The organism is Micromonospora sp. NPDC049366, from assembly GCF_044466625.1.
Lineage (GTDB): Bacteria > Actinomycetota > Actinomycetes > Mycobacteriales > Micromonosporaceae > Micromonospora.
The window spans coordinates 1-57,671 of record NZ_JBITMV010000002.1 but is presented as its reverse complement, the minus strand read 5'-3'; the positions used below and the strand labels follow the sequence as shown (position 1 = coordinate 57,671).

The 57,671-nt window shown below is 68.2% G+C and carries 13 protein-coding genes (1 of these 13 running past the window's edge); 4 read left to right on the top strand and 9 right to left on the bottom strand.

Going from position 1 to position 57,671, the window contains the following annotated elements:
- On the top strand, window positions 1–14,226 hold the 3' portion of the coding sequence (locus tag ACIBTV_RS03915) for a toxin glutamine deamidase domain-containing protein (protein WP_396702103.1). The gene continues 3,882 nt to the left of window position 1, outside the view; the window shows 14,226 of its 18,108 coding nt (coding positions 3,883–18,108); its start codon lies beyond the left edge, outside the window; its stop codon occupies window positions 14,224–14,226.
- A 612-nt stretch (window positions 14,227–14,838) separates the two neighbouring features.
- A complete protein-coding gene (locus ACIBTV_RS03910) occupies window positions 14,839–15,603 on the top strand; it encodes a MinD/ParA family protein (protein ID WP_396702101.1) in 765 nt (254 codons plus the stop codon).
- On the opposite strand, the gene ACIBTV_RS03905 is transcribed toward ACIBTV_RS03910, so the two are convergent.
- The 8 genes from ACIBTV_RS03905 to ACIBTV_RS03870 form a co-directional block, all read right to left on the bottom strand.
- Entirely contained in the window at window positions 15,569–17,779 is a 2,211-nt protein-coding gene (locus tag ACIBTV_RS03905) for a hypothetical protein (protein WP_396702099.1), read from the bottom strand. The two genes, ACIBTV_RS03910 and ACIBTV_RS03905, sit on opposite strands and share 35 nt — an antisense overlap.
- Window positions 17,780–17,872: 93 nt before the next feature.
- The gene (locus tag ACIBTV_RS03900; RefSeq protein ID WP_396702097.1) at window positions 17,873–18,454 is read right to left on the bottom strand and encodes a sigma-70 family RNA polymerase sigma factor; all 582 of its coding nucleotides are present in this window, start codon (window positions 18,452–18,454) and stop codon (window positions 17,873–17,875) included.
- Between the two features lie 175 nt (window positions 18,455–18,629).
- A complete protein-coding gene (locus ACIBTV_RS03895; protein WP_396702095.1) occupies window positions 18,630–21,929 on the bottom strand; it encodes a right-handed parallel beta-helix repeat-containing protein in 3,300 nt (1,099 codons plus the stop codon).
- Complete coding sequence (locus tag ACIBTV_RS03890; protein WP_396702093.1) at window positions 21,926–24,364, bottom strand: hypothetical protein; 2,439 nt, start codon at window positions 24,362–24,364, stop codon at window positions 21,926–21,928. The genes ACIBTV_RS03895 and ACIBTV_RS03890 overlap by 4 nt, the downstream gene beginning before the upstream one ends.
- 260 nt (window positions 24,365–24,624) lie before the next feature.
- The gene (locus ACIBTV_RS03885; protein ID WP_396702091.1) at window positions 24,625–25,782 is read right to left on the bottom strand and encodes a hypothetical protein; all 1,158 of its coding nucleotides are present in this window, start codon (window positions 25,780–25,782) and stop codon (window positions 24,625–24,627) included.
- Between the two features lie 135 nt (window positions 25,783–25,917).
- On the bottom strand, window positions 25,918–27,066 hold the full coding sequence (locus tag ACIBTV_RS03880) for an ABC transporter ATP-binding protein (RefSeq protein WP_396702089.1): 1,149 nt from the start codon (window positions 27,064–27,066) through the stop codon (window positions 25,918–25,920).
- Entirely contained in the window at window positions 27,063–28,811 is a 1,749-nt protein-coding gene (locus ACIBTV_RS03875; protein ID WP_396702087.1) for an ABC transporter permease, read from the bottom strand. Before ACIBTV_RS03875 ends, ACIBTV_RS03880 begins: the two co-directional genes overlap by 4 nt.
- Window positions 28,808–29,866: an ABC transporter substrate-binding protein gene (locus tag ACIBTV_RS03870; RefSeq protein ID WP_396702860.1), complete on the bottom strand. Its 1,059-nt coding sequence runs from the start codon at window positions 29,864–29,866 to the stop codon at window positions 28,808–28,810. Before ACIBTV_RS03870 ends, ACIBTV_RS03875 begins: the two co-directional genes overlap by 4 nt.
- A gap of 200 nt (window positions 29,867–30,066) precedes the next feature.
- On the opposite strand from ACIBTV_RS03870, the gene ACIBTV_RS03865 reads away from it, so the two are divergent.
- Both ACIBTV_RS03865 and ACIBTV_RS03860 read left to right on the top strand, forming a co-directional pair.
- The gene (locus ACIBTV_RS03865; RefSeq protein WP_396702085.1) at window positions 30,067–30,873 is read left to right on the top strand and encodes a sensor histidine kinase; all 807 of its coding nucleotides are present in this window, start codon (window positions 30,067–30,069) and stop codon (window positions 30,871–30,873) included.
- A complete protein-coding gene (locus ACIBTV_RS03860; protein ID WP_396702083.1) occupies window positions 30,870–31,568 on the top strand; it encodes a response regulator transcription factor in 699 nt (232 codons plus the stop codon). The genes ACIBTV_RS03865 and ACIBTV_RS03860 overlap by 4 nt, the downstream gene beginning before the upstream one ends.
- Before the next feature lie 453 nt (window positions 31,569–32,021).
- Here ACIBTV_RS03860 and ACIBTV_RS03855 read toward each other — a convergent pair whose 3' ends face one another.
- Window positions 32,022–57,650 (bottom strand): toxin glutamine deamidase domain-containing protein, encoded by a 25,629-nt coding sequence (locus ACIBTV_RS03855; protein WP_396702081.1) that lies wholly within the window; start codon window positions 57,648–57,650, stop codon window positions 32,022–32,024.
- Window positions 57,651–57,671: the final 21 nt, after the last annotated feature.

Genomic DNA, 57,671 nt, shown 5'->3' with positions numbered 1-57,671 from the left:
CTGACCAGCTTGCAGGAGGCGGTCGGGCTGGCGAACCCCCCGACGTCGGGTGCCTCGGGCACCCGGTTGGCGGAGTGGATTTCAAGGGCCGAGAAGTTGCCCGCAGACGCAACTGACTCGTTGCCGGGCGATTGTGTACCGCGGGCCTGGGGTGCGTTCACCGCACTGCACGGACGGGCCGCGAACCAGACCGTGGACAACAGCGTGATGCGGGACCCGAACGCCACCGACCTGGTCCGCGCCCTCGGAGGAGACCTGGAACCGGTAGGGCATCTTCCGCAACTATCCGAACGCCTCCTCACGGGCATCAAGGCGGCACCGTCCCACACGATGGTGTTGGTATCAGCGCAGCCACCCAACCAACCCCGCCACCTCTTCTGGCTCTACGCCGACACCGACAGCGCCGGGCAGATGACTCCACGCTGGATCGACACCCAACACCCGGGCCAGTTCCGCAAGGCCGCCTCACCAACCGACCGATGGTCGGACATGCTCGCCCTCCCCGACACCACAGTCCTGGTCCTCGACCACACCGGTCACCCCGCCACCATCCACGATCTGCTTCCCGCAGCGGCCCCGACAGACCCCGAGCCCAACCTGGACGCCACCCGCAGCACCCAAGCGGTCCTCGATCCATCAACAACCACCCGGCACGGCATGTCGGGCCGGCGACCCAGCACCCGCAGACCCTCCGCCGACCCCGCGGTGATAGCCATCGGCACGCCCCCGGCGGCAGTTCATGCGCATATAGACCGCTGGGTGGCCAGCCGTGACGTTCCGAGCGACCTGAGGGATCACCTCCGCGACGCCGCCGTTTCGCTGTACAACTGGACGTCGCTTGACGGTGGCAACGTTGCCAATCTGGACATCCTGATCGGCCTGCTCGATCAACCCGAACTCCTCTCTCTCATCCACTCCAGTGAAGCGCTTATCGGCTTTTGGCTCAACAAGCCAAGAACATTGGAAACCGTTTTCTGGAAGATGCCCAACATCTTCAACAAGCTAGTCTCGGATAGCCCGGATACTACGAATCCCGACATGACCCGGACCGTCCACACCGTGGCGGGGTCTCTCGACTACCTCGCCACGAGGTACCCTCGCCATCTCGACAAGATCGAGAGGGATCCCCGACTTCGGCACACGCTCGTCAACGAGCACACCCTCCTGGCCCTGGAGAAGCTAGGCGACCATCTGGATCTGCTGATGACGCCACACGAAAAAAGTCCGCTAACGCGGAGGCTGATGGGCCTGACACCGCATGTCGCGCAACATATCGCGGCTCATCCAGACCCTGTGCGGGCGCTCGATAAGATAAATTGCGCGATGGGTGTGAGCGAGGAACTTTTCGTCAGCAGTCACGCAGAACAACAGGTCGATCTCATCTTCGAGAATGACATGCGCGTTCTTGACGTGCTGGGCCGCAACCCGGCTGCCACGCGGCCCGCCGTTCGCGTGCCGGGCATGCTGAAGGCGATCCTCCGGGATGAAAAGGTCGCGGAGATCCTCAACACCCATCCAGATTTCGCGGACACCCTCATCGACAGCCCCGAACTGGGCGCCCGACTGGCAGCGTCGACTGCGCTTCTGCGCGCTGCAGCGAAGAACCCAGCGGTGACATCCTGGCTCTCCCAGGACCCCACGAAATTCGACTCTACATCAGACGCGGATCTGCTGAACGAGTTGCAGACCATCGACGTTCCCCCGCCGGCATCGGAGAAGTCCTACGGCAGTATAAAGAGCCCCGCACTACGCCAGGCGGTCATGGCTGACTCCGCGTCTCCGACCAGCAAGAGGTTGATATTCAAGCTGCTGGACAAGAACAACCCAGCCTTGAAGGAGATATTGGACAGGGATCCCGATCTGCTGGCGCATCCGCATGAATACCGAAGACTGCTGCTAGACGATGATCTCATCAAGCGACTCATTGCGGACCGACGACTTCAAGAAACGCCGGGGCTGCTTCGCATCGTCATGCTGAATGACATTATGATTGAAGCTTTCGGAGACCTGGGACAGCCGGACGAGACACCTGCAGCTGCCAGAGCAAGAGCCGACCGGAGTGCGACGCTCACCGATGTTCTCGATCCCACGCGGAACCCCGATGGTCATGTTCTAGCGGAGAGGGCGCTACGCCTGAGCAGCGCCGCCCGCGCTATGTTCGCCCGAGGCGACCTTCGGACAGCAGAACTGATCTTCCGAAACCCCGCCCTCCTCGAGGCCATCCAGCAGGACGACCGCCTACTGAATATTGATATGACATTCAGCCGTTTCATGGTTGAGGTCCTTCTCATCCGAGATGAGAAGTTCTTGGATGACGCAGTCCAGAACATCGAAGGTATACAGGACCTCATCCTCCATCACGACGGCGCCCGCGCGGCGTTTTTTGACGCCGCACAGCCGTCGAGATTGTCCGGAACATTGGCCCGACACCCCCGGGAAGCCGCCCTGCTCGCCGGACTCCCGACCGGCTCGCTGGGCAGGGGGCATTGGGAAGCAATTCTGAGCAACGAATCTTTCTTCGGTTATCTCGCGGCGGGCGAGGGCATGAAACTGGCCCAGGTGCTGGCGTCAGATCCCGAGTTGTTGCGGGACCTCGTCAGCCGGCCACTTCCACAGAGCCTGAAAGAATTTGAAGCGTTGTTCGACGGGAAATTGAGCTCTGGCGCGGCTTCCTCGACCGGCATGGACCAGCACCCTCTGCTGCGGATGGCAATCAATGACCTAGGGCCGCAGGAACTGACGCCGGAAGGAGTACCGGTAGATCCCGAACAGCTGGAAGAGGCCGTCATCTTCTTTATCGAAGATGACGATGATGCGGCCCGACAGATGTTGGAACCTGAGTTTGCGGACGAGTGGATGGACGTGCGTCGTCGGGCACGGAGCGATGCCCAACTGCTCGCAGCGATGAGGCGCAGCCCAGGCTTGGCGTTGGCCCTGATGAAGTCGACCGAACTGGTGGACCTGCTGCTCGACAGGCCGGCGTTACGCAATCTGCTCGACGACCCCACTCAGGCGGGTATTGTCATCGCCGCGATGCTGCAGACACCGGATCTGTTCACCGCCATGCAGGACGATTACCGATTTTTCGATGCATATATCTCAAGTGAGACTCTCCGCCAATCGACAGTGGAAACTCCATCTCTTGCCGAAGAGCTTTCAGTCAACCCCGCGTTCGCCACTCTACAGGAGCTGCACCCGCACGAAGTAAGCAGTATGGGTACGATCGCGAACGTACTGGCACGACGCAGCCCGGCGTTGACGAATGCCTGCATCCGCGACGTCGGGGGCGCGCTGGATGCCCTGCGCCAGCCTGATTTCGCTCCGGCTCTGTTCAATCAGGATGAATCGGTTCGGGCGGCTATATTCAGTCGCCCTCCATTGCTGAGATTTCTGTCTCGCAATCCTCAGATGATCCCCCGCCTCGCAGCGCTTCCCGAACTGGCAACGGTTCTACAGGGTCACCCGTACGAGCTTACCGACGACCAGTATGAAGACCTGTTCGAGGGTCCGTTGTGGGAGCAGCTGGCCGCGTATCCTGAGATGGTTCCTTCAGTGTTCTCTTCTGACGAGACGCTCCGTACGGCGATAGCCGCACCGATTGTTGTCTGGGCCATGGCCGAGGTACCGGGTGTCACGGATCTGCTACGGGAGAACAAGGGATTTCGATCGCTGATCCAGGCGCAGCCTCAGGTTGCCGATTACCTGCGACAGAGTGCGACCGACCTGGCCCCGGCGCTGCGCGAGTTGCCTGACCTGATGGCGTTCATGGCGCAGGGGCCGGAAAACAGCCTTCTGATCCACGAGAATCCACATCTGGTGCCGGCATTCCGCGCCAACCGTGGTCTGGTGGCGGAGTTCGCCACGGATGGGGTGTTGCGGGCGGCATTGGTGGACAACCCCGGGTTGGCCGGGGCGTTGGGGTCGCGTGGGCTGCGCCAGTTGCGTGGCCGACCGCGTCTGCTGCGCGTCCTGGCCGAGTCCGGGTCCGGGACGGTCGTGGATGCGCAGGCATGGCGAGGTCTTCTGCGTAACCTGCGGATGCTTCATCTTCTGGATGCGCAGGCGGATTTCGCTGCGTTGTTCATGACCAGCCCGGACCTTGTGGCGTTGTACCACGACGACCCCGACCATTTCGTGGATTCGGCTGAACGGTTGATCGGGGCGGGCCGGTCGGGGTCCTCACTGACCGCGGACGTCTTCCCACCGAAGCCCCAGTCGGGCGCCGCCCCGATTGCCCTGCAGTCCCGTCCGGTCCAGCAACCGGAGCCGGTGGCCGACTCGGTGCCCGCGGTGACGTCTGACGTGGTCTCGGGGCGGGCGCCGGAGCGACAGCAGGCCGCCAGTGCAACGGCGGTCGCGGTGAACGAGTCCGTTGAGGTGCGGGAGCTGTTGCGGACTCCTGGCCGCGGCGAGGTGGTGCAGGCGATGGTCGCCCACCCGGACCTGTTGCCGTTGTTGCTCGCCACGCCCGATGTGGCTGCCTACCTGACCGACCACCCGAGTCAGCTCGACAGGTACCTGTTCGCAGAGTTCCTCCGGCAACGGGAAGCGTCCCGGCCGTGGGAGCGCGCCGTCTTCGATGAGGACTTCGCCGCCTTCCTGGACGCCCGCGGCATCGCCCCAAGCGACCCGACGTTGCGCGCCGAGATGGTGAAGGGCGCCCGGATCACCTGGTCGCGGGCACGGGCGGCGTGGACCGCGCAACGGGCGCAGGCTCAGGCGGATCGGCGTGACCGCTTCGCCCGCCTCGACCCGGTCGCTGCGGAGACGTGGGTGATGAGCGGGCGCGTGCGTTACGGCGGTGTGGTCACCGCCGATGCGTTCAGCCCCGAGGAGGTGCGCGTCCTGGAGCGGGTTGCTATCGGTGAGGCGGTCCGCGAGAGAGCACTCGCCCTGCACCGTCCCCTGCACGCCCACCTCAACAACGGGGGCGGGGTGTCGTTCACCTATCTGGTCACCGAGGACGGCAAGGTCGACGTCTTGGTCTACGCCAAGAGCGAAAGCCGACAGGGCAACGCCTACCAGTGGCTCGGCGCCGGGCGCGACTACCGGGACGGGGCCCTCGACATCGCGGCCGTCGCCACCGACCAGGCCTTCATCGCGTCCCGCGACCGCGTGGCGAGACGCGCCACTATCGCCACCGGCGCCGGTGAATCGCAGACCTCCGACCGGGCAACGGTCCGTCCCGGGCCTGACGTGGTCGACACCGACGAGGCCCTGCGCACCGCGATCCGGGACCACTACCAGGCCGAGGAGGAACTCAGCACCCTCGCCACCGCGACCTCGGCGTCCGCACCAGCCGCTCCGGCAAGCAGCAGTAAGAAGAAAAAGAAGAAGAAAGCCACCACGACCACGCAGCCCCCCACCCCCCAGGCCACGCAGCCCACTTCGCTCGACTTGGCCCGCGACAAGGTCAGGCAGACACGACAGCGCCTCACGAACCATGGGGTGGTCCCCACCGGTCACGGGTTGAACGATTCAACGACGATCGTCGACGACGAAGCCGCACGCACCCGGTTTCCTTGGCTGACGACGGTGAACCGCGCGGGCTCCGCCACGAACTGCGTACTCGCCGCGATGACATCAGACATGAGCTACGCCGGATCCGAGATCCTTGCGGCGCCGCGGGATGACGCACAACCAGAATCGCACCTCCTGAACTATCAACGGCAGCGGTTGGGGCTGGCCGACACCGACAACCCTCCGGTGTTCCGCACCACTGACGCCTCGATTCGTGACGCCTTGGCCGGCGCTCCCGTGGGTGAACGAGGAATCGTGCTGGTCCGGGCAACCACGGGCGGGTCGCGGACGGCGCACGCCTTCAACGTGATACGCGACGCCTCCGGGGTCGTCTTCCTCGACGGGCAACACGGCGGGCTGGCCCGAGTTCCAGAGCAGTACGACGAGTGGCTGTTCCTGCCGATGACCCGCAACATCCCCACACCGGCGACCGCGGAGCTCGTTCCTGCGCACGAGTTGAGTGGCACAGCAGCCGGCCTTGACAGCCCGCCGACCAGGGCGAAGGCGGACCTCGCCGACCTGCCGCCCGAGGTGTCGGCCGAGCTCGACGCGTTCGCCGCCCAGTGGGCCTGGGAGACGGCGCTTCGTGCCGAGACCGGCGAGGCGCCGCCGCCCGTCGAGGTCGAGCCGGCGTACCCAACAGGGGTTTCGACCGAGCGGTCTGAGACGCGACGGTCGGCGCGGCAGCTCGCCCAGGGCAGGGTCGCGGCGCGCCGCACCGTGGCGGCCCTCACCACGCTGCGGGACACGCACCTTGAGACGCTACGCCGGACCGGGCTGGTCGGTCCGGCGGGCGAGGCTCGAACCGGCGGTACGGCAAACCGTCCGTCGTCGGCCTCCCCGACCGATCCCCGTGCCGGAGCTGCGCAGGGCTGGGAGGTGATGCGGTCGGCGGCCACCACGATGTTCGTCGCCGACGGATCACCACAACGGCCGGCACTACCCCGGTTGGCCGAGTGGCTCGCCGCAAACGAGCCCCCGCCCGGGGCGCCACCGCTCTCGACCGCGGACACCGTCGTGGCGATGCTCGCCGTCTACCTGGTGCGGTGGGGGCACCTGCCGAATGGCCGCCTGCCGGACAGCTTCCGGCGCAACCCAGATCCGTCCGCGTTGGCATCCGCCCTGGGCGGCGAGTTCACCCCGATGGGCGACGCCCGGCTGGCCTTTGCGGCGGTCCGCCGTACGCCGGGGTCCATGGCGGTGATCCACGTGCCAGGAGACCCGGATCGGGTGTTCGGGCTACTCGCGGATGACCGGTCCGGCACGGTCCTCCCCCGCTACATCGATCTGGGTACGGCGAACTCGATGGACCGGGTGGCCCGGGAGCCCGGTGATGCGGTGTCCGACGAGTGGAGTCGGGCGATGGAGACCCCGGGTGCCCGGCTACTGCTGCTGGGCGCGGATGGGCGGCCCAGCACGGTGAGCGCCCTGCTCGCCAGCCCGGAGAGAGTCCCGCCGCGGCGGAGCACGCCCGGCGGCGACGGGATCGCGCACGATCGGGACCGGACGGTGGAGGCGCTGCTCGACCCCAGCCGTACGAGCCGGAGACCGGGGGCTCTTGCGTCGCGCTCGAATGCGCCGGCCACCCGGACCCCACCACGCCCGGGACTGCCCGCCCATGCGCTCCCCGCCGAGCAACCAGCGTTCGGACGGCCGATCCCGTCCGTTCCGAGGCCTCCTGCGGTCCCGGCGGCTGACGCCGGTTCGGCCCAGACGACGTCCGGCGACACGTCCGGAGCGGACGACTCGGCTAAGTCGTCGTCCGGTCCGGAGCCGATCTGGAGCACCGTCAGCGAGGCCGACCGGGAGGTGGCGGACGAGGTTCGGGCTGTTCTGGCGCAGACGCCCGAGCTGCTGAACGTTCCGGCCACCCCGCTTGACCCCGAAGGCTGGGCCGGTCGTGCGGTCGACGTCACCCGGCAGACGCTGGTCGCACGTGGCGTGCCCGTCAGCGAAACCGATCCGTTGCTGCTGGCCCTGCGTGCCGCGCCGGAATCGTTCCTCAACACCCGTCGCCGCTTCGACATCAAACTGCCGAAGCGCCACTGGTGGGAGAAGACCCGGGTCCGACACGTCGAGGTCGAGCTGGTACCCAGGCCAACATCGACGGACCCGGTGCTGGTGGATGACGGTGCCAGGGCGGCTCGGTTCACGCGGGAGCGGGTCGCTACCGCGCGCGGTCGTGGTCCGCGATCGCGTGGGCTCTGGCAGGTCATCGTGCCGGCCGAGGTCGCCGGTGTCCCGGTGACCGCAACCCTGGGAGTAGCCGACGCCCGACCCGCCCAGTCCTCCGGCAATTCGGCCACAGTGATCGACTACACCCTGGCCTACGGCGATCCCGCATCGCATCTGGTGGGTGCCGAGCTCGAATTGCGCTTTCGGCTGGACGGTGAGACGGAGCAGACAAAGACGCCGCTCGGCCGACATTGGTTCCGGATCAACGAGCGGCACGCGCGGATGACACTCGCCGACCCGAGCTCGACGCCGCATTCCCTGGATGAGAGTGGGCGCGCGCTGTGGCCGGAGAGCCGGATCGTGCTTGACGTCCAGGGTACGGCCGACCGCGCCGCAGAGAGTCTGTTGGGCGACATACCGGTGGCGGAGCCGGGTAGTCGGCGCCTGCAACGCCTTCGCGACCAGTGGTCGTCGAGGTTCTCGCTAAGGAGCCTCTTCACCGGCACCCGGGCCCCTACCGTGCTGCCCAGCAAGTCCTGGATCGGCCTGCCGAGCGCGGTGGGCGGCCTGATGGTGAAGGAGCTTCGGCCGGTCGCGGTGCAGGAGGTCGGCAGGCCGAATCAGAATTTCCGCGCCCGACGACAATCGATTTCCACCATCGGCTCCAGCCAGAGCATCAGCTCCACCACCGGCTTCCGGGCACAGCTCAGCACCGGTACCGGCCTCCCGTACGCGCGGTTGAGCGCCGGACCTGTCTACATGCGAACCAGCACCACCAGCACGAGCTACGCACTGTCCGCCAACACCCGGGTGGCCCAGGAATTGCGTGCTCCGACCGTCGTGGTCTGGACGACGTACGAGATGACCGTCGCTCGGGCGGCGTACGTCGGCCGCCGACGCTATTGGCTCAAGCGACCGCGGACGGCCAGCACCGAGGTGGTGCGGCTCAGAGTGCTCGAGGAGGTACCGGAAGGGCTCTACCACGCCGCAACCTCTCCGGTTCCCTCCCGCTCATCGATGGTGGGCCCTGGATCGGCGACGTCGCCGGAGCCTGCCCGTACGGACAGCTCCACGACGCCGCTTTCTCCCCCACCGCCGGCACAGGATCATCCGGTGATGCCCGGACCACCGGGCGTGCGCAAGCCAGATCAGGTTCCCGCGCTCGAGCGTCGGCCGGACCAACTCCTGGTGGATCGGGTGGGAAATCTGGTGGTACGGGGGGAGCACCGGCACCTGCCCAGCTACATGTGGCAGGGCGGTCGGCTACGCGTCGACTCCGAGCCGCTCGGCGCGGAGCTGCTCGCCGAGCGGATCGCGGCGGAGATATCGCGGGTCCTCGCCCTGCCGGAGAACGCCAAGTACCGGGACTTCCTGCCGAACTGGGATGCGGACAGGACGAAGCGGGCATGGATCGATCGCGTGCTGCAGGCGATGGTCAATCAGGAGAGTCTCACTGTGCAGGCCGGGCCGACGGCGCTGAGAGCGGACTTCATCTCACTGACCTCCGGCGAGCTGGCGTTCAACCTGGAGATGCCGGGCACCGACCGCCGCCACGTCCTGACGGTGGTGGTGCGCGCGCGTCGGGCCAATCCGGATACCGGGCCGGAGCATCTCGGCACTCGGGACGAGCGCCGACGCGTCAAGCGTCCGCCGACCAGTCGGGCATCGACGACCCCGTCGGAAGCCCGCATCGAGGAGGTACCGGAGGAGGACGCGGGGCGACAGGAGGTGCCCGGATCGTTGGCCGCGGAGAGCCAGGCGACCTCGTCCGGCGCGCAGCCCGCGAGTTCGACGGCCGCCCCGTTGCCGCTGGTCCCGAGACGCCAGCGGCGGGCCAGGACGACCTTCTCGGGGGTCAGCAGAGGAGTCTCCACGAGTTACGAATTCCACGTCAACGCCCGGGGTGCCCGTTTGGCGCACTTCACTGCTCGGCTGCGTCACCAGCGTCAGCGCGCTACCACGGTCTCCACGGGGGCGGAGGTGATCTGGCTGAGTTTCGACCACGGCATCCAGGAGCTCTTCCACGACGAGCAGGTCGTCACCATGGAGCTGTTCGTGCTCGACCACGCGGTGGGGACCCGGAACATGTCCCGTCGGTTGCTCGACAGCACGCCCACCGCTGAGCCGATGCCGGTCGGCGGGCAGATCGAGTTCCGGCACGACTTCGTGTTCGGAGTCGCTCGGGACCGGACGTTCACCGCTGACCAGGAGCAGCTGTCCCACTCGGTCATGCTGGCACAGCCGACGGTCAGCCCTCCGGTCCCACTCGGTGCCGAGCGGCGCGGCACCCTGGACCTCGGCCTGCCGACCGAGGGACAGAAGGTCACCGACTGGAGCTATGTCTCCTACGTGGAGGGCGGCGAGCAGCTGACCACCGCCATCGCGGAGGCGATCACCGACGCCCGTAGGCAGATGGTTGAGGCTGGCGCGTACGGTCGCGGCACACGGGTCGGGGTGCTCACACCAGGATCCGACTCCGCCCTCGAACTCAACCGGATCGGCAGACCGAACTGGCTGGCCAGCATGCTGCCGGCCATGTCGGAACAGCCGCTCGCGCTGGTCAACCTCGGCGAGATCATCGGAAGTCCGTCGATCTACGGCACGGTGTTCGTCCAAGCGATCGTGGATGAGAGCCGCACGGGACCGCACGACGTGTTCAGTGACGGTGGTGAACAGAGCTGGACCAGCATCGCCTCCGTCAACGGCTCACGGAGCACCGGTCGTCAGCTCGTCCTCGGAGCGGGACTCGGCTGGGACGGGGCGGTCGGCGACTCCGCCTCAATGGCGGGGCTGCTTCAGCACCGGCGAGCGTACGGGCACAGCCGAAGCAAGGCGGTCGAGTTGACCGGGGCCGTGGAGCTCAACGACACCTGGGACCCGGGTCGCGGCCTGGCCACGCCGGTGGTGGCCAGGGTCCGGTTCGTGGTGCAGGCGGTCCTGGTAAATCCGCAGGTTGTCGGCGCTAGCAAGCTCTACTCGGCCCGCAGGATAGTGAACGGGGGCACGGCGTTCGGCACGATCCACGCCGACCACGCGCGGTTCAGCGGGGTGCTCGACGAGGCGCGCCCGCCGACCGACAACGAGCCGGCGCTCGACCCGCCGCGGATGTTCGCCGTCGAGCCGAGGGAGCCGCTCAGCGCCCCACACGGATCGATCGGCCGAGCGGCGGACGGGGAGATCGCGCTGCCTGTTCCCCCGGAGTACGTCGGGACCGGTCAACTGCTCAACCTGCCGTCTCTCGGCAACCAGATGATCGAGTGGCTGCGCGGGATTCGTCTCCCGGGGAGCATCGGCGAGGGCCGGCGACTGATCGACGACGGCGAGGACGGGCTGGCGAACACGGTCGTCGTGCTGACGAACACCAGTGCCTCGCACCTCAAGGGGATGCTGAGCAAGGGCACCGAGTCGATCCTGCTCACCTACCGTGGGCCGGCAGGAAACGACCACGTCCAGTTGGTTGTCCAGGTCGTCGCGCAGGACAGCACCGGCAGGGCCACCACACCGACGATCCATCGGGTTCACGCCGGCACGAAGAACCTCGAGATGGACATGATGGGGGCGAGCGCGAAGACCGACACGACCGCTGTCTCCCGCACCGCCTACAACGTTGCCAGTCTGCAGCCTGGTGGCTCCGGTGGGGCGAACGACGCCACCTCGGCGGCTGGTGAACTGGCCTTGTTCCTCGGTACGTCCCGCAGCACCAGCCAGTTCGACACGGCCGCGGACACCAGCCTGAACATCATCGAGGAATCCGGCTCGGAAGCCCAGGTGCGGCAGCGAGTAACGATCATCGCGCAGGCCTTCCACCAGGGGCGAGAGCTCGCCGACCCGCTGAGAGTCGAACACGATCTCTGGACATCGCTGCGCGCCAACCACCTACCGACGTCATCGGTTGAACCTGGCCCTCCGCCCCCGGCCGACCCGACCGTCCGAGTCCTGGACAGCACACCAAACCCTGACCAGGCACTCCAGTGGCAGATCGGCAGGTGGGGGGAGTCGACTCCGCTCACGCCGATGCCGGATCACTATCAGGTGGTGAACTTCCGGGGCGCGCAGCCGATCCAGTCCGCCGCGGTTCTGGCGCTGCGACGAGCGGGTGCCCCGGGGGAGGTGACCAGGTTGGGCAGTCGGGCCGCCCACCAGCTCACCACCGCCCTCTCACCGTCGCTGCTGTGGGGCCTGTCTCCGAAGCGACTGGCCCATGCTCCGATCCCCATTCCGGTCGAGGGCGGCGGATCGAGCATGACGGTGACGCTGTACAGCAGGGCACGATCGGTCAGGCTGGCGGCGGTGCTGCCGCAGATGTACCGCGATGGGCACCGCTATGAGACGAAGCTGAGTGGTGTCAACTCTGGGATCGGCGCAACCGACTCCGGTGCCGTGGCAGGTCTCGGCACCCAACAAGTGAACGCTCCGGCCGACGCTGGCCCCACCCCGTCCACCGGCGGTGAGCCTTCGGGGAACCCGGCCCTGCGGCCCGAGTTCTGGGGCGGCACCGACGGGCGCAACCCCGACTCCTTCCAGGGGGGCGCCGGAGCCACCTACTGGGGTGGCTCACCGGCCACGGACAGCAGCGGGGCGTGGCACGGAGGCTTCACCTCCCACGCGTTGGTGTCGCTCCGAGGGCCGGTCGCGTTGACCTGGGTGTCGGAAGAGGTCCTGGTGGTGGCGGAGGTGCCGCACGCGCTAGGCACCCGGCGCGCAGCGGTGACGGTCAAGATTCCCGAATCGCTGAAGGTCTGGATGGCCCTGTCGGACGCGGCCGAGATCCTCGGACTCACCACGAACCCCGCGGCGATGAGCAAGCTGGACGAGGTCAACTCCGCCGCGCTCGCCTTGGAGGCGGCGTTCGGGACCTGGCAGGAGGCCGCCCGCAACCTGGAGCGGGAGCGGCTCGATCCGGAGGTGCGACGACGACGGGACGGCTCCTATCCCCCGGCTCCCGCACCCAAGTGGCCGACGCAAGACGAGATCGAGGAGGACGCGAAGACCCATGCGGCGGCGGCCACCTACCTGAAGGCTCAGCAGGATTGGAACGAACGAAAGCGCGAACTGGACGCCAAGGTCGCTGCTCTCAACAGCATCGCCGGGCAGGGGACGTCGTCAGCCCCGCCGGACGAGACAGATTCGGACGCGAGCCAGGACTCGGTGATCGAGCCCGACGCGGCACCGCCCCTCGAGCGCGACGCGGCGCCACCCGTTGGGCCCGACGCCGCGCCACCCGTCGGGCCCGACGCGGCGCCACCCGTTGGGCCCGACGCGGCGCCACCCGTTGGGCCCGACGCGGCGCTACCGCTCGAGCCCGACGCGACGCCCTCGCCGGTCGATCCGGAGCGGGTGCACGCTGGCGGCGCTCCCCTCGACTCGGCTCCGGGTGGCGAGCAGATCCCCACCCGACAGCCGGTGGACGCGGCTACAGCCCTTAGCCTCGCCTTCCGCATGACCCTGTCCGAGGAAGCGCCCCGCACGTCGATCGACCGACTTCACAAATGGATCAACGCGGTCGAGCCGCCGTCCCCGAAGGCGGCGACCGGGTCCGACGCCACGTCGTCGGACTTGCCCGCACATGACTGCCTGATCCGCGCCGCCGGGGCGTTCTCGGCCCTGCACGGGCGCTCGTCGAACAGTCCGACGACCGACGACTTCCGCCGAGCGCTCGACCTGCCTGACCTGGTGACGGCGTTGGGTGGAACACTGCAACCCACCGGCCGGGTATCACCGCAAGATCTGTGGCAGGCCCTGACGAACACCCCGAACGCCATGGTTCTGGTGCGTGTGCACAACGACACCGAGCACCACGTGTACTGGTTGGTCGCCGACAACCGGAGCGGAACCACCGTCGTACGCGTGGTCGACACTCAGGTGCCCGGCAGGTTCGAGGACCCGGTGCGGCTCGGCGACCTGGCGGCGCAACTGGCCCATCCCGGTACCGAGTTGCTCGTGCTCGACGGCGACGGGCGGCCGACCACGGTGCAGGCACTGCTCCCGGTGGCGGAAGCCACCGTTCCTGCCCCGCACCCACCCGCCGCGGGCAGACCATCCGTCGCGCGGTCGCCGGAGTTGTACGGGCTGTCGTCGGCGTCCCCGTCGATCCGCGGTCTCGGTGGCGCGCCCGCCCGACGGCGCTCCGACCCGATGGTTCCGTCCGCCCCCTTCCCGGCGCTCAGCCCACCGCGTGATGAGCGGACGACGCCGCCGTCACACAGGTCACTGTCACCGGAGCGAGGGACGCCGACAGTGACCGAGGCGGACGTGCCGGAGCCTGTCCCCGTGGCTCCCGTGCCCTCCTCGACCGCGCTGCTGGGCAGCGACTCCTCGGCTCAGGAACGACGTAACGGCCCAGCTGGCCGGGCGCCGACGCCCGGTCGCAGGGGTGGCGACCCGCGGCGGGAGGCACGGGACCTGGCCCGTTCCAGCCTGGGCACGCTGCCGCACCGCCCGGACTCGGGAGGCTCGTTCGGTGATGGGACAGCCCCGTACGCCGGCCTGGGCTCGTTCTTCGGACCCCTGTCGGCGGCCAAGATGAGGTGAGGTCTCCGTTTCCGGCAGCCTGACCCGTGGTTCGGCCCTCGCCGAGCTGCACCGTCCATCCACGGAGCAGCTCGGCGAGCCGGCCCGGGGCCTCGATCGGCTGCGAGACCGCCCAGCGGACCTACGCGCTCGCGTCCCGGACGCAGGAGAGGGGCGATCGGCAGATCCGGCGCATCGATCGGTGAACCGTCCGCTCACGCGCCACGTCGTGCAGGGGTGAACGGCATCGACCCAGGAAGGACGACGATGCGACCCCGGTCCCAGTCGAGCCTCGGCGTGCCCGATGGCGAACCCGCGACGCCGGTGGGCGACGCCGCGCCCCGAGCCACACCGCCCGCGACCACTCCGGCCGGTGCCCGTCGCGACCCGTCGCGTTCGGCCTGGCAGCTGCCCAGCCTGCCACCCTCCGTCGCGGAGGCACCCCCCGCGGCCACGCCTGCCGGGTCAGTGAGCGGGCCGGCCCCGACAGCCATCGGGGCGGCCACGGCCCAGTGGGGCTGGCGAGGACGGGCGAACCGGCTCAGCGGTGGTGCCCTGTCACTGCCGCCGACGCGGGAGGAGCTGGTCCACCGGGCAGCTCGGCGGCGCCTGCTGGTGCCGTTCACTCGCACCATGTCGGTCGTCGTGGCGAACCCCAAGGGCGGCGCGGCGAAGACACCCACCGCGCTCCTGGCCGCGGCGACCTTCGGCTTCCACCGGGGCGGCTACACCCTGGCCTGGGACAACAACGAGACGCGGGGCACCCTCGGAATGCGCGCCGAGCCGGCCGCTCACCAGCAGACTGTGATCGACCTGCTGCACCGCATCGACGACTTCCTCGCCACGACGGGGAGCGTCGGTCAGCTCGCCGCCTTCCTCCGACCGCAGAGCGCTCGCTTCGACGTGTTGGCCTCTGATGACGCGGCCGGCAGCATGGAAGTCATTGACGATGAGGCGTTCGGCAAGCTCTGGAGAGCGTTGAGCCGGTTCTACCGGCTGATCGTCATCGACACCGGCAACAACGTCCGGGCGGCGAACTGGCAGTCGGCAACGGCGGTGGCCGACTGCCTCGTCGTGCCTACCACGGTGCAGCGCGACGTGGCCGACAGCGGGCTCTGGATGCTGGATCACCTGATCCGCACCGGGCGCGCCGACCTGGCGCAGAACGCGGTCGCGGTCGTCTCGTGCGCCGAGCCGAAGCCGGACCCTGAGCTGCTCCAGGAGATCGTCGAGCGCTATCGGAAGGTTGTCCGCGACGTGGCAGTCATCCCCTACGACGGGCTGGTCCGGGCCGGCGGACGGATAGAGTACGACCAGCTCGCGGTGGAGACGCGCCGGGCCTGGCTGATGGCGTGCAGCTCGATCATCGACTCACTCGCTCTTGGGGACCAGGAATGAGGGGCCAGCGGTCGGCGGATGGCGCACGGCGGACGGCCTCGACGAAGCGTCGCATGGCCACCCGGGCGACCCGGTCGAGCCGCTCGTCGTCCGCGTCTGCGCTCGTCGCCACACGAAGCAGGATCAGCGCCGGCTCGCCGCGGTCGGTGTGCTCGACCCCGAGCACCTTGAACCCGCTGCCGGCACCGAACCACGGCTCGTCGCGGCCCTCGGCGAGCCGACCGTGTGTCGACCAGATCGTGAGGACCGGCCCGAGCCGGTCGAACCCGGGCTGGCCGGCGATGTATGGCGCGGATGTCGCGGTCAACCCCTCCGGCGCCACCAGCAACCGGCCCGGTAGCCAGCAGTCGTCGTCGTCAGGACGGCTGGCGGCGACGAGCACGCTGGGGCGGACGCGACGCATACCCGGTGGCGGTGTCTCACCAGCCGGAGCCGCGACCGGGAGATCCCGCACGGCCCCGGCCGGCACGAGTGGCCGCGGAGGCCCGCTCGACGATGCCGTGACCGCCCTCTCGATCGGTGCCGACACCGTCTGGGCGACCCGTGCCACCACGGGCTCAGTCGATGCCGGCTCACCCCCGGCGTCCACCGTCGGCCGCGACACTGGTGCCGGCGCTGGCCTGGGCTTCGCCACTGGCGTCGGCTCGGTCACTGGCGTCGGCTCCGGCGCTGCTGGCGTCGGCCGCGGCGCTGGCTGTGGCTCGGGCGCTGGCGTCGGCTCGGCCACTGGCGTCGGCTCGGCCACTGGCGTCGACTCCGCCACTGGCGTCGACTCCGCCACTGGCGTCGACTCCGCCACTGGCGTCGACTCCGCCACTGGCGTTGGCCGCGGTGCCGGCACCGGCTGCGGCTCCTGCACCGAGCGCGCCTTCGGCACCGCCACGTCCGTCATCGACTCCCTTGTGGTGGCCGACGCCGGGTGGGGCAGCTCAATCAGGTGGCCCGGCCCGACGACGGCCAGCAGCGGACCATACCGCTCGATCACCGGGGCCCACTGTGACGCGTCGAGCTCGGCCGGTGCCCGGGTCACCGCCACGCGAAGCATCGGAGTGAGATCGACCGGAAGCGCGCCGGCCAACATGTCCAGCACCGCCACCACCGCGGCCTGCTGCGCGACCGCTGCGGCGCCGAGCACCAGCAACGGATGACGAACATCGATCGGCAGTCGCCGCACGAGGTCCCGCTCGGGATCCGTACCGCCCGGTCGCAACCACACGCCGCAGCGGACCGTCTCAATCACCCAACGCTCGTCCACGCGCTGGACCCCGCTGGCCATCGGTACGTCCGCCAGCACTGGTCTGCCTTCGAGCACCTGCGGAGCGGCACCGGCGCGGTAGACCAGTCGCGGCACGAACGAGGGCCACGCCTCGCGTCGCGGCCGGACCGCGCCATTCGCCTCAATCCCCTCGGGGGCGGGCAACATGCCGCTCGCCACCTCGACGGTCACCCCGGTGCGAGTAGCCAGCCACTCCGCGACCGTGTGGGCTGTGCCCTCCTGGGCCGGGTGTGGTGTGAGGATCAGTCGGCGGCGCAGCGGCCGGGGCAGCGATGTCAGGAACGCGTGGACCGGTTCGGGCTCCATCGCGGGACGACCCGGCTGGCCGATCACCACGGTCATCCGCTCACTGTCGACCGGCAGGGCCAGGACCGCCGCGTCGAGGGGCGACACCGAGCCGACGTCGTGCAGCCACAAACCCGCCGGCACTTCGGTCACGCCCAGTTCGGCCGATCGATGGTGCCAGTCGACAGGAAGTGCGCGCTGCCAGCCCGGGGCTGGATGCCGGCTGCCCTGAGCCTCGGCCGGGTGTTCGGGCCGGAACCGACGCCACTGTCCGTCGGCGACGAAGAGCATTCCCGTCGGCAGCAGCATGACAGGCCCGGCCGGTGCGAGCACCTCCAGTCGGAGCTGATCGGCGAGGACCTGCGCGACACCCGGTTGGCCCGCGTCGGAGAGGACCAACCGGATGGAGTCACACCGCACCGGCAGGTGCCGGGCCAGCAACTCGATCAGGGCGGGCAGTTCCACGGGTGGGTCAGCCGCCACGACGACGGTATGCCGGTCAGGTTCACGGGGCAGACGCGCCGGCGTGACCTCCGGTGGCAGCCCGGCACCGCGGACGACGAGAGTGACCCGGTCGTACCCGTACACCCGCAAGCGCTCAAAAGGGTCACGCACCGGGACATTCTCCCGCGTCTCCGGGCGGGACGCCAATGGGGTTGGTGGATTCCCGCTCAGCGGGAGTCCGGCACCCGGGCGTCCCGCCACGGGTCAGTTCCCGTCAGTCCTCCCGATCGCCGCGCGCAACGCCTGCAGGGCGTAGTGCGCCCGCGACTTCACCGTTCCCTCCGGAATCCCCAGCCGGGTCGCCACCTCCTCGGTCGAGCGACCGAAGAAGTACAACTCGATCAGCACCGAACGGTGTGCGGCAGTCAGCTTCGGCAAGGCGTTACGCACCGTCTGAGCCGTCACCACGTCCTCGGTCACGTCGACCACGCCGCCGTACCAGGCCAGGTCGGTCACACCGACCTCGGTTGGGCGTACCTGACGAGCCCGGGCGGCGTCGATGGCGACGCGGCGGGCCACGATGAACAGCCATCGACGGATCGACTCACTGTTGCTGGGCATGCGTTCGATGTGCCGCCACGCCTGCAGCATCGTCTCCTGGAGCAGGTCCTCCGCGAGTTGCTTGTCTCCCCAGGTCAACCGCAGGAGAAACCGGCGGAGCGGCTCGGCGTTGTCGGCGTACAGCTGGCGCATGCGCGCCTGCGGCCTCATGGTGTCCGACGCTCCGTCCGCGCCGTTGTCGTCGTCAGCGGACGTCGTGCCGAGGTTGCTGGCCAACTCGAACAAGAGTCGCCTCCCAAACCGTAGCCGTGAGGTTCCGCGTTGAGCCCGCGGCGACCCAGGGGCCACGGACTCGTGCGAGGGTGTCGGTGAAGCACCAGGACGGGCCGGTGCCCGCCGGCCCGAAAAGGTGTGGGGCCATTGCCGCTGCCGGGCATATCGCCCGCTCGTGGGCACGTGTTCACGACCGCGTCACATCCTCGACGAGCAGGGTCCGCAGTTGCTCCACGTCCGGGTTGCGCAGGCCGCGGATCCGACTCGCCTGACGCGTGATCGCCTCCTCCAGCACCTGCCGGGCGTAGCGGCCGTTGCCGAAGGTCCGGGTCCGCGGTACGTGCTCGAAGTGCTCACGCAGCGCCACCAACGTCTGTCCCGGGCACTCGTAGCCGCTCGCCGAGGCGAGGCTCTGGAAGATGGCCACCAGGTCGTTGGCGTCGTAGTTGGCGAAGTGGATCCGGCGGGAGAAGCGAGACGCCAAGCCGGCGTTGGTGGCGAGAAACTCCTCGATCTCGTCCTCGTACCCGGCGGCGATGACCACCACCTCGTCCCGGTGATCCTCCATCAGTTTGACCAGGGTGTCGATCGCCTCCCGGCCGAAGTCCTGGCGCGCGCCCGGCGGTGCCAGCGTGTACGCCTCGTCGATGAAGAGCACGCCGCCCCTGGCCCGGTCGAACGCCTCCCGGGTGCGCTGCGCGGTATGGCCGATGTACTCCCCCACCAGGTCCGCCCGGGCGACCTCCACCAGTTGGCCCCCGGCGAGCACCCCCAACGCGGTCAGCAGCTCACCGTAGAGTCGAGCCACCGTGGTCTTACCCGTGCCGGGCGGACCGGAGAAGACCAGGTGGCGGGAGACCGACGGTGCTGGCAGCCCGGCCTGTACGCGGGTTCGGATGGTGGCGAGCAGATCGATCATGTCGGCCACTTCACGCTTAACCTCAGCCAGACCGATCATGTTGTTGAGGCGGGCGAGCAGTCGGTTGAGCTCGTCGTCACGCGCCTCCCCGGCGTGCACCCCGGACGTGGCCGGCGCGCCGAGATCCTGCGGCAGCAGCTGTGCCAGCTCGACACCGGAGGTCTCGCCGGCCTGGGAGAGCCGGTACGCCTGACGCCCGACCATCTCCTCGAACACCTTGCGGGCCACCCGTGCGTTGCCGAAGTTCGCGTCCCGGTTCATGCCGTCGAAGAGGCCCGCCAACGCCACCCTGGTGTCGTACTCGAGGGAGTAGTGGTGCGTGCTGCAGAGCCGCTCGACGATCGTCACCAGCTCGGCCGTCGAGTAGCTCTCGAACTCGACGGTCCTGGAGAAGCGGGAGGCCAGGCCGGGGTTGGCGTCGAGGAACGTACGCATCTGCGCCGAGTAGCCGGCGACGATGACCACCACCTCCTCCCGGTGGTCCTCCATCAGCTTGACCAGAGTGTCGACGGCCTCCCGACCGAAGTCGTGACCGTTGCCGCCCTCGACCGGAGCAAGCGTGTACGCCTCGTCGACGAAGAACACTCCACCGAGCGCCTCGTTGAACTTCTCGGTGGTCTTCACCGCGGTGCCGCCGATGTGCTCAGCGACCAGGTCGGCCCGGGAGACCTCGACCAGCTGACCGGAGCGGAGCACACCGAGGCCGGCGAGAATCCGCCCGTACAGCCGCGCCACCGTGGTCTTTCCGGTGCCCGGCGCACCGGCGAAGACCAGGTGCCGGGACATCGGCGGCGCCGGCAGCCCGGCGGCCGCTCTCCGCTGGCTGATCTGGTGCAGACCCACCAGCGTCGCCACCTCGTGTTTCACCCCCGCCAGCCCGACCAGCGCGTCCAGTTCGGCCAGCAGCGCGCTGGTCGGGTCCGATTCGCCGCCGGGGCCGGTATCTGTCGGCACCGCTGCGGCGGCCGGTCGCAGCAGCTCCGCGCTCGCCGAGGCGCGGTCGCCATCGGCGCGGGGACCGGCCAGCGTCGGGCCGGTCGGTCGAGCGTTGCCCGGGCTGGTCGGGCGAACCCCGTCACCGCCGTTTCCGACCATCATGGTCGACGCCACCTCGACCGGCTCGGCCGTCTCCCGGAGCAGGCCCTGGCCCGCGTTCTCGATCAGCTCACAGCCGTCGAGCCGCCCGGCCGCGCCGCCGACGAACCGCACCCCCGGGCCACCGCTGTGGTGTACCCGGGTGCGGAGCAGCGTCAGGTTCGCCTCCCGCTGCGCCAGAATTCCGACCGTACGGGCACCGCCGACATCTGATCCGGTAACCGTCGCCTTGCCGTTGACCAGCAGACCCGTGCCGCAGCCTTGCACGACCGCCTGGTCGGCGGTGAGCGTCGCCTCGGCTTCGACCAGGAACCCGCCTTCCGCGCACCGCTCGACCCGGGTCCGCTGGACCACTGGCCGGGCCTGGTCGGCCAACCGAATCCCGTACTCCCGGGTCTCCTCGATGACGCAGTCTTCGATCATCGGCGCGGCCGAACCGCCGACCACGATTCCCGTCGGCCCACCACGCACGGTCAGCCCTCGCACCGTGCCCGTCGCCTCGGCCTGGAACAGCAGCGCACCGCCGGAACTGTCGGTGACCCGGCCGCCATCGATCGTCGGCGCGGCCGATCCGGTTACCGCGATCGCGGTCGCCGTGGCCCCGGTTATCTCGAGCTGGCTGAACGCTCCGGCGGCCTCTTCGAGCACGAGGAGTCCGTGCCCGGCGGCGTCGTGCACCTGGCAGCCGCGCAGCACCGGGTCGGCGGTGCCGGACACGACCACACCATGCCCGCCGACCGCGCGAATCTCACATTCCTCCAGCCTCGGCCGCCCGCCCGCGATCACCACCCCACTGCCGGGCAGGTCATGAAGCCGACTGCGGGCCACGCGAAGTGAACCGTCCTCGACCGCCACCGCGGAGCCGGCCGCTGTGATCTCACAATCTTCGACCGTGCCCCGCCCGTCCTGGCTGCAGAGCACGGCGGCGCCGCGGATGTCGGTGAACGTGCACCCGCGCAGCACCGGGTCCGCACCCCCGACGATCACCACTCCGGCGCCTTCCGTCTCCCGGATCGTCGTGGCACTGACCGTGCCGCCACCATTGCGCTCGAACAGGAAACCGGCGCCGCTCGGGCTGCTGACGCGGCAGTCGCGCAGCTCCACCCTGCCTCCGGGCACGTGCACGGCGACGATTCCCTGCCCGGCGACCGTGCAGTCGGTCGCGTTCAGCGTGCCCCGGCCGACCTGCAGCGCCGGCAGATTGGCCGAGCCACCGCGCACCGAGAGCCCGCGTAGCGTGACGTTCCCAGCGCCGACGAACAGCGCCACCCCGTCGCCGCCGTCGATGGTCACCGTGCCGGGGCCGTCCTCGGCCACCACTGTGACATCTCGGGTAAGTCGCAGCTGCTCGTGGTACGTGCCCGGCTGAACGACGATCATGGCGCCCGGGACGGCATGTTCCAACGCCGCGGTGATGCTCGGCATGCAGCCCGGCTCGGTCTCGGAAACCGACAGCATGTTAGCCACGCTCATTCATCCTCATCAGCCGAAACAGCAGGGGCATTTGCCGGGACGGGATAGGGGCGGCCTTCACCGTCCAGGCCAGGTGCGAAGGACAGCGGTACGGCGTCGTCGGCGACCGGCGCACCGCCCTGGTCGGCAGCGCGCAACCGGTCCAGGATCCGCTCGGCGCTGTCCCGCCCGCCCCGGTACGACGCCATGAGGTCCCGCAACAGAACCCGCGCCCCACCGTCGGGGCTCGGGTCGTCGACCGCGAGGACCTGGAACCGGCTTCCCGGCGGGAAGATCGCCGAGGCTCGCGTACCGGTTTCCAGACCATCCAACCGCCGGGCGCTGACCGACCAGATGACGAGCCGCACCGCGGCGTCCGTGCCCCTCGTGGGGGCCAGGTCGACGTCCACGAAAGCGGGCTCGACCAGCACCTCGCCGGGTCGATAGGCGGCGGCCAGGCCCGGATCGACGAGCGCGTGCTGAAAGACCGGCCCCAGGACCGACGGCAACCGGCGCAGCCCGTACCTGGCGTTCCGGGCCACCACCATGAGTCGGTCCACCTCGGAATCGGGGCCACCACCCCGGAGGACCTGGTTGACCAGCGCGCGTTCGCCGGCACAGTAGGCCCGGACCGCGACCAGCCCGGCGGTGAGTTCCCGCGAGGCGCCGGCCGCGGCCCGCAGCCCGGGCGACTGCGCCAGGGTCCGGGTCACCACCCGGGCGTGTGCGTCGTACCGGCCGTCGAGCGCTTGGCGCAGGACCGCGGGGTTGGCGCTCTGCTCCTGACCATCGACGTCGACCAGCCAGCGGGGCGGCGGCCCGGAGGGCGCCTCCGGCACCGGAGCATGCGGGGCCGCGCCGGTGGCCTGGGCCGGCCCGTCCCCGTGACGGGGCGCCGGCGACACCGCGGCGTCGGGCGACGGTGGCGCCGAGAGCGCGCCGGGCACCCCGGTGAGGCCCGCTGACGATTGCGGCTGCCAATCCGGAACCGTGACCGTCAGCTCCTCGGGCTGGCCGAGCCCCACAGCGCTCATCGGCGCCACGTGAGCCGCACCTGCGGCCGCCGAGGTTCTGGTCGATGCGGTGTCGCCGGGTTGGACGGCGTCTTCCGGGGACGGCACCGGGAGAGCCGGCCAACTCGACTGCGCCTTCCAGCGGGCGGAGGTGAGCAGCGCGATGATCTCCGGGACGATCGGGGTGGGCGTCGCTGCCGGTGCCGCGTCGCCGGGTGAAGCCGGGGCGGTCAGCCGCGCCGGGATCCGCGGCACGGCGGTGGATGGTCGGCGAGTACGAGCCGGCCCGGGCGCGGGCCGGCGGACCCGCGCTGACGGTCGGGGCGGCAACACCGCCCCGACCGACCGGATCCGACGCGGACCGGCTGCGGCGCCGAGCTGCCGCCGGCTCCAGAGCGTGAAGCTACCGGTGGTCTGCAGCAGCCCCGTGGCGGTACGGGTGACCGGCCCGTCGGCCACGTACAGCGGTGCGCTGAGAGCGTCGGCCAGGCCACCGAAGAGCAGGTCGGCGGCGCCTCCGCGCACCGGTACGCCGTAGGTGACGAGCACCAACGGCCGGGGATCCCCCGCCCGGCAGGCTTCGACGAGTTTCGCCAGTGCCCGGGGCGGCACCGGCCGATTGTTCAGCCGGAACCCGGTCACCTTCACCAGGATCTCGACCACGAAGCCGGCCAGGATCCGGTCGTTGCCGAGCACCGTCTCGTCCACGAATGACCAGCCGGCCGCGGTGCGTACGCCCGGCATCGTCGCGAGCACCGGTGCGGCATGTGCCTGCGGGGTGAGCCCGACGCGGCGCGCGGGTCGGGCTGGCGACAGGACCCGGGGCGGGCGCCGCGACGGCAGGTCGACGAAGCCGCCGTTCGTGTGGAGGAGCACGTGGGGCCAGTGCGTGGCAACGGACCGCTCCGCCACCGACGGCAACGCAGGCGGAGACGATTCCGGTGCCGACGCTACCGATGGCGGCGGCGGAACCACCATCGGTGGCGGCGCTACCGGCCAGGGCGGCTCGGACCGGACGGCACCCTCCGGGTCCACCGTCTGCCACAGCGCGGGATCGAGCACGGCTCCCGCCGCAAGCGTCAGCGCGCTTCGCGGAAACGTGACCTCCTGGCCGATCCACTCGGCCAGGACCTGCACTTCCTTGCCGGGGTCGACGGACGGGGCGTACGACCCGAGCGGCACCAACCGGACTCCCGCGGCGACACCGCCGAGGTGTTCGATCAGCGCCTCCGCCAACAGCTCGAACAGATCGGGGCGGGCCGTGACCGACGGCGCGCTCACCACCACCCTGCGCCCTTCCTCCACGGGCAGGGCGGCGGCCGGTCCGAGGGTCGACGCCCTCGGATCCGCCTCGGTACGCAGGGTCAGCGCCTCCCCGGCCGACTCCACGATGAGGGCAGGGGCCGGCGGGTCGACGCTCGTAGGGGTGATTGCGGTTCGCACAGCAGTCAGGGCCGCGCCCGCCAGGTGGACACGTCGATCAGCCCTTCGCCGTGCCGGCGCGCCGCAGGCGTTGGCCGCCGGTCGTGATCGTCACGCTGCCGCAGGCCTGCCGGATCAGGGTGACCCCGATCCGGCTCGGGCTCGAGACCACAGACCGACGTCGATGTCCTCGGTTCGCGTCATCGCCGGGTGTGGCCGCCACTGCTCAGTCTCCCTCACCTACAAGATCGGATACACGACGACTAACGCTCGAGGTCGGTTCAAAAGTTGTCGCCGATTTTTTCGTCCGCAGAGGTGTCCGCAGGAGATTCTTCGGCGCCCTGGTCCGGGTCGGCCTCGTCGACCGGCGCGTAGAGGGTGGAGAGCGCCCGGTGGAGAGCGACGACGTCGACCTCGGGCGGAAGATAGTGATTTGCCCGGATCGCATCGAGTAGGTCAGGGTCCGGCGCCAGCCCGTACGTCCGCAGGTAGTAGGCCGCGGCATCGGTCCAGATCCACTGGCCGTCGGTGAAGAATCCGGTCGGCACGACCTCGCCGGCGGCCGGATCGACCACGTCCGGGGTCCGGGTCGGCGCGATCAGCAAGGGCGTTCCGTCGGCCAGGTATTCAAGGATCTGGTCGCGTTCGTCTCCATCGAGCCGAGGGTGGTCGGGCGCGAACCCGGGCCCGCGCTCGAGGTCGAAGGTGTCGTACACCCGCGCCACGATCGGCCTGATCGGCGGGTCCGCGGTCCAGAGCAGGGTGGAGAACCCGAGCACGTTGCGCTGGTACGCGGGCAGATCATCAGGGTCGACGAACGCCTCGACCTGCGGATCCTCCTCGCCGGCGGCTTCCAGGGCATCCTGGGTACGGACAGCCAGCGCCGGCAACGTCGACTCGTCACCGCCCTGCAGCAGGTAGATCCGGCGCGGTGGGGGCCACTGCGCGTCGATCGCGGGGAACCGCCAGGCCCGCCACAGGGCGATCACCGGCGCGCCCTCGTTCCACTGCGCCCCGACCGCCTCGATCGCCGCCCGGTCGATGTCATCCGCGGCACCAGGCCCGTCGTACGGCACCGTCAGATCGATGCTGTACGGCACCGCGGCGCCGTGTTCGGCCAGCTCGTCGGGGCTGACCGGCGCCACCCCGTACGGCGGCAGCGGGTCGGCGTCCGTGCGCTCGATGTCGGCGAGCGCCTCCGTGTCCTCCCCCGCCTCGGCGAGCGTGGTGGACAACAGGCTCAGGTCGCCCTCCGTCATGGGGACCCGGCCGGCGAGCGCGGAGAAGAGAACCGACTGTGCGATCTCCACCAACTCGCCGTCGGCGAGCCAACGGCGAGCGGCGGTGGTCAGCTCGTCCGGCAACCGGCCGGACATCCGCAGCAGCAACCCGTGATAGGCGGCAACCTGGTCGGTGGATGCCTCAACCGCCTGTGTCATCGCGTCGCCCTCTCCGTGCACAACGTTCCGGTTCGACGGTCAGTCCCGTCACCTGAGTCGGACGTCCTCACGACGTTCAGGACGTCCGCCCGGTTCAATTCCGCCACGCTCGCCGGCCGTCGATGCGCGCCCCGCTCAGTCCCGAGGCAGCACGTACGCGCGCTCGGCGTCGAAGGTGAGCTCGACCGGCGTCCCCTCTGCCAGGGCCTCACTCGGGTCGCCGCCCTGCTCGGTGGCCGTGATCGTGCCGGCCGTCGTCTCGATCTCGTAGTCGAGGCTCGGGCCGTGGAACGTCGAGCGCAACACCGTGCCGTTGGCCCCGCCGGTGGCCGGTCTGAGCCGGACCGTCTCAGGGCGGATCATCAGGTAGGCGCCGTTCGCCCCGGCGGCGATCCGCGGGTGGGCGGCGACCGTGAGCTGCCGGCCCAGCACCGTCAGGGTGGCGACACCGTTCTCGACGCGCTCGGGCGCGGCCTCCAGGAAATTGGCCTGGCCGATGAAATCGGCCACGAACACGCTGCTCGGACGCGTGTAGATCTCCCCGGGGCGGGCGACCTGCTCCACCTTGCCCTTGTTCATCACCACGATCCGGTCCGACATGCTCATCGCCTCGTCCTGGTCATGGGTGACGTAGATGCTGGTGATGCCGAACATCTTCTGGATGCGCCGGATCTCCGCCCGCATGGCGGTGCGCAGCTTGGCGTCCAGGTTCGACAGCGGCTCGTCGAAGAGCAGCACCTTCGGCTGCACCACCAGCGCGCGGGCCAACGCCACCCGTTGCTGCTGCCCGCCGGAGAGCTCGTGCGGGCTCCGCTCCTCCAGCCCCACGAGGTTCATGCTGGTCACCGCCATCCGCATGGCGGTGGCGATCTCGTCCTTGCTCCGCTGCTTGCGCTGCAGCCGCAGGCCGTAGGCGATGTTGTCGGCCACCGTCATGTGCGGGAAAAGCGCGTAGCTCTGGAACACCATCGCCATCGGTCGTCGCTGCGGCGGCAGATGCCCGATGGCCTTGCCGTCGATCAGGATCTCGCCGCCGGTCGCCTGCTCGAAACCGGCCACCATCCGCAGGGTGGTGGTCTTGCCGCAGCCGGACGGGCCGAGCAACGTGATGAACTCGCCCGGCAGCACGTCCAGGTCGACCCGGTCGACGGCGGTGACCGTCCCGGTGCGGCCCTGGAACTGCTTGGTGAGCCCATCCAGCCGCAGGTGCCCCGAGCCGCTCTCGGAGCGCAGCGCGGCGTCCGGCTCGGTGAGTGGTGCGTCGATGTGCGCTGCGGCGGTCATTTCTGTTGCCCTTCGGAAGTGGCGGTGCGGTGCAGCACGGCACCCGCGCCGATGATCAATCGGATGACCAGGAACCCCGCCAGCACGATGGCGGTGAGTACGGTGCAGTAGGCGAACGCCACCCCGTACCGGCCGGTGCTGGCGGCGCTCATCACCTGAGAGGTGATGATCTTCGTTTCCGGCGTGACCAGCAGCACGATGGTCGACACGGAGGTCATGCTCCGAGCGAAGCTGTAGCTCAGCCCGGTCAGCAGGGCGGGGCGGATCAGCGGCAACGTCACCCGCCGGAACGTCTGAAGCGCGCTGGCGCCCAGATCGGTGGATGCCTCCTCGATGCTGGGGTGCAGCTGGGTCAGCGCGCCGACCGCGGTGCGCTGCCCCGCCGGCAGACTGCGGATCACGTACGCCAGCACGATCACGACCGCACCCGCGGCCAGTGAGCTGCCCCCCACGAGGCTGGGAAAGACCATGAAGTCGCCGAGGTACCGGTCCGGGCGGTAGGCCAGCACGAAGCCGATGCCCAGCACCGTGCCGGGCACGGCGACCCCCAGCGTGCCGCCCAGGTCCAGCAGCCAGGCGGTGTACCGCAGGTGCCGCACCACCAGCCAGGCGACCATCAGGCCGACGACGCCGGCGATCGGGGTGGCGATGGCGGCGAAGAGCAGCGTGTCCAGGACCGCCTCGACGCCGGGACCGGCCACGACCTCGCGTAGGTAGTCGAGCGTGACCGTGTTGTCCACGCCGAAGACCTTGGTCACCGAACCGACGATCACGGTGCCGTAGAGGCTGACGATCACCGCGGCGACCAGCAGCGCGAGCCCGTAGATCGGCCAGCGGGTCCAGCCGGTGATGAGATGCACGCTGCCGGACGGCCGGCCCGTGATCGTGGTACGCACCTTGCGGTTGAGCCACCACCGCTGCCCGAAGTACATCGCCAGCGACGGCACCAGAAGGATGACGCAGTAGACCGACGCGCTGGTCAGGTCGTACTCGCCGGTGACCGCGAGGTAGGCGCGGCTGGCCAGCACCGTGTAGTCGCCGCCGAGCACCAGCGGGTTGGCCAGGTCGGCGATCGCCTCGACGAACAGCAGCAGGAAGGGAGCCACCAGACCGGGCGCCAGCAAGGGCAGGATCACCGTGCGCAGGATGCGCCACCGGCTGGCGCCCAGGTTCATGGCCGCCTCCTCCACCGCCGGGTCGAGGCCGCGCAGCATGCCCAGCAGGCCCAGGTAGGCCACCGGGAACAGCGACATCGACAGGACGAACACCAGACCGTCCAGGCCGTAGATGTCGTACTCCAGCCCGAACACGCCGTTGCTGATGACGCCGCGGCGCCCGTAGAGCACCACGGTCGCGGTGGCCACCGCGAACGGCGGGCTGACGATCGGCATCATGGCGATGACGTGCAGGATCTTCTTGCCCGGCACGTCGAGCCGGGTCTGCACGAAGGCGAACAGGAAGCCCAGTGCCGTACCGCCGGCGCCGACGAGCGCGCCGAGCACCAGGGTGTTGCGCAGGATGTCGAGGTCGACCGAGGAGGTGAAGAACTCCGCGTAGCGCGGCAGCGCGTCCGGCGCGAACGCCGTGGCCAGGACCGCGATCAGCGGGATGGCGGCGCCGATCGCCACCAGCAGTACACAGATGACGATCAGCAGGCGGATCGCGGGATCACCACCCCGCCGGCGTCGGGCGGTGCCGGCCGGCGGGGTGGCGGTGGAGGTACGTTCGGGGAGCAGGAGTGTCATGACTTCGGCGCCTGCGCCACTTCAGCGTCGAACCGCTTGTTCAGGGCCGACTTCGCCTGCCCGGCGACCGTCGCGTCGTAGGTCACCATCTTGATGGTCGACAGCTTGACCACCTTGTCCGAGACCTTGGCGTCCGGGTTGGTGGGGAACTGGTACGCCTTGACCGTCGGGCCGATCTCCTGGGCCTCCGTGGTCAGCGCCCAGTCGACGAACTTCTTGCCGCTCACCGGGTTCCGCGCGCCCTTCACCAGCGCGACGCCGCCGGTCTCGTACCCGGTGCCCTCGGCCGGGAAGCTCACCTGCAGGTCGGGGAAGCCGGCCTCGGCGGTCGCGACGCAGTCGTGCGAGAAGATGACACCGACCGCGATCTCACCCCGGGCGGCCATCTGTGCCGGCGCCGCACCGGACTTGGTGTACTGCAGCACGTTCGGGTGCAGCTTGCGCATGTACTCCAGCGACTTGGTCTGGTCGCCGCCGGCGAGCTGGACCTGGGTCCAGAGCGCCGTGTAGGCGGTGCCGGAGGTGGAGGGGTGGGCCATCCCGACCTCCTTCGCGAGCTTCGGGTTCAGCAGGTCCGCCCACGACTGCGGCACCGGCACGCCGCGCTCCGCCAGGACCTTGGTGTTGCTGCAGAAGCCGAGCGCGCCGACGTAGACGCCGGTCCAGAGGCCGCCCGAGTCCTTGTACATGGCCGGGATGGCCGCCGCGTTCGCGGAGACGTACGGCTCGAGCAGACCCTCGCCGCCGGCGGCGGAGTAGCCGTCGGCCGGTCCGCCGTACCAGACGTCGAACTCGGGGCTGCCCTTGCCGGCCTTGATGCGGGCCAGCGCCTCGCCGCTGGAGAGCCGGACGAAATCGGCCTTGACGCCCGTGGACTTGCTGAACTTCTCGGTGGTCGCCGCGCACCAGTCCTCGGTGGCGCCGCAGACCACGTGCACGATGTTGCCGTCGGTCGCGCTGTGGTCACCGCCGGCGTCCTGCTTGGCGCAGGCCGCCGTGGCCATCGAGGTGAGCACGAGTGTCATCGACAGTGCCGCGAGACGACGCGGACGCATGGAAACCACGGATGAGACCTCCGCAAACGGTGATGGATCTTTGGGATGCGAGCCAAATGTGTCGACCAGATTAGGAGCGCGTGAACATCAGGACGGTGACGATGCCGTGAGCGCAGGTGACAGCGCTGTCACCAAGGCGGTGTCCGCGCGAGCTCGCGGAGCTGAAAATATGGGAGCGTGGAGCAAGGGCCGAGGCAGCGGTGACGAGCGTCTGGTGGGGATTGACCACGGCGCTGCTCGGCGCCGTCGCCGGGGCATCCGCGTGCGCGCTGACGCTGCGCCGGCGCGGGAGCAGCATGCGGAGCGAGTTGGCCGCGCTGGAGCTGATGGTGCAGCGGCGCGCCGATCAGGTCAACGCGCTCAGCCACGAACTACGCACTCCACTCAGCATGATCAAGGGTGCGGTGGACCTGCTCCGCGAGGGCTCGCCCGGTCCGCTCACTCCCGCTCAGGAGAAATTCCTCCGTCTGGTGGACAACCAGTCCACCCAGGTGATCAGCCTGTGCGAGAGCCTGCTGCTGCAAGCGAAGATCGAGGCCGGCCTCTTCACGCCGCGCCTGGAGCGAGCCGACGTGGCGGTGATCGTGCGCGATGTCATCGCCGGCATGCGGTCGTTGTGCGAGCAGCGCGGCCAGCGGATCACGCTGGACACCCCGCAGGTGATGCCGCGCATCCTGGCCGACCCGATGCTGCTGACCCAGGCCATGACCAACCTGCTCTCCAACGCCAGTCGCTTCACCACGACCGGCGGCAGCATCCACGTACGCGTGATGGTGGTGGACTCCGGGGTGGCCGTCTACGTCACCGACGACGGTGCGGGGATGACGCGGGCCGAGCGGGAGCGGCTCTTCCAGCGCTTCGCCACGGGCCGGCCGCTCGTCGACGGGACCGGCCTCGGGCTGGTGATCACCAAGATCATTATCGAGCTGCACGGAGGTGAGATTCTCGTGCACACCGCGTCCACTCGCGGGACGACGTTCCTACTGACCCTCCCGGGGCAACCATGAGCACCCCGCCGCGGCCCACCGTGCTGGTGGTCGACGACGAACCGCAGATGGTGATCATCGTCGAGTTCGCGCTACAGACCCAGGGCTTCGACGTGCTCACCGCGTCCGACGGCGCCACCGCCCTGCAGCTGCTGCGATCCCACCGGGTCGACCTCGCCATCCTCGACATCATGATGCCGACCATGAGCGGCCTGACCCTCTGCCAGCTCATCCGGGCCCGATCCGAGACGCCCATCCTGCTGCTGAGCGCCCTCGGCCACCAACAGGACGTCATCGCCGGCTTGGAGCACGGCGCCGACGACTACGTCGTCAAACCGTTCCACCCGCGCGAAGTGGCACTGCGCGCGCAGGCGCTGATCCGCCGCCGGCGCAGCCACCCCACCGTGATCCGGGTCGGCGAGCTCGTCATCGACCCCGCGACCCAGAGCGTGACGCTGCACCAGCAACGGATCGACCTGCCCTTCACCGAGTTCAAGCTCCTGACCCACCTGGCGAGCCGGCCCGGTGTGCCGCAGTCCTGGCAGGACCTGCTCGCAACGGTGTGGGGGACGCCGGACATGCTCGGTGGCCGCGACGTGGTGAAGTCGACCGTCTACCGGCTGCGCAGCCGGCTGGCCGCGCTGCCCGGCGGGGCCAACTATCTCTGCACGTTGCGTGGCGTCGGCTACTTCCTACCGGACGTCCCCTCCCCGTAACTTGGCGCGAGAAAGCTACGGGCGTGGTTTACCCCTAGGCTCAGGCCGTCAATCCGCTCCCAGCGGGAGCTCCGCATCTTCGCATCGGAGAAAGGCGCGACCGAGCACATCGGCCTCGACTACCTGCCCCAGGTGAGCAGCTCCGTCGCCGACCGGGTCGCCGACACCTTCCACTACGTCGCGTCCGTTTCCCCGGTCCGCGACCGGGGGAACGCGAGTTTCGTTGACCCCTGCACGTGGCTCGACCATGGGCCATGGCATGGGCGGCGCCAGCGTCCCTGCTGAGCGATCGCCGACCATTCCGGTAAGGAGGGTCAGGACGTCGTCGGCGTCGGTGTGCCAGTTGTCGGCGGTGAGCTGACCGCTGGCAATACCTCCCCGACGGATCATCGTCCTGTCCAACGGAACACCCTCGAGTCAAACACGAAGATCTACGCAGTCCCGGGTCGACCACTACATGGCCCAGTCATCGTTGGTCGCATTCGTCGGCTGGCTGCGATCGGCGGCGCTGTCCGCGGTGCTGGCGGGTATCGCGCCGAAACGGACAGGCAGGGGGCCGTAGGCATCCTGAGCCACCGTCTGCGGCGTGGCGGGAAGGTGGAGGTTCCAATCCGAGTTGAGGTCCAGGTGCATCTGGTCCGGGTAGGGTCTGGAAAAGTCCCCGCCCGGCATCGGTGCATCATCCTCGGGCAGTTGCTCGACGAATGCGATGATGTCGTCGAGACTCATCGCGGGCGTGTCATCACCTGCCCCGTCTCGCCACAAGCCCTCCCCATCGCCGCTGATGTTCGGAAAGGCGTCAAAGGGCGGTAAGGAATCAGAGCGGCCGCCGACCGGGCCAGCGAGGCGCTGATCGCCGGCGATGAGACCCTCGTTCGACGGGATGGAGCGCACGGGACCGTCGTCAACCGGCTCGTCGAACAACGAGTCGCCGTCACTCCACCGGAGGTCATCGTCACCGAATTCGGACGCCCCGCCGACACGGCCAGGCGCGCCCGCCCCGGTCGAGGAGCCCGCGACACGACCAGCAATCCCGAAGACATCGATGTCACGGGCGACAACCGGGAGCGACGACGATCCGGATTCGGACGCCCCGCCGACACGGCCAGGCGCGCCCACCCCGGTCGAGGAGCCCGCGACACGACCAGCAGTCCCGAAGACATCGATGTCACGGGCGACAACCGGGAGCGACGACGACCCGGCGGGAACCGAAGCAGGCCAGGAAGGATCCTCCATCCACCACCGCTTACCGTCCGTGAAGATCCACCCCGATCCCATAGTCGTCTGCAACTCCTTGAGCCAACCGGCAACGATCGGCCTCCCCGCCAGAGAAGGCACCCCGAACTCGGTAAACCGTCCACCCTTGACCCGCCCAGGGATATGAGGAGCACCCCTGTGATGAACGAGGAGCCTCAACGCCGCAAGCTCGCGCCAATTCAGAAGCACAATTTTATTGGGCTCAGTAGGGCCAGCCGGAACAACAACCCAAACACCTTCGGCATCCGCACTGTAGACCCGAAGGCTCGACATAGCGATAGCTGATTGAGCCAATTGCTCCGCACGATTCAGCGTTTCCGACAAAACCAGGTTCCCGGTATTATCGCTGATATGGAGGCGCACACCAAGGTGCGGATAAGACTGGAGAATGAACTGCAGCCGGTGGAGCCGCTCGAAATTGCCCCTGCCCCCGATCGCGTCCTCGATTGATTTGCGGTCCGGGATGCGGCCCGCAGAGGAAGCTTCCAGCAGCACCTTCATAGTTGCCGCCTCCAAGGGCGCCAGCGGGACCGGTTCGTGCGGTGCTGGCGATCCGGCGGAGTCGTTACGGGCGAGTTCCCCCTTGCCAGTTCTTTCGTTGACGGTAAGGGTGAGTCGCGTGCGGTAATCCACCGTCGTCGACGCCACCTCCGAGACACGTTCCAGCGCCCAACCTTCACTGGTGCCGGGACCAACGCGCCACCCGAGGTGGGGCGACCTGGTAAACGCCACCCTGACAGCCGAGACGGCATTCATTATCGAGTTCTCGCCGATCTTAGCTGTGGGGATCCTCGCCGTGATAATGCCCTCGATATCGCTACGGGAGGCGGGGCGCCCTTTGAGGAAAAATGCCATCAGCGCCTCCAGGACCACCGCATCAAAGCGCCGCAGCACGACCGGTTTGTGCGGTGTTGCCGCTCCGGTAGGGCCGTTGAGAGCGACTGCCCCTCTGCCGTCTTTTATGTAAGTAAGGGTGAGTCCCGCATCGCCATCCAACGCGAGCGCCGGCACCTCCCCGGCTTCGCGCTCGATCCTCGACCTCGACGCAGTCGCGGAGGCGGAGAACGGAAGCAACTCCCAGCCGGTGCTCTCGCCGGGAGCCTGGATGCTCAGATTATCGAATCCCTGCAGACTCTTCTTCAAATTTAGAATAGCATTCATTCTTTGAGTCGCAGAGATATCAACGTTTTGGCGTCCTCTTGCCAACACCGCATCGATTTCGTCGTGGTCGGCGGCGCGACCTTCGGAGGAAGCTTTCATGAGCACCGCTAGGAGCTCCGCATCCTGCTGCCCCAGCGTGAAACGTTCGTCCGGTGCTGTCGATCCGGCCGGGCCCTTACGGACGACTTCTCCCTTGCCGTTGCCTTTGATGGTGAGGGTGAGGCCCGTGCGGCGATCCTCCAACGGCGAGGTCTGCGAGTTGCGAACCAACCGCCAGCCGACCTTGCGAATAAGATCGATACGCACATCACCCGACAAAGCACCGAGCGCACGCCTCAGATTGGGAAAGATGGTAGATTTCAGGGTTCCGTCGATATCATCCTTTTCATACCACTCTTTGACAATTTTGATGACTGTCGCGCGCTCGACATGGGTGTTCCTGGCGGCAGCTTGAATCAGCTCTCTCAGGACTGACGCTTCCGGTGCCCCCAGCTTGGACGACCTGTGTGCGGCCGGTCCGGTCGCGTTTTCGAGGGTGACCCTTCCTTCACCAGTCACGCTGTCAATAATGAGGGCGATCCCTGCGGCTCTCCACGGCGTGGACGAGGTGCTGCCGTGCTGGGTTGGTAACGGCACGGAGGTAGCTGCTCCGGCACCGCTGGACGTACCGGCACCGCTGGACGTACCGGCACCGCTGGACGTACCGGCACCGCTGGACGTACCGGCAACGGATGTGGTGATGCGGCGGCGCCTCGTGGGACGTGGCGCAGCGTCATCATCCGCGCGTGCGTGGGATGCGGGTGCGCCACCGAACAGTCCAGGCCGTTGTCCGGACCTGATGTACAAGACGGTCCAGTCCGTCAGCCCCGGCCGGTTCGTGGGCCCCCATGCGGCCCCCACTTCCTGGACGCGCTGTCTCACCACCTCCGGGTCCAACGGACCGATCCCGTGCTTCCTCAGCTGTCCGTTCACGCCGGCGATGAACGCGGCGTCGATGGCAACACCAGAGACGACGGGCACCGCTTCACTCGGCGACAGATCTTCGGCCCCAGGGGAGGAGGGCCCGTCGCCGGCCGAGCTCTGACCCGACCCCGGTATGTCGCCGCGGTCGCCGAACGGGAAGTCCGGCTCCCTGTCCCCGGTTTGGGCGTCGGAGGAGGCCAACCCTGGCGCGGGGTTCATCGGTGCCCCGAGGTGGGGCCCGCCAGCGCTTCCCGACAGGTACGACGACGCCACCCGATCAGAATTCTCGGGTGCGTCGATGTCTTCGGTCAGCGGAAGGAACACCCACTCGTTGGGACCCTCTGGCACCTGCGCCAGACCACCTCGTTGTCCATCGATAAAGAGCACCTCACCGCCATGCCGAATGACGTTGAACGCGTGCGCCGTCGTTGCCGCACCACCTGCCGTCGAGGCACGCACCAACACGATGCCCCGCGCACCGACCGCAGCCGCCGCCATTGCCTGCCGGATCGCCTCCGGATCCGTTCGGAACACTGGCGGCTCGACACCATCCGACAAGCCCAACTGCTGCCGCTGATAATTCAGCAGATGCGCCTCGGGCTGCTCGGTGTCAACCGGGGCCTGAAGCTGGTCGGAGTCCACATAACTCATGTCAGACACCAGGGCGGTCAGAACACAGTTCGTATCAGAAGCGCCTGGATTCACCGAGGCGAGCCAACCGAACGTCCGGCGAGCCGCGGCGTCGTCACGAATCGTCGAGGTTCCAGCGCCGAAGGCGGAGCGGTTCCCTCGCCCGGCGGGCTCCTCCGGGTTGCCCCGATGTGCGAGAACAGAACGCAACTGCGACGACAGGGCCTGAGCGACATGCTGCGCCCGGCGCAGGTGTCCCTCGACCTCAGGTGTCGGGTGTCGAAGGTTGTGCAGTCGCCGCCACAACCCCTCAAGTGCCTCAATCGCCGTCACGACGCGGAGCCGGCTTCGACTCGACCAGATTGAGTCGTCCGTGGCCGACGCCTGGTGGACGCCGACCAGGACGGCGGCGATCGCATCCGAGCCCAGTAGCGCGGGTGCGTCCGCAGAGGCACCCACCCCAAGCAATGCCTCGACATGACGGACGGCGGTGAACAGCCCGTCAAGCCGATCCCGGGGCTGCCTAGCCTCCCACCAGGAAATCGCGCGGTCGACGTCCGCCAGATGCCTCAACCGGTCCTGGGACGCAACAACACCCGCAGGAGTCTCCAGATCGGCCGACAACTCCCTCACAAACTCGCTCCGGACGAACCCTGTAGGAATTCGACCAGAGCGAGCAACCCACGCCCGACCGCTGACCGACACATCAAGCTGGCCAAGCCGCCCCTCGCCGTCAACAACCAGGTGCACCTGACCACGCAGCACTGCCGGCGGCGCCTCACCGTTATCCACCGCCTCCGTGATATCGACAGACCGCTCCGACGATTCCGCGGGGACATACACATCGATCAGGGAGACCCGACCGTCGAACTGCCGAGTCACCAGAAACAGCCGAGCCACACCATCCGGTGACTCCACTCCGACCGTGGTGACGGCCCCAGCACTCAAAAATTCAAGATCAGCCAAGGCGGCCGGACGCCAGGAACCACCCAACTCGCCTGCCAAACCAGCAAGATCAGCTGACCCGGACGCAGAGGACGCCCCCAGCGTCCTCAGGCTCTCCCAGACCCGCCGAACATCCCCCGACAACGACGCCGTCTCCCGTGCCTCAGGACCAACCGGTGCGCCGTCGACCGTCGCCAGCGGCGAGTCCCCGAAGTCGGGCACGGCTGACGACGGTAGGACCTCGTATGCCGGTGGCATCTCCCGTCGCCGAACGCGGGCAACCTGATGAGAGTCAGTTCCCGACGCCGGAACTACTGAATCCAGATCCTCCGCCAGGGCTGCGGTAGCGACTACGTATAGCCGCGTGCGGCTGTCGATGCGAACATAAGTTGCGGGAACCTCGAGGAGAGGGCCGCGGAATCGCTCGTATGGATACGTGTCGTCGATCATGGCAAGGTTCGGGACCACCCTCACCCCGGCGGGATGACGGATCCAGTCCCGAACCTCACGCACGTCGGCTGGCAACCGAATTATCACCGAATCTGATGCCGGCGACGCTCCTTCGCGGAACATGTGACGGGCCATCTCCATGTCCGAATCACTGACTGCCTTATCGGCCAGGAGTCGCTCCAGCGCTATCCACATCTTCTTTCGTTCGGCAGAGTAGGCCCCGACGACCGTGGTGCGCAGATCTTCATTCGGCTCGCTGATGCTCGCCCCTCGGCGCCACCGCCAGGTATTCCGATCCGGCAGCACCACGATTGCGTATTGGGCCAGATCAGCGATGAAGGAGGCAGCGTGATCACGCTGAGAGGAATCAGCCGCTCCAAGTAGAATCACGATCGGCACGCCCCCGGACGAATCACTCAGCAAACGCTGACGGTACTCGTCGGCTGTGAGCCAACTATCGTCCCACTGATCACGTAGCGCCGTGTTCCGCACTCGTGTGCCGTCGGTGCTCAACTCCCCCGGCTCGACAACGAGCTGTTCCGCGACCGAAGGCCGGAACTCAAGCTCGGTTAGATCCGCCCAGTAGTTTGGGATCGGCACCGCCACGAATCCGTCCGCGAACCGGTTCACCCACACCGGAACGTATTCGAACTGCCCTCCGGTCCGCGTCTCGCTCGCCGTGCGATGGAGGACGAAAACATCCCGAGCGGGATGGCCGGCCGAGGCGCGGAGCCGATAGATCGGCGCGACAAGACCCCGACCAACCCGAACCGAAATCGTGCCCTCGCCCGTCGGCTCCACCGGCAGCACTCGATTGCCTTGCAACCAACCCCGCACCTCACCCAGCACGGCGCCAGGCTCAACCGCACGCACCGGCACGACCACCTCAGCCAGGGCAGTCGGCGATACGTCACCAGAATCGACTTGTGAGTACCGCGGCGCAGCATCCGGCTCGAGGACTGAGTCCCACGGCAACTGTGCCAGCACCAGGTCAGCCAGCGTCGGATCATCAACGTCCACCTCCTCACCGGCCAGGCGCTGATGCACCCTCATCGAAAGGTCGAAGGGTGGCGGCGGCACCACCGCGTCGACTGCGTCGATCGGCGAATGAAACGGCTCGTCGAAGCCGAACTCGTGCCGGACGCGCCAGCGCAACCTCTCGCCCTCGTAGGACCCGATGACCAACCCGCTCGGCTGCGGTTGCCCCCAGAGGCGCCGCTCCGCGATCTCACTGAGCAGCGCGTGGCTGAACTGCTCTATCGCCCCGTCCAGGCCCTGCAACACCAGCACGAGGACACGAGGATCGGCCCCTTCCGCGCCCGCTCCGGCGGCTGCCGTCTCGAACCCGTCACCGGATGCCAATCGATCGAGGAGATCATCAACAGTCAGCCTGCCGCCAACCTCATCGGACACCGACAAGGAGGCGTCGCTGTTCACGACAGCACCGACCAGCACCACGTTGTCGGGCACGCGGCCAGGAGCCACATTCGGCCATTGCCGTTCGCCCTCATGCTGCGGCGGTACCACCCAGACCCGGTTCGCCACCGGCTGCACAGCATGGACCACCCCGGTCTTCCCACTCACCGCAGACGGCAGGCGGCCCCCGGAACCGCCATGACCCTCTGCTTCTCCCGGGTCACCGAACTCGGCCGTCCCTGCCGTCGAATCCCATCCGGGCCACGACACGAGGGCCTCAGAGGGCACAAATTGCGTAGTGAAGTTCAACCGCAGCAGGCCGGGAGGAACGCGCCGATCAGCAACGATGACGACCCGGCCGAGCAAATTATTCGAGACCCGCTCGGCCACAATTGCCGCTTCCGACTCATCCATGTTGCCCGATATCTGCGCGAAAAGATCGTCGTCGATCTCGCCCAGCATCCACTGCCGAAGGCCGTTCGCGAAGTATGCGCCATCATTAGCACTGCCAACTGCCGGATAGGCACCCTCGCCGTACGGGTTATAGACGATAGTCAACCTCTGCTGCGGCTCGTTCGCCTGGTGGCGCTCCCATGCCTCCTGGGCAATTGAAGGAATACGCCTTTCCAGAACCTCTCCAGAGTGGCCAGCCAGCCACCAAACCGTGCCCGATTCATCACCCGGCGGAAAGAGGTCGCCGGCGTCGACCCAGACACCGACGGTCGCAGACGACAGGGAGTCCGCATTTCCGCCCGTTGTAGGCGTCGGCTCCGCCACGTCACTGGAGGGCCCTGCTAATCCTGAATCGGGAGAGAAATCAATTTGCACCGACCCGACCAGCACATTCGGATCACGACGAATGATGGACCAATCGAACAGTCCGATAGCCACCTCAGTGACCCTCAATTCCGCGGTTTCCTCGTCGGCGAGACCGCTGGACCGCGCCAGCTGTCGCAACTCCTCCTCGACCTGCTCGTAAATCCGACCGTAAACAAAATCGGCCATGAGGTGTTGGATGTCTTCGTCGCCATCAACGGGTCCTGCGGAGTGGTAAACGAAATGTAGAGACCGCGGCTCCTCCCCCGCCAGGTGGCGGCCCCATGCCTCGCGGGCCAGTAGACGCAGCGGCGGCGTGAGGGCGTCCACAGTGGCACTGGACAACCTCAGCGAGGGCCCATCACCCCGCGAATCGGCGTCAACGTCGACCTCCACCAGGATCGGACTGCTCGCGTTCAATTCGGAGGACAGGCGGTTGAGATCTTGCGGCTCGGCTTCGTCGCCATCGTCGGACGGCACGACTGGGTCGAGTCCGCTCGACTCTGCGTCCTCGCCGCTGAGCCGCAACCCGTCCGGAGACGCAGGACCCGTGTTGGCCCGAATGCCGTCGAAGTCGTGTTCGTCGTTGATCAGATCCCAGCCGTCGCTGTCGCTCCCGTCCGGGCCGAAAAGCAACCACGACTGCCCGTCAGAGGTCACCAACCCATCGGTCGTTCCGATCCACACGTCCGTGGCCGGCGCGTACACATCGCCGCCGTACGCCCGCGCGAAGTCGGACGCGAAGCTTCCTCTCACCGCGCCGGCGCGACACGAGACCAACGCCACCAGATCGGCGGCTCCGACACTGCCGCGCACCACCTGGGCGAGCTGCGCCGCCGACAACGCCACCGTCCGGGTCGCACCATCTGGCAACTCCACCGACGCGTGCACCACGTTCCCGGCGCCATGGACCAACACCGCCGGCGCCAGCCCCGGCGGCATCAACTGCCGATCACGGACCGACGACAGCTCCTCCGCCGACAAGAGACTCAACCCCGACCGGCCGTCTTCCAACGCCTCTACCCGCAACGGCAGGCCATCCGCACGCCAGCGGCCATCAGCCTCCCGCTCCAACACCCCGACCCGGCCCACCGGCGGCGTGTCGCGACCGCCCGAGGTACCGGGCCGTTGCTGCGCCGGTCGGGTCCGCTCCTCACCAATGCTCGGCTCGGCTTGTGGGGAGCCGCTGGCGGCAGCGTCAGATACGACCGGCGCGCCCGGCTGTGACAGTGCTCCGGTGGCCCCGGCACCCTGCGGGCCTGAGGGAGGCTCGATGGAGAGGATGCGCTGGCCGGACCGGCTGACCGTGGTCACCGGAGCGACGACAGCGTTCTCCTGCACCTGCCAGATCCGGGTGAGGTAGCGGACCGCGATCGGGTCACGGGTTCGGTCCGGCGGCCCTGCTGACCCCATCACTCCGGGATCGTCGGTCCGTCGTGGCATGCGTTCGAGCGCCGGGCGGTTAGGGTCGCTCCAGGCCGGTCGACCCGGTACGGGGGCGGCGAAGATGCGGACCATCGGAACGCCCGGCCCGAGGTGACGATGGGCCGCGTACTCGTCGATAAGGCCCAACAGGTGCAGTATCTCGTGCAACAGGGTGCCCTGTGCCGCCTCGTCGATCGCGGTCTGGTCCGCGTCGGCGTCCATCCACCGGGGGGGGTCAAGGAGGTTCACCGGCCAGGTCCCGCAGTCCGCGACAACGTCGTCTCGCCGCATCCTGCGCGGTATCTTGACGACGTTATGCGCGTCAGACTCACTGTCGGTGAACTTCACCTGCAGATGGAACTGGTCACCCTCCGGTTGCGCCAACGCTCCGGTTGGTCCCGCCGGCAACAGCAGCCTTTCGTTCATCTGCCGCACGGCCTGCTGCGCGAGCCCCTTCAGGCGATCCACGTCGTGCGATGACACACCCGCTTCGGGCTGGAGGTGCAGCGCCAGACGGAAGACACGAACGGGCGTCGTGCGAACAGGGCCGCCGTTCGCGTCAATGTCCGATATTTCTAGCCGGGCTACGTCATAGACCACGTCAGTGCCGTAAGCATCCAGCAGGCTATTGGACCCGATCGGGTCCGCGACGTCCGTCAATTCAGTCCGCACCGTGCGGAACGACTCGGGTGGCAACGCGTCGGCAACCTCATCTATCCGCCTTGCCGGCGACGTGGCCTGCCACCACCCTTCATCGCTGACGCGCGCACGGCTGCTGTTCCAGGTACTCAGGTAGTCCCGTACAGGTGCGGCCTCATCCCTGACCGGCGGCAGCAGCTTCGGTGGCGTCACCTTGATCAGGATTGGCAATGGTTGTTCGACGGGCCCGGCCGTCACAATCTGTTCCCGGACGTCGAGGGAGACGTTCACACCCACCGCGTCGACGTCGGCCACTGCGGCAGGTGCCTCCGCCCGCAGAAGCTCATCACGTACGGCAGCAAAACCTTGCTGCTGGAGCAGGCGATAGACGCTGAGCGCGCTGTTGAGAAGAAAGTCTCGCCCCTCCCCGGGTCGGCGCTGAATAATGACGCTGACCTCTACGCGGCCCGCCGCGTCCGGCCCTGCTCCGGCCGCCGTACCGGCTCGTCGGTGCGACGAGACGGCGAGCTGCGCGACCTCTCTGGTTACCGTCTGAATCTGTGCCAACACGTCCGTCGGTGGGTCGCCCTGCCAAGGCCGTACCGCGGTCGCCGCTGGCCGTGGCGACCGCTGCTCCGCGATGGGCGGCCTGGATGGCGCGACAGTTATCTGCGTCAGGTTCCTCGTTCCATCATGACGGCGGGGCGCCCGGACTTCGATGGATCCGGCCACCGCATCGACATCCGCGGCGGAGTGCTCGTCGTTGCCCGAAGCATGGAACTGCTCTTCGATGTGGGAGGGGAGGATCCGCCGGAACTCCGCTTTGAGGTCCTCCACGTTGGAGGGGTCGCCCCAGACGTTCATCCCAGTGAACGTGACGATCGGACCACGAGCCGCAGCCGAACCGATTTCGGTTCCGTCATGTCGGTCAGCGCCCGCGCGCGCTTCCCGATATGCCACGACGGCGTGCCTCGCCACCTCCTCGGCCACCCTACGGACAGTGGCCTGGGCCTGGTCCGGCAGACTTCCCCCCCGCCTCGGCGACACGAACAGGGGCACCAGGTAGACGGTCGGCTCCGTGGCGAGGCGCCGCAACGTGATCCGGCCGGGGTTCCCCGGAACCGGATCCTCACGGGTCACCTTCACCTCGGCCCGGGGCGCCAGCTCCGAACCCCTTCGCTGGGCCCACCGGGTCAGGCCCAGGTTGAGTTCACGGTGAAGTGCCGCCTCAAGCACCTGGCCACGAGTTTGCGCAGGCGCCTCTTCGCCCTCCGCCCCGCGGCTGGTGACTGCGGGCAGGTCCAGGTCGGTCCCGACAATCTCCACGACCAGGGCTGAGCCGTCCGCGACCGGGCCATTGGGCCACGCCGCGTCCAACGCCAGGTCACTTGTCGCGGCGGCCACCCATTGCCTGATCGTCGCCAGCGTCTTCGCCCCCACCGCGCCCGGAACCAGATCCGGCTCTGGCCCGAAAGACCTGCCGGCATCACCGTTGATGTGAACGGCGATCTGCTTGTCCAGATCCGTGATGTCAATCCCGCCGGCGTCCTGCTCAACCACACGGCGTGCCTGCACGATCCGAGCCGGGCTCACCGGAGGATGCGCCAGCTCAGCGAGGTAGCTGTTCACCTGTCCCACGTCTTCTGGAGACACTTGGAACGCCTCGTCGACCAACTGCGGATCCGCCAGCTGGGACCTGGGCTCGTACGACTCCGGAGTGGCCGGTGTGGCGGCTGCGACGGTCTTTTCATCCAGCGCCGGCCGCAACCCCGCTGACGTCTGTACCAGCACCATCTGCCACCGCTGCTCCGGATCCTGCATTGACATCAGGGAGCCGTCCGGACGGATGACCACCAGCGAGAGGCCCGGGTAGGTCATGAAAAGCAGGGCGGGCAGCAGGTCTGCCGCTTCCGGACCGCCCAGCATCGCGTTGAGGTCGGTGCCGATCGGCAACCCGAGCGTCCCCACATGGGTTTGCAGATTGGGCATGTTCCGGTGGATGCCCCCGAGCCAATCAGTGCGGTGCTCCGCCGGTGGCAGGCTCGCGTTCAGCACCGAGTTCAGGTCACCGCCGACCAGTAGCGCCGACGGCACCATCCGCAGCCCCTGCGCGCGCAGCCGGGTGGTCTGCGCCTCGGTCACCAGTTTCTCGTCCTGCCAGACCCGTGCCTCTGTCGTGGACAACGGCCCGTTCTCCCGCAGCGGCAGCCACGGCATCTCGGTTGGCCTGCCCCAGGCCGTGCGCGCCGGCCCAGACACTTCCAACAGCTCGAAGACCCACTTCTCCTGAGCTGTCTCATCCGCCGTGATCGAGTGCACCTGGTAGCTGGCCCGTGGGTCCAAGTAGACGGGCCCCCCATCCGACGGTGGCCCCGTCAGCGGGTGCACGATGAGTGTGATGTTGTCGTCGCCCGGATTCAGCAGACTCCTGTCCTGAAGCGCGGACATCGTCGGAAGCTGAATGTGCTTCCCCACGTTGATCGACGGCCCGAGGGTCAGGCTCCGGGTGGTGGCGTAGACCGCCGGACCATTCACCGACGCCACACGTGGGCCGGGAATCGCCCTGAGGACCGTTCCATCCGCACCGATCGACTCAACGGCGAAGTGGGTGTCTGCCCGGACGAGCACGGCATCGTCGATTCCGACGTCCGCGAGGCTCATCGCGTCACGCACGGCGAGCTTCAACACCGTGAATCCCTTCACCGGCGTCGGTGGCGTGGTTGTGGCCGGCAGCGCACCCGGAAGTGTCAGCACCTCACCCACGGGCGGCAGCAACGCGAGACTTTCGTCGGAAACCTGCAGGTAGACGTCACCGCGGTAAGAGGTGCCGGCAGATCCGGAGAGTCGTTCCATCGCGTCCGTGACGGCATCACCCGCGGCGAGCGCCCACTCATGGGCAGCCGAACGACGGTCGAGCACGTCGTCCGCCACATCGGTGACGCGCCCGTTATAGACGAAGGTATGCACCACGGCGATGGCTTGCAGGTCCGACTCCATCCCGGGCTGGTCCGGCCCGGCGTCGGGGAACAGATTGTTCCGGATCCGGCGCAGCATCCTGACATCGAGATAGCCGTGCGCCATCGCCGTCTGGCGTTGCTGACTCCGGGTCAGCTCCTCCTCCGCCGTGGGCACAGCCTGGGGCGCCCTCATCGGCCCCGCCGCAGGGAGACCCCGTTGCTGTGCCTTATCCGCCGCAGCCTGCACCGCCTCGTCCACCGACGCGTCGGGGTCGAGCAGCACGTCCTCTGCGGCTGCCGCGATCGCAGCCCGGTCAACCTTGGAGACCGAGGGGTAGCGGGCTGCGATCGCCTGCGCCTGCCGCTTCGCGTACCGGATGCGGTCCTCGGTGGTGACCATCAGCGCGTCCCGCGCGGACGATGGGACGGGCGCCAGCGGCAGCGCGCGAACCGGCTCCCCGAGGAGGCGGTGGAACATGTCGGCGACGTTCGACAACCACCACCGCCGATCCCGATCCAAGGCATAGTCACGGACGGACGGGTCCATGTACGCGCTCGAGCGGTCGCTGACCGTCCACTCACCAGCCTGCTCGTCGTACCTCAGCTCGCCCGCGAAATAGGCTGGACTGACCACAGCTCGGCCCTGGTCGTCGAACGTCACACCGACAGCGGAGTCACCGGCTCGCAACTGCTTTCGCAGCGCCTCCGGGGTCAGCGTCGGGTCGTCGTTTTGCATATCGGCGAGGAGTTGGTCGAACTCCGGCCCGAGAAGCATTTCCTCCGGCATCGAGGCAATGACGGGAGCGGTATCGATCTCGGTACCAGCACCGGCACCGATCATGATGCGCCAGGACACCTTCGGGTTGCGCAGGATGGTCTGCGCCGACGGTGTCCCCGCGCGTTGACCGCCGTCGAGGCCGGCATCCCACCTCGGCGCCAACGCCGGGCCGGTCAGGTCACCGAACACGAACTCCAGCTCCCGATGCCACTCGGCAAGCGTGGCGGCCTGCCGACCCGGCGGATCCGCGGGCCCGTCCGAGGAGGACCCGTCGCTGTCCGAGTCGACGTCCGAGAGCTGCTCCACATCGTCCGAGTAAGAGTCAGAGTCCGACTCCTGCTCCGCAGAGTGCGAGTCCGAGTCCGAGTCCTGATCCCCCTCAACTCCGACACCGAGGGCATCAATCGCGTCGAGCGGCATCAATGATCCCCATTGTGAGGGACCTGCCACCGTGCTCGGCCCGGCGGTGGAACTGCCAACGTCGGAACTCTGTTCATCGTCGTCGGCACGGTGACTTCCACCGCGCATACCCGGCGTCCGGCCGAACTTGATGTGATGGGCAGTCCAGTACGCCAACGAGCGCTCGGCCCGCGGCGCGCCCCCGGTCGAGCGGACCAACTCCAGGTGTTCGCCGATCTCGGCCGGACTCCGCGTCTCCTCGCCGAACTCGCGAAGATGCTCATTGACCTGGCGTACGAACTCGGCGTCAGGGCTTCCGTCCGGAGCAGTGACCGCGTACGCCTCGTCAGAGGCCTCGAGCATGCCCCGGCGACCCAGCGCGGACTGAAGTGGGGATGCCACGGCCCGAGCGAAGTGCTGCACCTGCCTTCGGTGCTCGGCGAATTCCGCCGACGGCACCGACATGTACCGCAGGTCGTGCAGCACATCCTCAAGCACCCGCAGCGCCGTGTCGACACGGTCGCGGCCCCGCCCCGTCAAGGCCGCACTGTCCGCACCCGCGGCCTCATGGACGCCGGTGAGCACAGCAGCGATCTGCTCCGGGCCCAGCAACGCGGGCCCAGCGGGCCCGCCCAGCCCGAGCCGCGCCTCGACGCCCCGCACCGCGGTGAACAATCCGTCCAGCCGATCCCCGGACGGCCTTCCTGTCCACCAGTCGATCGCGCGGTTGACTCGCTCCAGATAGGTACGCCGATCCTGGGAATCGACACTACCCACAGGAGCCCGCAACCCGGCCCGCAGATTATTGACGAAACGGTCCCGGCGGAACCGTCCGCGATCAGCGCCCAGCTCGTCCCTCTCGGGCATCCCGCCGAGATCCAGAACGGACTCAAGTAGGGACGACAGGTCACGAGCGGCTTGCTGTGCGCGCCTCCTGTCTGCGGCGAGTTCCGGCGACAGCGACGGCACGGACTGCAAGTCGTACGACAGCTCCTCTAGCGTCCGAAGCGCCACGGCGGCGCGATCCCAGCCCGGCCCGGCCAAGGTCCCACCGCGCGCACCCACAGCCTCATGGATGCCGATCAGCACGGCGGCGATCTGCTCCGGACCCAGCAGCGAAGACCCAGCAGGCCCACTCGGCCCGAGCCGCGCCTCGACACCGCGTACCGCAGCCAACAACCAGTCCAGCCGATCCCCGGGCGGCCTCCCCGCCCACCAGGCAATCGCGCTCTCGACCTGCGCCCGATTGGTACGTCGGCCCGCGGAAACGGTAGGACCCGGCGGGTCCGTCAACCCGTCCCGCAGCTCCCTCACGAAGTCATCCCGGCTCAGGGAGTCGCCCCGGACGCGCCCCTCGTGCAGCGGCACCTCAAGCTGCCGCAGCCGCCCCGCACGATCGACGTAAACGGACAGGCTACCGCTCAGCACCGCTGGGGGCGCCTGCCCGTCATCAACGGCATCGGTGATATCGACGAACCGACCCGGAGATCCCGCAGGAACATCCCCATCAACCAGGTAGATCCGACCATCGTCTTCCCTCACCACCAGGATGATCCGAGCCGTGTTCGGCCGCGGCCCTCGTGGCCGAAGACCTGCGTCATGCGGCGTCACCATGACCATGGTGACCGCGCCGGCAGCCAGAGACTGAAGATCGGCCAACGAGCCGCCTTGGAGATGACCACCCAGGCCGTCGCGCGGTGCCCCCAAGGCAGCCAATGCGCTGCTCGCCCGGCCCAGATCGTTTTCCAAGCTCGGACGGGGGGTCGCGCTGCTTCGCAGGACGTCGTCGACCGCATCCAGTCTGCTACGAGAAGAACCGGTTTCGCCCTCCGGCACATGGACGTCATATGCCGGGGGCTCCTGCCCGCGAACTCGAACGAACTGATCCGAACTCTCGTTGGAGGCCGGTTCGATCGAGATCAAATCCTCCGCCAACGCCCGAGTGTCAATCACGTACACCCCCGGCCGGCCGGGCGGGATGGCAACATACCTCGCAGGAATCGTCAATGTCGATTGGGTGTACGCGCCAGACAAAGGCCCTGAGTCGAACTGGTCCTCACGTACGGCGAAGTTCGGTACCACCGCCACGCCAGGGGAGGTACGAATCCACGCCTCAGCCTGATCTGCGGGGACATTCAGGCGAATCGTCACCGCATCGTGCGCGGGCCGTTGTCCCGCGAGGAAGGCGCGGCGCGCCAACGCCACTTCCCGACCGTCGATCTCACCGAGGGCGAGCGAGTTCAACGCCTCATTGAGGCTAACCATGTCTTCATCGACCACCTTGAACAGGAGCGTACGCAGGGTGGTGGGCCTGTTCCCCGTTCGTAAAGGGCCACCGGGCCGTCGGACCATCCATCGCGGACGCCACTCTTGTTGGTCAGAGTTGCCGCGCCTGTCGCGCGTCTGCTCCGACGACGATTCCCAGTGCGCAGACAGCACGACCGTGTTACGGCTGAGGGCGGTGATGAAGGGAGCGTTTCGCTCCGTCGTCACGGACTGGAACGGCTGGATCATCACCACGATCGGAGGCTCCCCGGCCGGACCATCCGCCAGACGCCGGCGGTACTCGTCGGCGGTCAGCCAGGCCGCGTCCTGTCGATCGCGCGGCGCCGTGTTCCGCACATACACGCCGTCTGGGCTCAGCTCGCCCGGTTCGACGACGAGTCGCTGCTCAATGGAGGGCACAAGATAATCAAGGTCATGGATATCAACATGTGAAGGAGTACGCACCGCCACCAGCCCGTCGGCGAACCGATTCACCCAGATGGGAACGACTGCGATTTCTCCGTGGTCCTGCGCTGTTTCTCCCGTGCCATGCAGGACGAACACGTTCCGGGACGGGTAGGGCCCGGTGGCGGGGAGTTGGTAAGTCGGCGCGACAAGATCCGGGCCGAGGCGGACCGGCACCGTGCGCTCACCGGCCGGCACCACCGGCAGCACTCGGCCAACCTGCAACCAACCCCGCACCTCACCCAACACCGCACGACCAGACGTGTCCGCTGGCAGCGGCACCGTCACCTCGGTCAGGGCAGACGGCAGAACCCCACCAGAATCGGCCGACACGTACGTCGGTGACGGTCCCACTTCCCAGACCGAATCCCACCCCAACCGCGCCAGCAACAGACGGGCCAGGGTCAGATCGTCAAACTCCACCCTCCGGCCCGCCAGACGTTGGTTCAGCAATGCCGAAAGGTCGAATTCGGGAGTCCTCGCCAGATCGACTGCATACTGTGGCGAGGACGTTGGCGCCCCGAGTCCATTGTCGAGGTAGGGCCGCCACATCAGACCCTGCGCTGAATACGAGCCGATGACCAGACCTGCCGGCGCCGGATCCTGCCCCCAGAGCCGCCGGTCATCGATCTCGGCGTACAACCACCTGCTGAACCGGGTTATTGCGTTGTCGCTGCCGCGCAGCACCAGCACGAGGACACGCGGAGCGCTCTGGGCCGCATTCCCGTCTTCGGTTGCTGGCTGGAACCTGTCCATCGAATCCACTTGGTCGAGGAATCGGTCTGCACTCATCGCTCCACCATCAGCGGCGGGCGCCCACAGCGCAGTGCGGCCGCCATCCTCCCGCAGCACGGCACCGACCAGCACCACGTCGTCGGGCACCTCACCCGGGGCCACGAACGCCCGCTGCCCTGCGCTCTCCAGCGGCGACGACAGGATCCCGACTCGGCTTCCCACCCGTCGCAGCGGTTGACTCGGCGTGTCCTTCCGGCTCGCCGCAGGCCGCGTCGTGCTCCCAGGGCCACCAGACGGCCCAGCCACTCCGGCATCACCGGAGGCGGGCGCTCCGGCAACCGAATCCCAGCCCGACCACCACACGAGAGGTCCGCTGGCATCGTCCGAGCTGTGCGACTCCGGATCGGCCATGATGGAATCCCCATCGACAGCCAGGGCCTCAAATCTAACGAGCACCGCGCCGGACGGCATGCTTGGATCGGCATGCAGCCGGATGTCGGTCAGATGGACGGCAACGTTGCTCGCGTCCTCGTCGCTGAGGACGCCCCCAGAGGACGACACCAGACCTTGAAGCTGCCGCTGGAACTGCCTTTCAATCCATGCGCTCGCGGTACGCGCCAGACGAATCTCGTTGATCATCGAGTTGTTGGTGGGATGCTGCCCGTCGCCGCCCGGCATCCGGGGGCCCGTCGACGACGGGCGGTAAGAGATTCGCAGGCTCGATGGGCCACGCCGCCAGCGGCGCTGCCATCCTTGCTCAGCATATCGGCGTACGTGCGGAGCGAGCGCGTCTTGGGAGTCAGCAGTCAGCAAAGGTGGCCTGCCGACGACCAAAGGTCCAGGCTCGAATCGCACCAGAACTTCCGGGCTCCCATCCGACCCGGAAACCATCCGGACATCGTCGGAGCTGCCCGGTGTCGCCTGATCCTCGACATTTCCTCGCGACAATGAAAGGCCCTGGAGTTCGGCCAGAACCGGCCCACCCTCGCCACGTCGGGGCCTCGGTGGTAGGCGGTCGGACGCCACGGCGTTGACGTCCATCGGCTGCGCCGGGGTTTGCGGCGCAGGAGCCGCACCGAAGTCAACTGACACCAGCCCGACGGGCATGTCAGGATCGGCCACTCTGGCGTCTTCGAGCAAAGTGTCCGTCAGCCGCGACGCCAGATCTTCGGCGTCTTCTTCGCTGCCGACCACCCCGGAAGACAACGCTAGGTCTTGGATTTGCCGCCTAACATTGTCCCGAATCCAAAAACCGACTTCGCTTGCGTGCATCGCGTCGGTGGACGGGTGGTGACGAATGTAGAGGGCAGGCTCCGCCCCGCGCTGGTCGCGGTTGCGCCAGATCTGATCGACGAACCAACGGACAGGCCGAGTGAGGGCATCCGCGGACTCAGGAGACACCTCCACCAGGCCGCCGCCTAGATCGTGTAGGACGACCTGCACGGTTCGGCTGCCCTCGCCGGATGGCACCCGGGCTTCGTCATCGACAACCATGAGCTGCGACGACTCAGAGTCGTCGGAGCTGCCCGGTGTCGCCTGATCCTCGACATTTCCCCGCGACAATGAAAGGCCCTGGAGTTCGGCCAGAACCGGCCCACCCTCGCCACGTCGGGGCCTCGGTGGTAGGCGGTCGGACGCCACGGCGTTGACGTCCATCGGCTGCGCCGGGGTTTGCGGCGCAGGAGCCGCACCGAAGTCAACTGACACCAGCCCGACGGGCATGTCAGGATCGGCCACTCTGGCGTCTTCGAGCAAAGTGTCCGTCAGCCGCGACGCCAGATCTTCGGCGTCTTCTTCGCTGCCGACCACCCCGGAAGACAGAGCCCGGCCTTGAATGTGCTGCCTAACATTGACCCGAATCCAAAAACCGACTTCGCTTGCGTGCATCGCGTCGGTGGACGGGTGGTAACGAATGTAGAGGGCAGGCTCCGCCCCCCGCCGGTCGCGGTTGCGCCAGACCTGATCGGCGAACCAACGGACAGGCCGAGTGAGGGCATCCGCGGACTCAGGAGACACCTCCACCAGGCCGCCGCCTAGATCGTGTAGGACGACCTGCACCGTTCGGCTGCCCTCGCCGGATGACACCCGGGCTTCGTCATCGACAACCATGAGCTGCGACGATTCGGAGTCGGTCGAGTGTTGACCGCTGCCGCTGGCGCCGGCACTGCCGCTCCCGCTGGCGCCAGCACTGCCGCTGGCCGTGCTTTGCGGGTTGCCGCCGCGCATTCGGGGGAATTCCCCCGCGATGATGTGGTCGGCGGTCTTCACCGCCAGCTCGCGACGGGTGACGCGCCCCGAAAGCTGGGGCCGCACCCACCGGGCATGGTCCGACACCGTCTGCGCATCCGCGGTGCCCTGGTAATTGAGCCGCCGTAGGTGAGTGTTGACGTCGGCCACGAGAAAAGGGTCGTCGACGAGCGCGTCCGGGGACGGCACGGCCATCCGGGCGCCATCGGGCCTGGCTGGCTGGTTGCGGGACTCGTTGACAAGTGGATGCGGCGCCGAGCCCGACTGACCCTGCGCCTGCGCCTGCGGTGGCAACGGCGGCAGGCGCCGCGGTTGCAGTTGCGGTTGCGGTTGCGGTGGGAGCGGACGTGACGGCCGACCGGCGGTAGCAGGCGGTACCGACGACGCCGGCACGGCCGGGCCGGCCGCACCTAGCCGGCCGGACTGCCCACCATCCAGCGACGACCCCGACGGTTCAGCATCTTGATCCGCCAGATAAGCCAGGTACGCCTCGCCAAAGTAGCCACCTTGACGGCGGTCCTCACGGCGACGGCTCAGATCTTCCAGGTACTTCCGGTACTGCGCCCCGAAGTCGCCGGCCTGACGACGCAGCCGGCGCTCATCGTCCACCGACCCCTCGGTATCCGACTGCTCAGCATCCACTGGGTCAGCAACCGCAGGCGCCGGACCTGCGTCCGAACGATCGGCATCCGACGGTGCGGCAACCGCCGAGCCCGGACCGGTTGAACCGGGAATCCACCCGGAGTAATGCTCCGCGGCAGGCGAATGCCAAACCCGAATGGCCCGTTGCCCGACCTTGTCGTCAACGACGAAGAACCCTCGCGGCGACTGAGCACTAGCAACGTTGAAATTCATCCCAAGAGCGTCGGCGAGAAGCTGCGGGTAACCGTCACCAAACGGCGAACTGTACGAAGCGTTCCACCTCGCGACAGCTCTCGACAAGATTTCACGTTCCTGGTGATCCACCGGCGCCGTTACGATTTCGTCCGGGCTCCAGCCGTCATCCAGCAACTCATCGAACCGCCTGAGCCGATCATTAACAACCGGGAGGCTACCGAACCGGTCCGGTAGCCCGTACGCCGCCGGATTGAGAACCATTCGCGACAACAGGCCCGCTACTGCACTCAACGCTCCCTGTCGGGCGTCCCTACTCTCCGCCGACATGACCGGGTCGTACTCGCCACGCCGGATCGAATCGGCAGACTCCTGCAACCACGCAACGTGCTTGGAAACATCACCACGCGTCGGACCATCAGCGGCGGCGTAATCTGAGCGGGTCAACAACGCCGCGAACTCGGTCGGCACAGAAACAAACGTCGACATCAACATGCAGAAACCGTCCGGCGGAACCTCAACCGGCACCATCGAAGAGTCCGCAACCGCGGACACATCCGAACCAGCCGCGCCCGACACGGTGCCGCCAGAAGCTCCCGACGCCACGCCCGACGGCACCGCGGCAGCCGACGACGCACCACCGTCACCAGCCCCCGGCACCTGCGGCAACCGCCGAGGCTCCCGCGCACCCCGACCAGCCGACCTCTGCGCAGGCCCGGACTCACCAGCACGGGCAGCCGTCGACAACGTCAACGGCTGCACATCCACCTGGAACGGCGCACCCGCGGCAACCGACGACCCCGCCGGTCCCCCCGCAACGGCAGAAGACGCAGCACCGCCAGCCCCCGGCACCGACGGCAACTGCCGCCCCGGCACCGACGGCAACTGGCGCCCCGGCACCGACGGCAACTGCCGCCTCGGCCCCGACGGTTCGGGAGGAGGTCCACCAGCCCGGCCCGTCAAGTTCGACGAGTCCAGCGAGACCGAATTCGCCGGAACGGCGATACCGTCGGTCAGCGGAAGGAAAACCCACTCGTTGGCACCCTCTGGCACCTGAGCCAATCCACCGCGCTGCCCATCGAGGAATACCACCTCACCGTCATGTCGAATCACATTGAACGCATGCGCCGTCGTCGCACCATCCGGCGTCGAGGAACGCAGCAACACGATGCCCCGCGCACCATCCGCAGCCGCCTCCATCGCCTGCCGAATCGACCCCGGATCCGCCCGGAAGACCGGCGGCTCGACACCATCCGACAAGCCCAACTGCTGCCGCTGATAATTCAACAGATGCGCCTCGGGCTGCTCGGTGTCAACCGGGGCCTGAAGCTGGTCAGAGTCCACATAACTCATGTCAGACACCAGCGCGGTCAATACGCAGTTCGTATCAGAAGCGCCTGGATTCACCGAGGCGAGCCAAGGAAACACCTGCTGCGCGGCCGCGTCATCAGGAACCGTCGACGTCCCGGCGACGACGTCGCCCGTCGAGCGGGTCTGTTCGACACTGTTGAGGCTGGTGGTGAGGGATGGGGGATTGATGGGTGCGGTGAATGACCAGTAGGGGAAGAGCTTTCGCCATCCGGGTGGGTTGCGCCTGATGGTGGTGGCGGTTTCCGCCAGGACGGGTGCCAACTTCCTCGGGTCGGCTAGGACAGTGGGGTTGACCCTCAGCGTGTACGGCGTGCGATCCTTCCTGCCCTCGTCATCGGGGCGGTGGGTGATGCTGGCGTGCGGCACCGATGGGTCGGCGGTGACGGTGATCGCCGCGGAAACGGAGCCTTCGACCCGGACGTGCAGCCGGTCGTCGGCGAGCACGTCGTACCAGACGCGGTTCCTGGTCGGGGGTTGTTCGACCTGGTCGATCGCGGACCAGAGCTGTTCGCGTTGCGTGGTTCGCTCTTTCGTGATCGCATCGCGTGGTGCCGCGGTGGCGGTGTCCTGGTCGTTCAGGCGGATGCCGCGCATCTCGTCGAGATGCTGGTTTCCGACGGCGTCACGGTTGTGATGGGTGCGCAGGTTGGCCACCACAGCGTTCCAGCGGGCTGCTGAACCCTGCTGTTCGGTGCGTAGTCCCAGTTCGTCAAGGAGGACGGCGAGTTCGGCGCGGAGCCGGTCGGGGTCTAGGTCCTCGCGAGCGGTGTAGCGGGGGTTGGTGCTGGCGTCGAGGTCGGTGAGGATCTCGTTGAGCCTGGTCACCGCGGCGCGGTCGGTAGCAGTAAGGCGCACGGTGGTGCGGGCGCCGCCATCGACGTCCTGGCGTCGAGCGTCGACGGGCTCGGGGCGGCGGGTGAGCATGCGCAGGGGTTCGCCGGCGTGCCCGATGTCAGCGATGCGGGAGCTGAGTCGACGGAAGCCGGCGGTTGCTGATTTCTTGGTGCCGATCAGGTACCGCTGTGACGCGTCGCCGAAGCGGTAGATGATGTTTCTGTTGTGGTCGGGCCGCAGGATGGCGACCGGGATGATCTTCTTGTTCTCGGCTATCGTCTGGGAGCCGTACCGGGTGATGTTGTCGACGAATTCGTCGGTGGTCCAGGGGAGCCGGCTGACCTGTTCCTGGGCGGCCTTCTGACGCACGACCTGCCGGTAGAGCGGCTCGTTGACGCGTACGAACGTTTCACCGGCGGCGGTCGCGGCCTGCGCGACGACGCCGGTCGCGATCAGCGCGGGGACGACCACCCCGGTGGCAAGGAAGCCCGCCCCGGCGGCGATGCCGTACCCGACGCTCTGGCCGACCATCGCCGGGATGTGCTTGTAACCCAGTTGGTGCAACCACCAGGCCTCCGTCGGCCGCTCGATGCCCCGGTTGATCTCCTTCTGGTGGCGGACCAGGGCGGCCGTCTCGGAGAGACGCTGCCAGTTCGGACGTTGTGACGCGTCGGGCAACGGAAGCAGCGCGACGTCGGTCTTGCCCTCGGCCATCGCTCGCAGCAGTCTGCTGGTCTCGCGCAGCTGGTAGCGCGCGTCCCAGGCGGCCAACGCGACGGCGTCGCGGAACTCGATGTCCTTGGCCAGGCTCCACCCTGCGCCGTAGCCGATACCGCGCAACGCGGCACCGATGATGCTGGTGTCGGCCAACCCGACCGCGTTACCAAGGACATGCGCCAACGTCACCGACGGAACCTGCGCACCGGCGTGCTGCACCCCGACGCGGGTGGCGTTGTGCCACACCTGCGGACGGCCCTCGGGCACCCCACGATCGATCAGGTCATAGCTCTGCCGCTCGGCCGTCGAAGGCTCCGACTGCTCCGGCCGGGCCGACCGAAAACCCGCAAAGAACCGTCGCAACAGCGATCGCCGCGCGTTCAGGTCGCCGATCTTGTTGTTGACCTCCGCCTCGATGGACTTGTCTATCGCGTCCAACTCGGCGGCCAGATCGGTCAGCTGCTGACGCGACGTCTCAGTCAGATCGTCAGGCACACCTCGCCGGCGGGCCTCGACCCACCGTTCGTACATCTCCCGGGTGTGGTAATACGCCATCTCGGCCCACATGTTGCGCCGATGATCCGGGGTGTGCTTACGGTAGTGATCGAACCTGCCCTTCGCTTCCGCTTCCGGCCGATCGAACACCCAGTCGGAACCGGCGCCGGCCACCAGGCTCTGCCCGGCCTGCATGCCCAGGGCGGCGGCGCCGATCTCCCAATTGCCGGTCAGACCACCTGCCATCAGCAATGCCGCCGTCGAACTCGTGCTCGCCGCCGGGAAGCGCTTTGTCAGCTGCGGAGTGGGCAGTCCGAAGCCCGGCGCATCGTACCGGCCCGCCGGACCGGCCTTCGGCGCGACCAGGGTGGCCTTCGGCAGCCCACCACCGGCGGCGATCTTCGCTGCCGCACCATCGGAGTACGCCTGCGTGGCGTTGAAAACACCAGCGCTGATCGCGCTGTTCGCGATCAACGCCGGTGACCGATCCGCCAACACACCGGCGGTCGCCGTCTGCAGGACGGTGGCCGTCGCCCACCCGCGGCGCACCACGTGTTCGACCAACGGCGGCTTGTCCGACAACGGACCCTGGACACGGATCCCCTCCCGCCGACCAACCACGGCGGCGACCCGCTGCCGAACCTCCTCACTCAACCCCGCGGCCCGCTGCTGGCCCTGCTGCTGGTCGCGCTGGCCCTGCTGCTGGTCGCGCTGGCCCTGCTGCTGGTCGCGCTGGCCCTGCTGGCCCTGCTGGCCCTGCTGGCCCTGCTGGTCCTGGTTGAGGCCGGGCAGTTCCCGCAGCTGCGTGTCGATCCGGGCCCACTCACCGCGAACGACCCGGCCGGCGCCGGCCAGCCAGCCGGTGGACGTCTTCACCCACCGCTTGGCCCGCCGCAACCCGAACCGCCGGCCCTGGAAGTACAGCCGACGTACCGCCTCGTGCTGCGCCAACAACGACCGCGCCTGCAGATCCTCCGGGCTGGTCTGCGGGAACCTCCGCTGATACGCCCACCGCGTCAGCTCCCCGGCCACCCCGATGGCAATCGACGCGTCGCTGGCGTCGCCACGAACCCGCAACTCCGGCTCACCATTGACCGACACGACCTCGACACTCGTGTGGGTCGGCAGATCCCACTCACCCGGATCAACCACCCGCACCGGAATCCGCTGGATGTCAGCCGCGATGACCTTCTGCGAGCCCTCCGGCGGCACGCCCACCGTCAGCACGCCGTCCTGCAGCTCACCCACCTGCAGGATGCCCGGCTGCGCGATGCCGGGCTGCGCGACGAAGCTGCGCACCGCCCGATCCACACTGCCCAGCACCTCGGACGTGCCGGTCTTGGACCGTACGTGCAGCATCAACTGCTCCGCCACGCCTGTCGGCACGGCCCGCCGGGCCAGGTCGCGCAGTACCACCTCACCCCGATGTGCACCACCATGCAGATCCCGCAACGCGCCCGCGTCACGCAACCGTCCCGCCGCGCCCACCAACTCCTTGTGCGGACGCGGCGTCCCGTTCGACACGCCCTGCAGGTCGGTAGAGAGCACCCGAAGCTGCTCCCGCTCCGCCTCGTTCGGCGCATGCCGCCACCGGGACGCCGTACTACCAGCCTCGAACCGCCCGGGCTTGCTCCGCTTCCAGCCTCCCGCGATCACGCCCGCATCCGCCGCCGGCACCGCAGGGCCCGCGGCGGGGGTGACGGAGTCGGTGGCCGGGGTCGCCGAGTCCGTGGCCGGCACCGCAGGGCCGGTGGCCGGGGTCGCCGAGTCCGTGGCCGGGGTCGTTGAGCCCATCGCCGGCTTCGCGGAGTCCGTGGCCGGTGTGGCAGGGGCCTGGTCGGCCTGCGAGGGCGACGACTCACCCTGCTCCCGTGCACCCCCGGTACGAGACTCAGCAACCCCTGACACACCGCCAACCGGCACGGTGCTCGGGTTCTCGACCGTGAGGTGCCCGAACGACCCCTGTTCAGCGGTTGCCGCGACGAGGGCGTCATCGACGCGGTCCATCAGGTCGGTCAACGCCGCGTCCGGTTGCGACGGCGAGCCCCCACCATCGACCGCGTCACGGAACGACGCCAATCGTTCCCGTGCGTGGTCGAGTTGTGCCCACCAGAGTGCGTTGTCCGTGGTCGGGTCCAGGGCGTTGACCGCCGCCACGGCGTCGCGTGCTGATTCGACCTGCTGGCGCAGGAACGGGTTCCTGATCGGGTCGAACGGATTGTTGACCCGAGCATCGAGCCAGGGCTGCACGAGGCTGTTCGTGGTCGCCTGGATGTCGTCCACGAACTGGGTCCGCCGCCGCAG

What these genes read in the sequence shown, in the direction of transcription:
- ACIBTV_RS03870 (WP_396702860.1), bottom strand. Translation starts at nt 29,866, where the DNA reads ATGCGTCCGCGTCGTCTCGCGGCACTGTCGATGACACTCGTGCTCACC.
- ACIBTV_RS03895 (WP_396702095.1), bottom strand. Translation starts at nt 21,929, where the DNA reads ATGAGCGTGGCTAACATGCTGTCGGTTTCCGAGACCGAGCCGGGCTGC.
- ACIBTV_RS03860 (WP_396702083.1), top strand. Translation starts at nt 30,870, where the DNA reads ATGAGCACCCCGCCGCGGCCCACCGTGCTGGTGGTCGACGACGAACCG.
- ACIBTV_RS03880 (WP_396702089.1), bottom strand. Translation starts at nt 27,066, where the DNA reads ATGACCGCCGCAGCGCACATCGACGCACCACTCACCGAGCCGGACGCC.
- ACIBTV_RS03885 (WP_396702091.1), bottom strand. Translation starts at nt 25,782, where the DNA reads ATGACACAGGCGGTTGAGGCATCCACCGACCAGGTTGCCGCCTATCAC.
- ACIBTV_RS03875 (WP_396702087.1), bottom strand. Translation starts at nt 28,811, where the DNA reads ATGACACTCCTGCTCCCCGAACGTACCTCCACCGCCACCCCGCCGGCC.
- ACIBTV_RS03910 (WP_396702101.1), top strand. Translation starts at nt 14,839, where the DNA reads ATGTCGGTCGTCGTGGCGAACCCCAAGGGCGGCGCGGCGAAGACACCC.